At 74.5% G+C, this 57015-nt stretch carries 48 protein-coding genes and 1 pseudogene (1 of these 49 only partly in view); 24 read left to right on the forward strand and 25 right to left on the reverse strand.

The window, feature by feature from the left end; all coding sequences use genetic code 11:
• Positions 1-340: 340 nt before the first annotated feature.
• Positions 341-2080, reverse strand: coding sequence for a hypothetical protein (locus D450_RS0114100; protein WP_017539312.1), 1740 nt, complete (start codon positions 2078-2080; stop codon positions 341-343).
• A 207-nt stretch (positions 2081-2287) separates the two neighbouring features.
• Positions 2288-2545: a hypothetical protein gene (locus tag D450_RS0114105; RefSeq protein WP_017539313.1), complete on the reverse strand. Its 258-nt coding sequence runs from the start codon at positions 2543-2545 to the stop codon at positions 2288-2290.
• A gap of 556 nt (positions 2546-3101) precedes the next feature.
• On the opposite strand from D450_RS0114105, the gene D450_RS0114110 reads away from it, so the two are divergent.
• Together D450_RS0114110 and D450_RS0114115 are read left to right on the forward strand one after the other, a co-directional pair.
• The gene (locus D450_RS0114110; protein ID WP_193789667.1) at positions 3102-5129 is read left to right on the forward strand and encodes a SpoIIE family protein phosphatase; all 2028 of its coding nucleotides are present in this window, start codon (positions 3102-3104) and stop codon (positions 5127-5129) included.
• A 351-nt stretch (positions 5130-5480) separates the two neighbouring features.
• Complete coding sequence (locus D450_RS0114115) at positions 5481-7238, forward strand: RNA polymerase sigma factor (protein ID WP_241483153.1); 1758 nt, start codon at positions 5481-5483, stop codon at positions 7236-7238.
• Positions 7239-7659: 421 nt separating this feature from the next.
• Here the strand turns inward: D450_RS0114115 and yaaA are convergent, their stop codons facing one another.
• Genes yaaA through D450_RS0114130 form a run of 3 tightly spaced genes read right to left on the reverse strand, consistent with a single transcriptional unit; the run spans position 7660 to position 9108 of the window.
• Complete coding sequence (gene yaaA / locus D450_RS0114120; protein WP_017539316.1) at positions 7660-8457, reverse strand: peroxide stress protein YaaA; 798 nt, start codon at positions 8455-8457, stop codon at positions 7660-7662.
• A 10-nt stretch (positions 8458-8467) separates the two neighbouring features.
• Positions 8468-8896 carry a PIN domain nuclease gene (locus D450_RS0114125; protein ID WP_017539317.1) on the reverse strand — a complete coding sequence of 143 codons (429 nt, stop codon included), beginning with the start codon at positions 8894-8896 and terminating at the stop codon, positions 8468-8470.
• Positions 8893-9108 (reverse strand): type II toxin-antitoxin system VapB family antitoxin, encoded by a 216-nt coding sequence (locus D450_RS0114130; protein ID WP_017539318.1) that lies wholly within the window; start codon positions 9106-9108, stop codon positions 8893-8895. Before D450_RS0114130 ends, D450_RS0114125 begins: the two co-directional genes overlap by 4 nt.
• 106 nt (positions 9109-9214) lie before the next feature.
• Between D450_RS0114130 and D450_RS0114135 the strand changes: the two genes are divergently transcribed.
• Positions 9215-9940, forward strand: coding sequence for a GNAT family N-acetyltransferase (locus tag D450_RS0114135; RefSeq protein ID WP_017539319.1), 726 nt, complete (start codon positions 9215-9217; stop codon positions 9938-9940).
• 125 nt (positions 9941-10065) lie between these two features.
• On the opposite strand, the gene D450_RS0114140 is transcribed toward D450_RS0114135, so the two are convergent.
• Positions 10066-10296 carry a DUF7455 domain-containing protein gene (locus D450_RS0114140; protein ID WP_017539320.1) on the reverse strand — a complete coding sequence of 77 codons (231 nt, stop codon included), beginning with the start codon at positions 10294-10296 and terminating at the stop codon, positions 10066-10068.
• Between the two features lie 416 nt (positions 10297-10712).
• Here D450_RS0114140 and D450_RS0114145 point away from each other — a divergent pair, with 416 nt between their 5' ends.
• Positions 10713-12818, forward strand: a complete 2106-nt coding sequence (locus tag D450_RS0114145; protein WP_017539321.1) for a DNA gyrase/topoisomerase IV subunit B — start codon at positions 10713-10715, stop codon at positions 12816-12818.
• 169 nt (positions 12819-12987) lie between these two features.
• Positions 12988-13812 (forward strand): RDD family protein, encoded by an 825-nt coding sequence (locus tag D450_RS0114150; RefSeq protein ID WP_241483152.1) that lies wholly within the window; start codon positions 12988-12990, stop codon positions 13810-13812.
• Positions 13813-14270: 458 nt separating this feature from the next.
• Here the strand turns inward: D450_RS0114150 and D450_RS30210 are convergent.
• The 4 genes and pseudogenes from D450_RS30210 to D450_RS0114170 form a co-directional block, all read right to left on the reverse strand.
• Positions 14271-15384, reverse strand: a pseudogene (locus D450_RS30210) (PLP-dependent cysteine synthase family protein).
• A gap of 117 nt (positions 15385-15501) precedes the next feature.
• On the reverse strand, positions 15502-15828 hold the full coding sequence (locus D450_RS0114160) for a tetratricopeptide repeat protein (RefSeq protein ID WP_017539325.1): 327 nt from the start codon (positions 15826-15828) through the stop codon (positions 15502-15504).
• Positions 15829-16014: 186 nt separating this feature from the next.
• Positions 16015-16518, reverse strand: a complete 504-nt coding sequence (locus tag D450_RS0114165; RefSeq protein ID WP_017539326.1) for a beta-class carbonic anhydrase — start codon at positions 16516-16518, stop codon at positions 16015-16017.
• Between the two features lie 68 nt (positions 16519-16586).
• A complete protein-coding gene (locus tag D450_RS0114170; protein WP_017539327.1) occupies positions 16587-19079 on the reverse strand; it encodes a DNA gyrase/topoisomerase IV subunit A in 2493 nt (830 codons plus the stop codon).
• 469 nt (positions 19080-19548) lie between these two features.
• Here D450_RS0114170 and mbhE point away from each other — a divergent pair, with 469 nt between their 5' ends.
• The 9 genes from mbhE to D450_RS0114215 all read left to right on the forward strand — a co-directional run bounded on the left by mbhE (position 19549) and on the right by D450_RS0114215 (position 28912).
• Entirely contained in the window at positions 19549-21951 is a 2403-nt protein-coding gene (gene mbhE, locus D450_RS0114175; RefSeq protein ID WP_017539328.1) for a hydrogen gas-evolving membrane-bound hydrogenase subunit E, read from the forward strand.
• Positions 21948-22529 (forward strand): MnhB domain-containing protein, encoded by a 582-nt coding sequence (locus D450_RS0114180; RefSeq protein ID WP_017539329.1) that lies wholly within the window; start codon positions 21948-21950, stop codon positions 22527-22529. The genes mbhE and D450_RS0114180 overlap by 4 nt, the downstream gene beginning before the upstream one ends.
• Positions 22526-22903: a sodium:proton antiporter gene (locus D450_RS0114185; RefSeq protein ID WP_017539330.1), complete on the forward strand. Its 378-nt coding sequence runs from the start codon at positions 22526-22528 to the stop codon at positions 22901-22903. The genes D450_RS0114180 and D450_RS0114185 overlap by 4 nt, the downstream gene beginning before the upstream one ends.
• A complete protein-coding gene (locus D450_RS0114190) occupies positions 22900-24420 on the forward strand; it encodes a Na+/H+ antiporter subunit D (protein WP_017539331.1) in 1521 nt (506 codons plus the stop codon). The genes D450_RS0114185 and D450_RS0114190 overlap by 4 nt, the downstream gene beginning before the upstream one ends.
• Positions 24417-25007, forward strand: a complete 591-nt coding sequence (locus D450_RS0114195) for a Na+/H+ antiporter subunit E (RefSeq protein ID WP_017539332.1) — start codon at positions 24417-24419, stop codon at positions 25005-25007. The genes D450_RS0114190 and D450_RS0114195 overlap by 4 nt, the downstream gene beginning before the upstream one ends.
• Positions 25004-25282 carry a monovalent cation/H+ antiporter complex subunit F gene (locus D450_RS0114200; protein WP_017539333.1) on the forward strand — a complete coding sequence of 93 codons (279 nt, stop codon included), beginning with the start codon at positions 25004-25006 and terminating at the stop codon, positions 25280-25282. Before D450_RS0114195 ends, D450_RS0114200 begins: the two co-directional genes overlap by 4 nt.
• Positions 25269-25652 (forward strand): monovalent cation/H(+) antiporter subunit G, encoded by a 384-nt coding sequence (gene mnhG, locus D450_RS0114205; protein ID WP_017539334.1) that lies wholly within the window; start codon positions 25269-25271, stop codon positions 25650-25652. Before D450_RS0114200 ends, mnhG begins: the two co-directional genes overlap by 14 nt.
• An 80-nt stretch (positions 25653-25732) precedes the next feature.
• A complete protein-coding gene (locus tag D450_RS0114210; RefSeq protein WP_017539335.1) occupies positions 25733-27886 on the forward strand; it encodes a RecQ family ATP-dependent DNA helicase in 2154 nt (717 codons plus the stop codon).
• Positions 27887-28477: 591 nt separating this feature from the next.
• Positions 28478-28912, forward strand: a complete 435-nt coding sequence (locus D450_RS0114215) for an SgcJ/EcaC family oxidoreductase (protein ID WP_017539336.1) — start codon at positions 28478-28480, stop codon at positions 28910-28912.
• 30 nt (positions 28913-28942) lie between these two features.
• On the opposite strand, the gene D450_RS0114220 is transcribed toward D450_RS0114215, so the two are convergent.
• A complete protein-coding gene (locus D450_RS0114220) occupies positions 28943-29845 on the reverse strand; it encodes a carbohydrate kinase family protein (RefSeq protein ID WP_039820507.1) in 903 nt (300 codons plus the stop codon).
• A gap of 198 nt (positions 29846-30043) precedes the next feature.
• Here D450_RS0114220 and D450_RS0114225 point away from each other — a divergent pair, with 198 nt between their 5' ends.
• From D450_RS0114225 to D450_RS0114250, 6 genes are all read left to right on the forward strand, one after another.
• Complete coding sequence (locus D450_RS0114225; RefSeq protein WP_026128547.1) at positions 30044-32776, forward strand: bifunctional acetate--CoA ligase family protein/GNAT family N-acetyltransferase; 2733 nt, start codon at positions 30044-30046, stop codon at positions 32774-32776.
• A 779-nt stretch (positions 32777-33555) separates the two neighbouring features.
• Entirely contained in the window at positions 33556-34149 is a 594-nt protein-coding gene (locus tag D450_RS0114230) for a DUF5998 family protein (RefSeq protein ID WP_083932634.1), read from the forward strand.
• A 33-nt stretch (positions 34150-34182) separates the two neighbouring features.
• Entirely contained in the window at positions 34183-35313 is a 1131-nt protein-coding gene (locus D450_RS0114235; RefSeq protein WP_017539340.1) for an alkaline phosphatase family protein, read from the forward strand.
• Positions 35314-35623: 310 nt separating this feature from the next.
• Complete coding sequence (locus D450_RS0114240) at positions 35624-36109, forward strand: peroxiredoxin (protein WP_026128548.1); 486 nt, start codon at positions 35624-35626, stop codon at positions 36107-36109.
• Between the two features lie 20 nt (positions 36110-36129).
• Positions 36130-36921 carry an enoyl-CoA hydratase-related protein gene (locus D450_RS0114245; protein WP_017539342.1) on the forward strand — a complete coding sequence of 264 codons (792 nt, stop codon included), beginning with the start codon at positions 36130-36132 and terminating at the stop codon, positions 36919-36921.
• Between the two features lie 8 nt (positions 36922-36929).
• Positions 36930-37583 carry an MBL fold metallo-hydrolase gene (locus tag D450_RS0114250; protein ID WP_026128549.1) on the forward strand — a complete coding sequence of 218 codons (654 nt, stop codon included), beginning with the start codon at positions 36930-36932 and terminating at the stop codon, positions 37581-37583.
• A 789-nt stretch (positions 37584-38372) separates the two neighbouring features.
• Here the strand turns inward: D450_RS0114250 and D450_RS0114255 are convergent.
• The 5 genes from D450_RS0114255 to D450_RS0114275 all read right to left on the reverse strand — a co-directional run bounded on the left by D450_RS0114255 (position 38373) and on the right by D450_RS0114275 (position 46003).
• Positions 38373-38774, reverse strand: coding sequence for a DUF2203 domain-containing protein (locus tag D450_RS0114255; protein ID WP_017539344.1), 402 nt, complete (start codon positions 38772-38774; stop codon positions 38373-38375).
• Between the two features lie 751 nt (positions 38775-39525).
• The gene (locus D450_RS0114260; RefSeq protein ID WP_017539345.1) at positions 39526-41940 is read right to left on the reverse strand and encodes a CHAT domain-containing protein; all 2415 of its coding nucleotides are present in this window, start codon (positions 41938-41940) and stop codon (positions 39526-39528) included.
• A 2255-nt stretch (positions 41941-44195) separates the two neighbouring features.
• The gene (locus D450_RS0114265) at positions 44196-44702 is read right to left on the reverse strand and encodes a YbaK/EbsC family protein (RefSeq protein ID WP_017539346.1); all 507 of its coding nucleotides are present in this window, start codon (positions 44700-44702) and stop codon (positions 44196-44198) included.
• Positions 44703-44917: 215 nt separating this feature from the next.
• Entirely contained in the window at positions 44918-45391 is a 474-nt protein-coding gene (locus D450_RS0114270) for a hypothetical protein (RefSeq protein ID WP_017539347.1), read from the reverse strand.
• A 21-nt stretch (positions 45392-45412) separates the two neighbouring features.
• Positions 45413-46003, reverse strand: coding sequence for an RNA polymerase sigma factor (locus D450_RS0114275; protein WP_017539348.1), 591 nt, complete (start codon positions 46001-46003; stop codon positions 45413-45415).
• Positions 46004-46221: 218 nt separating this feature from the next.
• Here D450_RS0114275 and D450_RS0114280 point away from each other — a divergent pair, with 218 nt between their 5' ends.
• The gene (locus D450_RS0114280) at positions 46222-46716 is read left to right on the forward strand and encodes a DUF3145 domain-containing protein (protein WP_039820508.1); all 495 of its coding nucleotides are present in this window, start codon (positions 46222-46224) and stop codon (positions 46714-46716) included.
• 72 nt (positions 46717-46788) lie between these two features.
• Here the strand turns inward: D450_RS0114280 and D450_RS0114285 are convergent, their stop codons facing one another.
• From D450_RS0114285 to D450_RS0114320, 8 genes are all read right to left on the reverse strand, one after another.
• Positions 46789-47295, reverse strand: coding sequence for a DUF1707 SHOCT-like domain-containing protein (locus D450_RS0114285; RefSeq protein ID WP_017539350.1), 507 nt, complete (start codon positions 47293-47295; stop codon positions 46789-46791).
• Between the two features lie 55 nt (positions 47296-47350).
• On the reverse strand, positions 47351-47779 hold the full coding sequence (locus tag D450_RS0114290) for a DUF1707 SHOCT-like domain-containing protein (RefSeq protein ID WP_017539351.1): 429 nt from the start codon (positions 47777-47779) through the stop codon (positions 47351-47353).
• A gap of 176 nt (positions 47780-47955) precedes the next feature.
• Positions 47956-48441, reverse strand: a complete 486-nt coding sequence (locus D450_RS0114295; RefSeq protein ID WP_017539352.1) for a DUF1707 SHOCT-like domain-containing protein — start codon at positions 48439-48441, stop codon at positions 47956-47958.
• A gap of 563 nt (positions 48442-49004) precedes the next feature.
• A complete protein-coding gene (locus tag D450_RS0114300) occupies positions 49005-49820 on the reverse strand; it encodes an inositol monophosphatase family protein (protein WP_017539353.1) in 816 nt (271 codons plus the stop codon).
• A complete protein-coding gene (locus D450_RS0114305) occupies positions 49817-50830 on the reverse strand; it encodes an ATP-grasp domain-containing protein (protein WP_017539354.1) in 1014 nt (337 codons plus the stop codon). Before D450_RS0114305 ends, D450_RS0114300 begins: the two co-directional genes overlap by 4 nt.
• Positions 50831-51278: 448 nt before the next feature.
• Positions 51279-51902 carry an HAD-IA family hydrolase gene (locus tag D450_RS0114310; RefSeq protein ID WP_026128550.1) on the reverse strand — a complete coding sequence of 208 codons (624 nt, stop codon included), beginning with the start codon at positions 51900-51902 and terminating at the stop codon, positions 51279-51281.
• 144 nt (positions 51903-52046) lie between these two features.
• Positions 52047-52583 carry a YbhB/YbcL family Raf kinase inhibitor-like protein gene (locus tag D450_RS0114315; protein ID WP_017539356.1) on the reverse strand — a complete coding sequence of 179 codons (537 nt, stop codon included), beginning with the start codon at positions 52581-52583 and terminating at the stop codon, positions 52047-52049.
• Between the two features lie 334 nt (positions 52584-52917).
• Positions 52918-53646, reverse strand: a complete 729-nt coding sequence (locus D450_RS0114320; RefSeq protein ID WP_017539357.1) for a PIG-L deacetylase family protein — start codon at positions 53644-53646, stop codon at positions 52918-52920.
• Positions 53647-53843: 197 nt separating this feature from the next.
• On the opposite strand from D450_RS0114320, the gene D450_RS0114325 reads away from it, so the two are divergent.
• Positions 53844-54602, forward strand: coding sequence for an SDR family oxidoreductase (locus D450_RS0114325; RefSeq protein ID WP_017539358.1), 759 nt, complete (start codon positions 53844-53846; stop codon positions 54600-54602).
• A gap of 47 nt (positions 54603-54649) precedes the next feature.
• Here D450_RS0114325 and D450_RS0114330 read toward each other — a convergent pair whose 3' ends face one another.
• Entirely contained in the window at positions 54650-55465 is an 816-nt protein-coding gene (locus tag D450_RS0114330; RefSeq protein WP_017539359.1) for an oxygenase MpaB family protein, read from the reverse strand.
• A gap of 211 nt (positions 55466-55676) precedes the next feature.
• Between D450_RS0114330 and D450_RS0114335 the strand changes: the two genes are divergently transcribed.
• Together D450_RS0114335 and D450_RS0114340 are read left to right on the forward strand one after the other, a co-directional pair.
• A complete protein-coding gene (locus D450_RS0114335; RefSeq protein ID WP_017539360.1) occupies positions 55677-55943 on the forward strand; it encodes a hypothetical protein in 267 nt (88 codons plus the stop codon).
• Positions 55944-56102: 159 nt separating this feature from the next.
• Positions 56103-57015: the 5' portion of a P1 family peptidase gene (locus D450_RS0114340; RefSeq protein ID WP_017539361.1), read on the forward strand. It continues 143 nt past the right edge of the window; only the first 913 of its 1056 coding nucleotides appear in the window; its start codon is at positions 56103-56105; its stop codon lies beyond the right edge, outside the window.

Raw genomic sequence — 57015 nt, forward strand, 5'->3', positions numbered from 1 at the left:
CCCGGGGGCGGCGAACCTTTGGGCGCCCCGGCAGAAGGCGTCCGCTGGGGTGGGTGACTCTCGGCGACCATGGCGACCCTCGGTGGGCGGCTTTCGGCCGCCTGGCGGCCGCGGCGATGGCCCGCCGGAAGTGACACCACTCCGACGGATACGACCTCTGCCGACGGGCGGGGCTTCGGTCGGGACTCCGAAGGAGGGACGGGCCCCGGTTCGGAGCCGGGGCGATGGTGCTGACCCACTCGGACGTGAACGGCACCACTCCAGCGGACGTGACCCGCCACCGGTGCCGCCGCTGTCGTCCGTCGCCGCCGTCGTCGCCGGAGAGCGCCGGCGGGGCCGCCTACAGCTCGTTCAGGCGTGTGACCAGGGCGTCCGGGGCGGTCGAACGGTCGGCCCCCTCCAAGGCACCCATCAGGGCGCGCAGCACCTCCGGGCGGCTGACGCCGCGGTCCAGCAGGCGCTGCGCGGCGGCCCACAGCTCGGGCGGGTCCCCGTCCCACAGGCGCTCGGCCAGGCGTTCGTGCGCCGCCAGCTCGGCCTCGCCCACCGCCCGGTCCGCCTCCCGGTCCGCGGACCGGGAGGGCTCGGCGCGCCTGGTCCCGGAGCGGGCGGAGCCGGTCGGGTCCGGGGCGGGTCCGTCCCCGCACGAGGAGCGGCGGCGCGTCCCGGCACGTCCCCCGTCGACCGAGTGGCGGCCCCGCGGCCGCCCGGCCGGGTCGTCGATCTCGCCGAAGTGGTCCAGCTTCAGCAGCGCCCGGCGCCCCTCGGGCGTCGAGGGGTCGAACGCGCCGTCCGCATCGTCCAGCAGGTCCCCCGCCAGCAGCGGGAACGCGAACATGCGCCGCGGCAGCGCCTCCAGGTCCCCGTCCGGGAGCAGTCGGCGCACCTCGCTGCGGCCCAGCCCCAGCGCCTCGGCCGGGTCCCGGTAGGTCTCGGTGAACGGCTCGATCGCCTCCCACAGCGCGTCCAGGGACGCGCCCACCGCCGGCTCGGGCAGCCCCCAGCGCGGCCCGGCCCACCGGATCCAGGCGCCCAGCACGTGCGGCATCGCCTCGCGCTCCTCGCGCAGCAGGACCACCCGCCGCGGCAGCCACGTCAGCAGGAACGCCTCCACCTTGCGCGGGCTCACCCGCAGCGGCCGCCCGCCGTCCACGTCGCACCCGTAGGCGATGATGTGGTCCACACAGCGGCTGGCGGCGTAGGAGTCCGACAGCTCGGCGGCGGTCTCGGAGGCCAGGAAGCGCGCCGCCAGCACTGCCCGGTCGTCGCGCCGCCACACCGGCTCCTGGGTGGGGCGCCCCTCCCGGGGCAGCGCCCGCATCCGCGACCGCAGCAGCGCGTGCACCGAGCTGAGCGACCCGCCGAGCAGGTCGTCGCGGCGCGCGGCGGTGAGCCGCGCGGGCCGCGTGCCGCCGCCCGCGACCACCCGGTCCGTGCGCCGCATCGCCGCCTCGAGCAGGGTGCGCGCCCGGCCCGGGGCGATGCGGGCGAACACCGCCATCGGGTCGCTCCCGGCCGCGGCGCGGGCGTGCTCCAGCAGCCGGCCCACCTTGCTCGTCACCCAGGCGTCCCGCAGCACCCCGCCGGCGTTGTGGTCCACGACGGCGATCAGCGCGTGGGTGGCCTCCGCCTCGTCGGGCTCCTCCGCGGGCGCCCCCGGCGCCCCGTCCTCCGGGGCCTCCCCGCCGTCCGCGCGCCGGAAGGTGCACACCAGCTCGTCGACGTCGCCGAACCGGTCCCCGGAGCGGTAGGCCGCCACCGGCCGGGCCGCGCCCAGCTCCCGCACCCACGCCGGCAGCGCCATCCCCTGTTCGGCCAGGGCCAGCGCCCCCTGCCGGGCCAGCTCCCTGCGGTGCTCGGTGGGGCCCAGCGCGGCGATCCCCGAGAGCAGGACCAGCCCGGCCGGGCTCTGCGAGGCGGCGGCGCGGGCGATCAGCCCCTCGCCCAGGTGGCGCTCGACGTCCTCCCCGCTCATCCCCGGCATGCTCCGGCCCCACCAGGCGCCCAGCATCCGGCTCAGCGCGAGCTCGGCGTCGAGCGGGTCGCGCATCGCCAACAGGGCGCGGGCCACCCGCAGCATCTCGTCGAAGACGGGCTCCGGTGCGGCGCCGGAACCCGGGGGAAGGGGAGGTACGGACACCTGACCGAGCCTAGGGCACGTGTCACCGCGGCACGCCGACGATGGACAGGACCGGGCGAGGCGCCTCGTGCGGCGGGCGGCGGTGCGCCGGAGCGCTCCGCCGTGCCGGACCGGGGGCGGCGCCCGTCCTCGGGCGCCGCGGCCGGTTCAGCCGAAGGTGTCGTGGTCGGGCAGGCGCGGCGGCGCGAGCCGGCCCGACGGGGGCTGGGACATCACCATGGCCTGAAGCCGCTCACGCGCGACCCGCTCCACCAGGACCGGGGTCGCCTGGAAGCCGAGGTGCTCGGCGCAGTTCCAGGCGTCGCAGACACAGCGCTCCACGAATCTCGGGGACAGGGAGCCGAACTCGTCGTTCAGGCGCCGGGCGACCTGTTGCAGCCCGGTCGCGGGAAAAGTCTGGAGCATCCTCGCTCACGCCTCTCGCCGGCGGTGGTCGGACGGTGACCACCATCCATTTCATCCGCGCGTGAGGGAGTGTCAAGACCCGTCAGGGCAGACCTTGCCCAGGCTTTAAGCCCCTTGGGCCAACCCCTGGGGCCCCCGGGGCTCGGGCGCCGGAACGAGGTTTCGGGCATGGCGGTCGGGACCACGGTAGGGACCGGGGGCCGTGCGGTGCACGGCACCGCCCGCGGCGTGGCGGAAAAAGGGAGTCCGAAAAGGCGGCGGGGGGAAGGCGCGGGGACGAGGGACGACGTATCATCTGTCCTCTGCCGTCACCCCCGAGTTTCCACCGCGACCCGGCCCCGCCGCCGTGATGTGGCCTATGCTGTGGCGGTGGTGGCGACCGCGCCGCACCGCCCACGGGCGGGGCCGCCCGCTCCGTCCGCCACCGAGAACGGCACGGCCGGAGAAGATGAGCACGTATTTTCCGGCGCTCGCGCGCGCGAGCCCCCGTCCAACGGGGGAAGGACCCCCGGAGGTGTCACTGGTGAGCACCGAGACGTCCGTTCCGCTCCCTCGCATGTCCGGACTCGGCCCCTCGGACTCGGCGCTGCTGGACACGATCCTCAAGGAAGCCCCGATCGGCTTCGCCCTGTTCGACGCCGCCTGCCGCTTCCAGCGCGTCAACCCGACCCTGGCCGCCGTCTACGGCGTGGCCGAGGAGGAGTGCCTGGGGCTGCGCCCCGCCGACGCGCTCGGCCCGGCCGACGCCGCCGCGCACGAGACCGCCCTGGCGGCGGTGCTGACCGGCGACCGCGACCTGTGCAGCGAGCACCGGTTCCCGGCGGCCGGCGACGGCGACGGGCACTGGGCGCTGTCCTGGTTCCCGGTGCACGACGGCGCCGGGGACACCGACGGCGTCGCGCTGATCGCCGTCGACCTGGGTGAGAAGAACGTGCGCCGGCGCACCGAGGAGCGGTACCGGGCGCTGCTGGCCGCCACCAACCAGGTGGTATGGACCGCGCGCACCGATGGCGAGGTCACCGAGGACTGCCCCGAGTGGCGCGCGGTCACCGGCCAGTCCCTGGAGGAGTACGTGGGCCGGGGCTGGTTGGAGGCGGTCCACCCCGACGACCGCCCGCGGGTGGAGCGCGCCTGGGACGACGCGGTGGCCGACCGCACCCTGTTCGACGAGACCTTCCGGGTGCGCACCCGGTCCGGGGACCACCGCCACTTCCGCTCCCGCGCGCTGCTGATCAACGGCGAGACCGTCTCGGAGTGGGTCGGCCACAACACCGACGTCACCACCCAGCACGAGGGCGACGAGATGCGCCAGCGCCTCACCCAGCAGCTGGGCGAGGCGGCGCTGCGCACGGTGCGCCTGCAGAAGGCCACCGCCGACCTGGCCGAGGCGCTCACCGTCGCCGAGGTGGTGCAGGCCATGGCCGAGATCGGGCGCTCCGCGGTGGGCGCCGACCGCACCGGCGTCGCCGAGCTCGACGACGGGGGCACCCGGCTGCGGGTGATCGGCGCGTCCGGGGTCCCCGAGCGCGGCCGCCCGGCCGGCGCGGGCAAGGACGCCCTGATGGGGCTGACCGTGCGCGACCTGCGCCCGCGCTTCGCCGGCGGCCCCGCGGAGCTGCGCGCGCTGCTGGAAGAGGAGGAGCACGAGGCCGCCGGCGCCGAGCCCGCCCCGGGCGAGCGCGCCTGGGCGGCGCTCCCGCTGCTCAGCGGTGGCAAGCCGATCGGTGCCCTGGGATTCTCCTACGCCGCCGCGCGCGAGGTCCCCGACGAGGAGAAGGTGTTCCTGGAGGCCCTGGCCGGCCAGTGCGCCCTGGCGCTGGAGCGGGCCAAGCTCTTCGAGCGCGAGCACCGCACCGCCGAGGCGCTGCAGGCCAGCCTGCTGCCCGAGGCCCTGCCCGAGGTGCAGGGCGTGCGGATGCGCGCCTTCTACCGGTCGGGCACCCAGCACGTGCAGGTCGGCGGGGACTGGTACGACGCCTTCCCGCTGCCCGACGGCCGGGTGGCCGGGGTGCTGGGCGACGTCATGGGCAAGGGCATCAAGGCCGCCACCGGGATGAGCCGGGTACGCAACGCGCTGCGGGCGCTGGCCTTCAGCATGCCCGAGCCGGCCGACGTGCTCACCGGCCTGGACCGGATGTTCGACGCCACCGAGGGCGCCGACCAGGTGACCACGCTGGTGTACTTCGTCCTGGACCCCGAGACCGGGCAGATCGACCTGAGCAACGCCGGGCACCTGCCGCCGCTGGTGGTCACCGAGAGCACCGAGCCGTGGCTGCTGGAGACCGAGCCGGACACGCCCCTGGGCGTACGGGCCGAGCGGGGCCATCACAAGTTTTTCGTCCAACCCGGTAACACCGTGGTGCTCTACTCCGATGGACTTGTTGAGAACCGGAGGCGGTCGGTCGCGTCCGGGCTGGAAGAATTGGTCACCGTAGCGTCTCAGGCGCCGCCGGAGGTGGTGGGCGATCCACAGCACATGCTCCAGTACCTTGTGGAGGGCATGCTCGCAGGGTATGAGCAGGACGACGACGTCACGCTGCTCGCCGTCCACCTCCCGGTGATCGAGGCCGCGCCGGAGGAGTAGACAAGTCCAACACTTCGCCCGACTAGGGTGAAGGAGCCATCATCCCCGCGCACGCGGGGGGTGGGGTCAGGACCCGACAGTGGGACCGCATCCGTGCGGCCGCGGAGAAAAATCCTACTGGGCGGATGGGCCCAAACGCTAGAGAGGGCGCATACGCTGAAAGGGAATCGGCAACCCCGCCTCGCGGGCGGGGACGATCCCGGGCAACAGCCGGGAGGCGGTGGCTCCGCCTCCCACAGGTCTTCGGACCGCCGGGTCCAGCAATCTCGCCACACGTCCGTTCGAGAGGTGTTTGTGTCACCTGCCAGTTCGACCCGCTCTAAACAGCCGGAGTCGCTGCAAGAGCCCGTCATCCAGCAGCTGATCGAGCGTGGGCGGTCCCAGGGGTACCTTGAGCCCGAGGACGTGCGCCGTGCCTTCGAAGAGGCCGACATTCCGATGTCCCAGGCCCAGGCCGTGCTGCGCAGCCTGACCAAGGAGGGCGTGACCCTCGTCGTCGGTGCCGAGGAGTCCGCGCCCTCGCGCCGCCGCTCCGCGCGCCGTAAGAACGCGGCCCCGAAGAAGTCGACCACCCGGTCCTCCTCGTCGTCGGCCTCGGAGTCCTCCGAGTCCTCCGGTTCCGCCTCGGCCTCCTCCTCCGGCTCCACCGGCTCGGCCTCCCGCGCCCCGCGGCGGGCCGCCGCGGCCCAGGAGCAGCCCGAGACGGTGACCGCGGTCGTGGACTCCGGTGCGGACAAGGACGAGCCCGCGGCGGCTCCGCGCAAGCGCGCGGCGGCGGCCGAGGAGGCCCCGGCGGCGCCGGCCGCCCCGGCGAAGAAGGCGGCGGCCAAGAAGACCGCGGCCAAGTCGGAGGCCAAGTCCGAGGCCAAGGCCTCGGCCGGCACCAAGAAGGCGGCGGCCAAGGGCGGCGCCAAGAAGAAGGACGAGCCCGCGCTGGAGGTGGCCGAGGAGGGCGACGACCTCGACCTGGAGGTCGCCGACTCCGAGGAGGTCGAGGACACCGGCGCCGAGCTGGAGCTGGTCGAGGACACCGAGGACAAGCCCGAGCCGGTCGGCGGGCCGGTGGCCGGCACCGCCGGCAAGCCCGAGATCGTCGGCATCCCGGAGAAGGCCGCGGCCAACACCTCCGAGGACGAGGCCTTCGTCCTGTACGACGATGACGACGACGCCCCCGCCGCGCAGGTGGTGGCGGCCGGCGCCACCGCCGACCCGGTCAAGGACTACCTCAAGCAGATCGGCAACGTGGCGCTGCTCAACGCCGAGCAGGAGGTCGAGCTCGCCAAGCGGATCGAGGCCGGCCTGTTCGCCGAGGAGAAGCTCGCCGAGGAGCGCCACATCCTGGGCGACGAGTTCCTCGACGAGCTGGAGTGGATCGCCGACGACGGCGCCCGCGCCAAGAAGCACCTGCTGGAGGCCAACCTCCGGCTCGTCGTCTCGCTGGCCAAGCGCTACACCGGCCGCGGCATGCTCTTCCTGGACCTGATCCAGGAGGGCAACCTCGGTCTGATCCGCGCGGTCGAGAAGTTCGACTACACCAAGGGCTTCAAGTTCTCCACCTACGCCACCTGGTGGATCCGCCAGGCCATCACGCGTGCGATGGCCGACCAGGCGCGGACCATCCGCATCCCGGTGCACATGGTGGAGGTCATCAACAAGCTCGCCCGGGTGCAGCGCCAGATGCTGCAGGACCTGGGCCGCGAACCCACTCCGGAGGAGCTCGCCAAGGAGCTCGACATGACCCCGGAGAAGGTCGTGGAGGTGCAGAAGTACGGCCGCGAGCCGATCTCCCTGCACACCCCGCTGGGCGAGGACGGCGACAGCGAGTTCGGCGACCTCATCGAGGACTCCGAGGCGATCCAGCCGGGCGAGGCGGTCAGCTTCACCCTGCTCCAGGAGCAGCTGCACTCGGTGCTCGACACCCTGTCCGAGCGCGAGGCGGGCGTGGTCTCCATGCGGTTCGGCCTGACCGACGGCCAGCCCAAGACCCTCGACGAGATCGGCAAGGTCTACGGCGTGACCCGCGAGCGGATCCGCCAGATAGAGAGCAAGACGATGTCCAAGCTGCGGCACCCGTCGCGGTCCCAGGTGCTCCGCGACTACCTGGACTGACCTCGTCCGGACCGTGTGCCTTCGGGCCCGGCCCTTGAAGAACGCGGCTTCGGGAATGCGGCGCCGCGGGCGTCGGCCGGTCGTCCCGGCCGACGCCCGCGATGCCGTCGGCCCCGCAGAGCGGCCGCGGACCGCGCGGCCCTGGCCCGGGTGTGGCGAGGCCCGGGGACAGGGCGCCGCGGTGCGCCCCGCGGGGGCGGATGTTCGTCACGTCCGTATGTGGTCCAACATCTCTGCCGTTCATGATCCTCGCGTAGAGGAAGTATGGACGGGATAAAGCGTTGATACGCCTTCGTTACGGATGCGGCGGGATGGGCCGGCGCGGACCGGAACGGCCCTGGGAACCTCCGGTTCCCAGGGCCGTTCGTCGTTCTTCGGGGCGGTCGGCGTCCGTCGGCCGGTGACCGCCGAGCGTCGGCCGTCAGTCGCGGACGACCACGTCCAGGGTCGAAGGGCGCCCCGGCTTGGCCGGGGCGGTCAGCTCGGCCGTGTGCCCCAGGTCGTTCAGGGCCTCCGCCAGCTCGGCGGGCGACTCGGGCGCGCGCCCCTCGCGCAGCAGCGTGTGCGCGATCGCGCCGCGCGTGGCCTTGGCCATGTGGCTCACCACGCTGCGCTTCACCTCGCCGCCGGCGACCGTCTCCTTCAGGATCCGGACCGCGGCCGTGCGGTCGGCCGCCTCGCCCGAGGGCCTGTAGGCGGCGGCGTAGGAGGAGGAGCGGCAGTCGACGATGAGCCGGCCGTCGGCGCGCTTGGCGACCGGGTCGGCCAGGTGCGGGCGCCAGTAGGTGCCCAGTGCGCCCAGCGGCGGGAGCTTCACGCCCATCGACAGCCGGTAGGGCGGCAGGGCGTCGTCCACGCCCACGGCGCCCCACAGTCCGGAGAAGACGAGCAGCGAATCGCGGGTGCGCGCGGCGGCGGGGCCGGCCAGCAGCTCGCCCAGGCGCAGGTTGTCGTAGAGCACGCCGGTGTACAGCCGTGCGGCGGGCAGGGTGGGGGCCGTGCGCAGGGCCAGGTTCCGGTCGACGGCGGCGGCCTGGCCGGGGGAGAGGCCGAGGACCTCCACGGCCTGCTCCCGCGGTCCGGAGCACAGGGCCTCCAGGGACTCCAGCACGGCCTCCCGGACCCCGTTCACCTCGGGCAGCGACAGCCCGGCGAGGTCCAGGGCGGGACCGTCCCCTTCGGTCGCCTTGCCTTCGGACGGGGGCAGCAGGATCAGCATGGACTCCCTCTCACAGCGAACCGGGCGGCGCCAGCCAGGATGTGGGCTGCCCGGTGTGTTTCGCGATGGTCTCGAAGTCCCGATCGTAGTGCAGCAACGTCAGTCCGCTGATCTCGGCGCATGCGGCCACCAGCAGGTCGACGGTGCCGGCGCTTCTGTGCTCTCCGTGCTCGGTCAGGAGCCGCTGCACCTCGAAGGCGCGCCGGGCGTGCTCCTCGTCGAGTGTGGCCGGTAGGAGCGCGGAGTTGAGGAAGGCTACGGCCCGCATCCTGTCCTTGCCTGACCGAGCACTGTGGAGGAACTCCAGTTCTGTGATCGGGGAGATCGCGATGAGGGCCTTGTTCGTAGCGTCCCGCCAGGGGAGGAGCTCCGGGCTCGCCACTTCCTGGACCAGGCGGTTGAGGGCGCTCGTGTCGATGAGGAAGACGGCCGGGGTCATCGGCGGTAGTTGCGCTTGTCGTTGAGAAGTTCCAGATCGAGGCCCCCTTCATCGGCGAGAGCCTTGAGGCCCACCAGCGCCTCCGCCCGTTCGTAGTCTTCGTTGGCGCGGCGCAGCGCGGTGTTCACGGTGTCCTTCTTGGTCGTGGTGCCGAAACGCTTGGCGGCGGCCTCCAGTGCCTCGTCGTCGACGTCGACCAGGATCTTCGTCATGTCCGTTCCTTCCGTTCCGGGAGGGATCGTCCTCCATGTGTATATGCAGTTCACTCCTGAGTATATCCTCCGGAGGATCGGAGCGGCAGAGCTTTTGGGAGCGTGCATGACCATCGGCACATGGGCGGCGCGGCTGGCCGAGGACTGGCCGGCCGACGAGGTCGAGGTGCGGGACGGGTGGCGCCTGGGCGCCGACGGCGGTGTCACCCGCCGCGCCAACTCCGCGCTGCCCGTCGGTCCCGAGCCCCGTATCGAGGCCATGGAGGAGTTCTACCGCGAGCGCGGCATCACCCCCTGCATCCAGGCGTGGAGCGGCGACCCCGGGGCCGACGACGCCCTCATCGCCCGTGTCGACGCCGAACTCGACGCGCGCGGCTACCGGGCCGAGCAGAGCACGCTCCTGATGACCCGGCGGCTCGATGCCCGGCCTGCGCCGCCCGAGGGCGTCGACGTGCTCCCCGACCCCGACGAGCGGTGGCACGCCGTGGCGGACTCGGTCGGCGAGAGCTCGACCCGCGCCCAGGGCGTCCTGCGCATCCTGGGCCGTGCGCCGGTCGTCGGCTACGCGGCCGACGCGGACGGCGTCGCGCGGGGGAGCGTGACCGTCGGCGGCGGCCGCTGCGGGATCTTCACCATGGCCACCGCGCCCGCCGAGCGCGGACGCGGCCGTGCGGGCCGCATCATGGGCGCCCTGCTCGCCTGGGCGCACGCCAAGGGCGCCCGGGAGGCATACCTGGTGGTCGAGGCCGACAACGCCGCCGCCGTGCGCGCCTACGAGCGGGCCGGGTTCACCGGTGCGGGCGGCTACCGCTACCGGGTCGCTCCGGACTGAACCTCGCCGCGTCCACGCGGCGGACACGGTACGCAGTGCCTCGGGAGACGCAGTGCCCCCGGAACGACACTGAGGCGGCGGCCCGGTCGGGCCGCCGCCTCAGGTCTGCCAGAGGTCGGGAGTTCCTAACGCTCCTCATCGGGGGACGTGGCCGGGGTCTCCTGCAGCCGGTCGGTCTCGTCCTGGATCTCAGCGGCGATCTTGCGGATCTCGTCGTCGTGCTTGCGCATGTGGTGAGCGCAGAACAGCAACTCGCCGCCGGAGTTGAGAAGCACCCGGACGTAGGCCTGCGCACCGCAACGGTCGCAGCGGTCGGCGGCCGTCAGCGGCTGAGTGGGGGCAAGGGTTCCAGTCACTTCGCCATCCTCAATGCTCGGCGTTAGTCACTCAGCACAACATCTAACCGGCCCTCGACGTTCCCAACCAGGTCTTCTGTACGCCGACAGCGGAATCGGACCGGCCGGCGGCCGGGAGGCGGTCCGGCGACACGCCGTGCGGGGCGGGCGATGGCGGGGCCGGAGGCCGTGGTAGAGAGGTGGTAATGTCGCTTGGGCCCGGCCGCGCGCCGCCGCCCGCACGCGCCCCGCCGCACCGCCGCGGTCGGGGAGGCCGGTCCGAGAACGGTCGGCCCGGCGCTGTCCCCGCGCGCGGATAGGCTGGCCCGAGCTCCGGCGCCCGCGGGGAACAGGATCTCCCCGCCCGCCCGCGCCCCGCGCACGCGACGCCCTTCCCGGGCGCCCGTGCCCTGTCCGACGAAGCAGGAGACGTCCAGGTGACCGCCCTTACCGCCGCCGTCCATGAGCCCGAGGATTACTCCGCGCGGCATCTTTCGGTACTGGAAGGCCTGGAGGCGGTCCGCAAGCGCCCCGGCATGTACATCGGCTCCACCGACAGCCGCGGCCTGACCCACTGCATGTGGGAGATCATCGACAACTCCGTCGACGAGGCCCTCGGCGGCTTCTGCACGCGCATCGACGTGGTGCTGCACGCCGACGGCTCGGTGGAGGTGCGCGACGACGGCCGGGGCATCCCGGTCGACGCCGAGCCCAAGTCCGGGCTGTCCGGTGTGGAGCTGGTCATGACCAAGCTGCACGCCGGCGGCAAGTTCGGATCGGGCTCCTACACCGCCTCCGGCGGCCTGCACGGCGTGGGCGCCTCGGTGGTCAACGCGCTCTCGGCCCGCATGGACGTGGAGGTGGACCGGGACGGGCGCACCCACTCCATGAGCTTCCGCCGGGGCATCCCCGGCGCCTTCGAGGAGGCCGGCCCCGACGCCCGCTTCTCGGCCGCCTCCGGCCTGCACAAGGGCAAGAAGATCGCCAAGAGCGTCACCGGGACGCGCATCCGCTTCTGGGCCGACCGGCAGATCTTCCTCAAGGAGGCCGACATCGCCCGCGAGGCGATGCTGGAGCGGGCGCGCCAGACGGCCTTCCTCATCCCGGGGCTGACCATCGCCGTGCGCGACGAGCGCACCGAGGGCGAGCCCCCCTATGAGGAGGAGTTCCGCTTCGACGGCGGGATCGGCGAGTTCTGCTCCTTCCTCGCCCCCGACGAGCAGATCTGCCCGGTCCTGCGCTTCCAGGGAGAGGGCCACTTCACCGAGACCGTGCCCGTCCTGGACGAGATGGGCCACATGACCCCCACCGACGTGGAGCGCACCCTCGAGGTGGACGTCGCGCTCCGCTGGGGGACCGGCTACGACTCCACGGTGCGCTCCTTCGTCAACGTGATCGCCACGCCCAAGGGCGGAACCCACCTGGCCGGCTTCGAGCGGGCCCTGGTGCGGGTGGTCAACGACCAGCTGCGCGCCACCAAGCTGCTCAAGGCCAACGACGACGCCGTCACCAAGGAGGACGTCCTCGAAGGCCTGACCGCCGTGGTGACGGTGCGCCTGCCCGAGCCGCAGTTCGAGGGGCAGACCAAGGAGATCCTGGGGACCTCGGCGGCCTCGCGGATCGTCTCCCAGGTGGTCGCCAAGGAGCTGAAGGCGTTCCTGTCCTCCACGAAGCGCGCCGAGAAGCAGCAGGCCCGCCTGGTGCTGGAGAAGGCCGCCAATGCGGCCAAGGCCCGCCTGGCCGCCCGCCAGCAGCGGGAGACCCAGCGCCGCAAGAACGCGCTGGAGAGCTCGGCCCTGCCGGCCAAGCTGGTGGACTGCCGCAGCGAAGGGCTGGACCGCAGCGAGCTGTTCATCGTCGAGGGGGACTCGGCGCTGGGCACCGCCAAGCTCGCCCGCGACTCGGAGTTCCAGGCCCTGCTGCCGATCCGCGGCAAGATCCTCAACGTGCAGAAGTCCTCGGTGGGCGACATGCTCAAGAACGCCGAGTGCGCGGCGATCCTCCAGGTGATCGGCGCGGGCTCGGGGCGCACCTTCGACCTGGACGCCGCCCGCTACGGCCGGGTCATCCTGATGGCCGACGCCGACGTGGACGGCGCGCACATCCGCTGCCTGCTGCTGACCCTGTTCTACCGGTACATGCGGCCGATGCTGGAGGCCGGCCGGGTGTACGCGGCGGTGCCGCCGCTGCACCGGGTCGAGCTGACCAACGTGCGCAAGAAGCGCGGGGCCCGGCCCGAGGACCGGTACGTCTACACCTACTCCGACGCCGAGCTGCAGCGCACCCTGCTGGAGCTGGAGAAGAAGGGCAAGAGCTGGAAGGAGCCGGTCCAGCGGTACAAGGGTCTGGGCGAGATGGACGCCGACCAGCTCGCCGAGACCACGATGGACCCGCGCCACCGCACCCTGCGCCGGATCCGGGTGGAGCACGCCGAGGAGGCGGCGAAGGTGTTCGACCTGCTCATGGGCAACGAGGTCGCGCCGCGCCGCAAGTTCATCGCCGACGGCGCCCAGGAGCTCAACCCCGAGCGCATCGACGCCTGAGCCCCTCCGGGCCGCCCTGCCGCGTCCTCGCCGGCCGGAGCCGGGGTCCGACGGACCGGCTCCCGTCGGCGCGGATCCCGCACCCGTACGCACCGTTGTGTTTGAATCGCCCTGAGTGATACGACTCGCCCGGACCCGGGCGGGGCGACGGCGAAGCGACGGTGAGGCAATGAGCTACGGACAGCAGTATCCGGGAGGGGAGCAGCCGCCGCAGGGAGGCGACCCGGGACAGGGCGCTCCGCCCCCGGGAGGAACGCCCCCGGGCGGCATGGACGGCCGGGAGGACCGGGACCGCCAGGGCGGCGGACAGTACCAGGGCGGTCAGAGCCCGCCCGGCGGTGCTCCCGGCGCCCCCGGCGCCCCCGACGTCCCGGACGCCCAGGAGCGGCCGCAGCAGTGGGCCCAGGAGCCTCCGCAGGGCGGCTACGTCGGGCAGCACGCCGCGGGAGGCGGGCAGGCGCCGCCGGCCTACGGGCAGCAGCCCTACGGGGCGCCGCAGGGGCACGGAGGGTACGGCCCGCCCCCGGTCCCCGGGGCGGGCACCGTCCCGGGCGACACCGACGTGGTCGGGCGCCGGGTGGTGCAGTACATCATCGACGGCATCCTGTCGACGATCATCCCGCTCGTGGCCCTGCTCGTGCTCCTGCCGCTGGCGTTCACCCCGACCGAACCGGACGGCTCGCCGAGCAACCCGGGCCTGGCCGCGTTCCTCGTCCTCCTGGTGGCCGTGCTGTGGGTGCTCATCTACCTCGGCTACTGGGTGCTGTGGCCCGCCAAGGCCGGCGGCCAGACGCTGGGGATGAAGATGCTGGGGCTGCGGGTCGTCTCCGCCGACGGTACGGAGGCCTCCATGATGCAGCACTTCCTGCGCTGGATCCTGCTGATCGTGGACGGCATCTTCTACGGGCTGGTGGGGCTGATCGTCATCCTGGCCAGCGAGGGCAACCAGCGGCTGGGCGACATGGTGGCCAAGGCCTACGTGGTGCGCGCCTGAACGGCGGGTGCGCGTGGCCGCGCCGGCGGGCGCCCGGCCGTCGGGGCCCATCGGCGCTCAGGGACGGTCGTGGGCCGTGTCCGCTGGGGTGGCGGAACTCTCCGGGCTCCGGCCCCCCCGGGGGGCACTGCTCGCCGCCCGCATCGACACCCTTGTTGATCTCGGGGAAGTCGGGGTAATACCGGCGAGTATTGCCCCGGCTTCCCCGAGATCAACGGCGAGGAGGGGGCGCGCACCCGGGGCGGGGTCGCCGATCGCGCCGCAGCGGTCGCACCGCTCAGAAGGACGCGGCCGAAGGTTCCACCACGCCGGCGGACACGACCCGGTCGAGTCGCCGGATGTGCACGCCTGTGCACGCTGCGCCCGGCCGGCAGGCGCGTTCCCCCGCGACCACCGCGGGGCCGGGGCGGCGGTGCGGCGGTCGGCCGGTGCCGCCGCACCGCCGCCCCAACGGCCGTTCACGCCTCGGGCGGCTCCCAGTCGCCCGTCTCCAGGAAGCGCTCGATGGCGGCGGTGTAGGGCTCGAGGTCCATGCCCCGGGCCTCCACCCACGCGTCGTCGTAGTAGCTGTGCCGGTAGCGCTCGCCGCCGTCGCAGATCAGGGTGACGACGCTGCCACGGGTGCCCTCGCGCAGCATCCGTGCGATCAGGTGCCACACGCCCCACATGTTGGTGCCGGTGGATCCGCCCGCGCACAGCCCGGTCACCCGGTCCAGGTGCCGCATGGCCGCGATGCTCGCCGCGTCGGGCACCGGCACCATCACGTCGATCACGTCCGGCACGAAGCTGGGCTCCATGCGGGGCCGCCCGATCCCCTCGATGCGCGAGGGCATGCCGGTGGCGTAGTCGGCGGCGCCGGTGGTCCAGCCGGGGAAGAACGCCGAGTTCTCCGGGTCCACCACGGCCAGCCGGGTGTGGTGGCGCCGGTAGCGCAGGTACCGGCCGATGGTGGCCGAGGTGCCGCCGGTCCCGGCGCCCACCACGATCCACTGCGGGACGGGGTGGCGCTCCATGGACAGCTGCTCGAAGATCGACTCGGCGATGTTGTTGTTGCCGCGCCAGTCGGTGGCCCGCTCGGCGTAGGTGAACTGGTCCATGTAGTGCCCGCCGGACTCGGCGGCCAGCCGCTCGGCCTCGGTGTACATGTCCGGCGGCCGGTCCACGTAGTGGCAGGGCCCCCCCNATCTTCTCCGGGCTGGTGGAGCGCGGCACCACCGTCACGAAGTCCACCCCGATGAGCCGGGCGAAGTAGGCCTCGGAGACGGCGGTCGACCCCGAGCTGGCCTCGACCACCGTGGTGCCCTCGCGGATCCAGCCGTTGGCCAGCCCGTACAGGAACAGGGACCGCGCGAGCCGGTGCTTGAGGCTGCCGGTGGGGTGCACCGACTCGTCCTTGAGGTAGAGGTCGATGCCCCAGGACTCGGGGAGCGGAAAGGCGTGCAGGTGGGTGTCGGCCGAGCGGTTGGCGTCGGCGACGACCCTGCGCACCGCCTCGTCGACCCAGCCCCGCGTGCGCGCGCACGACCGGTCCACGGGCCCGTTGCCGGGCGCGGATGCAGAGGAACCGTCCATGCGGGCAGCCTAGCGCCGAGCGGCCCCGGGCGCCCCTGCCGCCCCGAGCGCGGAAAAAGGGACGGCCCCCTGCGGCGGGGGCCGTCCCTTCGCTCCGGGCCGCGGGCGCGGCCCCGGTCAGTCCAGCGAGCCGCCGGACATCGCGGCGTTGATCCTGCGGTGGGTGGCCGCCTCGTCGGTGCGGCTCTGGCGCTCCAGGGACCGGGCCAGGGCGAGGTGGGCCCAGCTGTCGCACGGGTCGAGCTCGACGATGCGGCGGAAGGTCCGTTCGGCCTTGGTGAGCTGGGCGGAGTGGAAATACGCGCGGCCGAGGAGCTCCAGAACCGAGCGGCTCTCCGGTTCCTCCTCGGCGAGCGGGGCCAGGACCCGGGCAGCGGCGATCGGGTCGCCCATCTCGAAGTAGAAACGGCCGACGGTGAAGGTCTCGTAGGTGGAACCCTGCATCAGCGCACCTCTCGTAGGGAGTCCGCCGTCGGGCGTCACAACCGTGGCGGGAGGCGCCGTATTCCCAGGTGCCGCCGGGGAGCGGGGCGCCGGAGCAGACGGGCCGCGCCCGGCGGGCGAGAGCGTGTGCTGGAGCGACCGCTCCGCCCACCGGAACGCGCAGCCGATCGGCCGACCGGCGCCCGCTCAGGCGTCGACCAGCTCGATCCTGCCGGTGTCCACGTCGTACAGTGCCCCGGCGACCGGGAGGTCCTTGGGCAGCAGCGGGTGGTGGCGGACGCGCTCAAGGTCCCGCCGGAGGGCCCCCGCCTGGTCGTTGTCGGTGCCGAAGTCCAGGCTCCGGGTGTCGACACCGTGGGTGTCCTGGATCAGCTCGTGCACCTCGCGGTCGCCCGACACCGAGGCCATCTTGCACTTGGTGTGCGGCATCACCAGCACCCGGTCGACCTCCAGCAGGTAGGCCGAGATGACCAGCGCGGTGAGGACGTCGTCGGTGACGCGGCCGCCCGGGTTGCGCAGGACCTTGGCGTCGCCGACCTTCAGGCCGAGCACGGCCAGCGGGTCGATGCGCGAGTCCATGCAGGTCACCAGCCCCAGGCCGCGCTCGGCCGCCGGGCGCAGCCCCTGCAGGCCGAAATCGCGCGCGTACTCGGCGTTCCCCCCGAGCAGGTCGTCGAAGGCATTGCTCATCGCGGACTCCTCCCGTGTCCCGTGGATGCGCGCCCGGCCGTCCCTCGCGGCCGGGCGCCCGGAGCGCCTCACTCGGCGGGGCGCTCCAGAAAACCGGTGTCGTGCTGTCCGCTGCCCACCGTCGCGATCGCGCGCATGATCGGCTCGCCCGAGCCGTCCCGGCGCTGGTCCATGTCGGGCAGGCGGACCGGGCCCCCGTCGGCCCGCGAGGCCCGGGCCGGCGCGCGGCCGATCCAGGCGAACACCAGGGCGTCTTCGCCCTTGAGGAAGCGGTGGCAGCGTACTCCGCCGGTGGCCCGCCCCTTGACGGGGTAGGCCTCGAACGGTGTCACCTTGGCCGATCCGCCCTCGGCGGGCACCAGCGCGCCGTCGCCGGCGGCCGCGGCCACGGTCACCACCACGGTGTCCTCGGGCAGGGCGACCGCGCCGAACCACAGCACGCGCGCCCCCTCGGCGAGCTTGACGCCCGCCACCCCGCCGGCCGCCCGCCCCTGCTCGCGCACGGAGGAGGCGGGGAAGCGCAGCAGCTGCCCGGTGGAGGTGACGAAGGCCAGGTCCTCCTCGCCGGTGGCCAGCTGCACCGCGCCGGCCACCCGGTCGCCGTCCTTGAGGGCGACCACCTCGAAATCGTCCTTGTTGGCGGGGAAGTCCCGTGCCACACGCTTGACCACGCCCTGCTCGGTGCCCAGGGCCAGGCCGGGGCCGTCCCCGTCCATACAGGCCAGGGCGACCACCCGCTCGTCCGGCTCCAGGGAGACGAACTCCTGCACCGGCAGGCCCGAGGCCAGCGGCGGCGCCTCGTCCCCGGCGTCGGGGAGTTCGGGCACCTCCACCACCGGCAGCCGGATCGCCCGGCCCAAGTCGGTGACGAGCCCGATGTCGCCGCGCAGCCGGGCGGGCACCGCGCAGGCCACCGCGTCGTGCCGGGCGCGCAGGCCGTCGTAGACCCGCGGCACCGCCGCGCCCTTGCTGCGGCCGAGCATCCCGTCGGCGCCCAGCAGCACGGCGCAGGGGGCGTCGTCCACCTCCAGCGGGACCGAGGAGGTGCGGGCGGCGCCGTCGCTCTCCAGCAGCACCGTGCGGCGGGGCGCGCCGTACTGCTTGGCGACCTCGGCCAGCTCCTTGGAGACCGCCTTGCGCAGCTTGGCGTCGGACTCCAGGATCGCGGTCAGCTCGTCGATCTCCTTCTTGAGCTGCTCGCTCTCCTTCTCCAGCTCCAGCCGGTCGAACTTGGTCAGGCGGCGCAGCGGGGTGTCGAGGATGTAGCGGGCCTGGGTCTCGGACAGGCCGTAGGCGTCCATCAGGCGGGTGCGCGCGTCCGCGGTGTCGTCCGAGGCGCGGATGAGCGCGATGACCTCGTCGATGTTGAGCAGCGCGATGAGCAGGCCGTCGATCAGGTGCAGCCGCTCGCGGCGCTTGGCGCGCCGGTGCTCGCTGCGCCGCCGCACCACCTCGAGGCGGTGGTCGACGAAGACCTGGAGCAGGTCGCGCAGGCCCAGGGTGCGCGGTTCGCCGTCGACCAGCGCCACGTTGTTGATGCCGAACGACTCCTCCATGGGGGTGAGCCGGTACAGCTCGGCCAGCACGCCCTCGGGGTTGAAGCCGTTCTTGAGCTCGATGACCAGTCGCAGGCCCTGGTTGCGGTCGGTCAGGTCCTTCAGGTCGGCGATGCCCTGGAGCTTCTTGGTCTGCACCAGCTCCTTGATGCGGGCCACGACCTTCTCCGGCCCGACGCTGTAGGGCAGCTCGGTGACGACCAGGCCCATGCGCCGGGGGGAGACCTTCTCGATGGAGACGGTGGCCCGGGTGCGGAAGGTGCCGCGGCCCTTGGCGTAGGCGTCGCGGATGCCGTCCAGGCCCACGATGGTGCCGCCGGTGGGCAGGTCCGGCCCGGGGACGAGCTCCATGAGCTCCTCCAGCGGGGCGTCCGGCTTGGCGAGCAGGTGCCGCGCGGCGGCGACGACCTCGCCCAGGTTGTGCGGGGCCATGTTGGTGGCCATGCCCACGGCGATCCCCGAGGCGCCGTTCACCAGGAGGTTGGGGAAGGCGGCGGGCAGGACCTCCGGCTCGTTCTCTTGGCCGTCGTAGTTGGGGCGGAAGTCGACGACGTCCTCGTCGATGGAGGTGACCATCATCTCCGCGGCCCGGTCCATGCGCGCCTCGGTGTAGCGCATGGCGGCCGGGGCGTCGTCGCCGCCGAGCGAGCCGAAGTTGCCGTGCCCGTCGACCAGCGGAACGCGCATGGCGAAGGCCTGGCTCATCCGCACCATCGCGTCGTAGATCGCCGCGTCGCCGTGCGGGTGCAGGCGCCCCATGACCTCGCCCACCACGCGGGCGCACTTGACGTGGCCGCGGTCGGGGCGCAGCCCCATCTCGCTCATCTGGTAGAGGATCCGCCGCTGCACCGGCTTGAGCCCGTCGCGGGCGTCGGGCAGGGCGCGCTGGTAGATCACCGAGTAGGCGTATTCGAGGAAGCTGCCGCGCATCTCCTCGGAGACGTCGATGTCGATGATCTTCTCGGCGAGCTCCTCGGGCGGAGACGGAGTGCTTGAACGGGCCATGCCGCCAATTCTGGCCCGACCCGGGGACCTTCGCGAACCGGGGCGCACGGACGGGCCCCTCCGGTGGGGCGCAGATCACCGTTAGGGTTCCGTTAACGCCGTGCTGCGATGGGCGGAGGCGCCCGGAGGAGCGGTCGAGAGGGGCTACGTTGCGTGACGTGGTCCGGGCGCGGCCGGGCGCCGCCCCCAGGTCGGGTGATGTCCGTTCCGTTTGGTGAGATCTCCCACGTGCGATACGGGAATGCGAGCGGGGGCGCGCGGTGGTCGACGGGGGAATGCGCTGGTGGCGACCCGAAAGCACGGAGCGTGATCATTTCGCATTACGGAAAAGCGCGGGCGAATGTTACACGCCCTCGTGTGGGAGTCAAGCCGTGCGGGGACGCCGCCGCTAACCTTGTATCCCCCGCACCGCCCCGCCGGGCCCGCCCGTGCCCGGTGCCGCCCGACCCCGCCGCCGACAACGAGGTCCATGCTGCTGCCGCTGATCATCGCCCTGCACGCCGCCGTCGCGGTCGTGCTGCCCCCGCTCGCCCGGGCCGCCGGGGCGCGCGCCTTCCTCGCCGCCAGCGTCCCGCTCGCGCTCGCCGCCGCCTGGGCCCTGGCCCAGGCCCCCGCCGTGCTCGCGGGGGACGCGGCCCAGGCGCGCCTGGCCTGGGTGCCCGCCCTCGGGATCGACCTGGACTTCCGCCTCGACGCCCTGTCCCTGGCCATGGTGCTGCTGGTCAGCGGGGTAGGGGCGGCCATCTTCTGGTACAGCGCCGGCTACTTCCGCGCGGGCGAGCGCGGCCTGGGGCGGCTCGCCGCCGTCATGACGCTGTTCGCCGGCGCCATGCTCGGCGTGGTCACCGCCGACAACCTGTTCGCGCTCTACGTCTTCTGGGAGCTGACCTCGGTCACCTCCTTCCTGCTCGTCGGGCACGACGACCGCAAGGAGGGCGCGCGCCGCGCCGCCCTGCAGGCCCTGATCACCACCGCCGGCCTCGGCCTGCCGATGCTCATCGGGTTCGTCCTGCTGGGGCAGGCCGGCGGCACCTACCGGATCTCGGCCCTGGTGGAGTCGCCCCCGGACGGTCCCCTGGTGCCGCTGGCGCTGGTGCTCGTCCTGGCCGGGGCCTTCGCCAAGTCCGCGCAGGCGCCCCTGCACTACTGGCTGCCCGGGGCGATGGTTGCGCCCACCCCCGTGAGCGCCTACCTGCACGCCGCCGCCATGGTGAAGGGGGGCGTCTACCTGGTGGCCCGCCTGGCCCCCGGGTTCGCCGACACCGACCCCTGGCGCGCGCTCGTGCTGGTGTTCGGCCTGGCCACCATGGTCCTGGGCGGCTGGCGGGCGCTGCGCCAGGACGACCTGAAACTGCTCCTGGCCTACGGGACCGTCAGCCAGCTCGGCTTCCTGATGCTGCTCGGCGGCATGGGCGCGCACACCGCCGCCATCGCCGCCGCCGGTGCGCTGCTGGCCCACGGACTCTTCAAGTCCTGCCTGTTCCTGACGGTCGGCGTGATCGACCACCAGACGGGCACCCGCAGCATCGGCGCCCTGACCGGGCTCCGCCGCCGCATGCCCGTGCTGGCCGTCGCGGCCGGGGCGGCCGCCGCCTCCATGGCGGGCCTGCCCCCGCTGCTGGGCTTCGCGGCCAAGGAGGCCGCGCTGGAGGCGTTCCTGCCCGGCCACGCCGCCGAGCTGCCGCCGGCCGCGGCCGCGGCCATGCTCGCCGGGATCGTCCTGGCCTCGGTGCTGACCTTCGGCTACAGCGCGCGCTTCTGGTGGGGGGCGTTCGCGGTCAAGCCCGGCGTGGCCGAGCCGCACTTCCACCGCCCCACGGCGGCCTTCCTCGCCGCCCCGGTCGGCCTCGGGGCGCTCAGCCTCGTCTTCGGACTGCTCCCCGGGGCCCTCGACCCGATCGCGCAGGCCTACGCCGCGGCCTACCCCGACCACGGCGCCCCGTACCACCTGGCGCTCTGGCACGGAATCGGCCCGTCCCTGCTGCTGACCGGGCTGGTGATCGCCGCCGGATACGCGCTGTTCCACTGGCGCGCGGCGGTGGAGGGCGCCCAGGCGCGGCTGCCGCGCGGCCCCGACGCCGAGATCGGCTACCACCTCTTCGTGCACGGGGTGTACGCCGTCGCGCTCAGCATCACCCGGCGCCTTCAGACCGGTTCGCTGCCCGCCTACCTCGGCATCATCCTGGCGACCCTGCTGGCCCTGCCCGGTGCGCGCCTGGCCTGGGCGCTGGGGACCGGTGAGGCCGCGCTCCCGGCCGGCGAGAACCTGCGGTTGTGGGACAGCCCCCTGGAGCCGCTCCTGGCCCTGGTCATGACGGTCACCGCGATCGCCGCGCTGCGCGAGCACCGCCGGTTCGCCGCGCTGATCCTGCTCAGCGCCACCGGGTTCGCCATCGCCGGGCTGTTCGTCCTGCACGGCGCCCCGGACCTGGCCCTGACGCTGGTGCTGGTGGAGACGCTGACCACGGTCATCCTGGTCTTCGTGCTGCGGCGGCTGCCCGCGACGTTCTCGGTGCGCCCGCCCGGCTGGCCCAAGCGCCTGATGGTGCTGCTCTCCGGCGCCGCCGGGACGTTCGTGGCGCTGACCCTGTGGCTGGCCACCTCGGCCCGCACCGCGTCCCCGGTCGGGGCCGACTACGCCGGGCGGGCCGACGAGGCCGGCGGCCACAACCTGGTCAACACGATCCTGGCCGACTTCCGGGCGCTGGACACCTTCGGCGAGGTGGTGGTGCTGGCCACCGCCGCCGTCGCGGTGGCCTCCCTGGTGCTGCTCAACCGGCGCGACCGGGTCGTCGACGAGCCCGCGGCCGAGGCCCCCGAGGCGGTGCCCGGGGTGCCCGGCCCGGAGGCCGGGGAGGGGAGCGCCCGATGAGCGAGGTGTCCACCGGGGCGGGGACGCCCCCCGAGGGCTGGGAGGCGCCCCGCGAGCGCTGGCTCAGCACCGTCGTCAGCCCGGCCTTCGGCCCCCGGTCGGTGCTGCTGGAGGTGGCCGTCCGGCTGCTGGTCCCCTCGGTGCTGGTCTTCTCGGTGTTCCTGCTGGTCTCCGGGCACGACCGGCCCGGCGGCGGGTTCGCCGGCGGGCTGGTGGCCAGCATGGCGTTCGTGCTGCGCTACATCGCCGGGGGCCGCCACGAGCTGGCCGCCGGCATGCCGCTCAAGCCCAACACCCTGCTGGCGCTGGGCCTGCTGCTGTCCGGGGTGACCGCGGGGCTTCCGCTGTTCGGCGGCGGAGAGCTGCTGGAGGTCTTCAAGGCCAAGGCCGACCTGCCGGTGTTCGGCGAGGTCACGTTCGCCAGCTACCTCGTGTTCGAATCCGGGGTGTTCCTCATCGTGGTCGGACTCGTGCTGTCGGTCGTGGCCGCGCTGGGCGCGCGCATGGAGGCCGAGGAGGAGGAAGCGCGCGCGGGGCGGCGGCGCCGGCGCGCACGCAACAAGGGAGGTGCGCAGTGACGCCGGCGCCGAGTCTCGTCCTGATCCTGGCCGTGGGCGTCCTCTACTCCTGCGGCTTCTACCTGCTGCTCCAGCGCTCCCTGATGCGCGTCGTCTTCGGGATCCTGCTGCTGGGCCACGCGGCCAACCTGTCGCTCATGCTCACCGACCGGGCCATCACCCTGCCCCCGCTGCTCCCGGGCGAGGCCTCGCAGATGAGCGACCCGCTGCCCCAGGCGATGGCGCTGACCGCCATCGTCATCACCTTCGGCGTGACCACGTTCCTGCTCGCGCTGGCCTACCGGGTGTGGCTGGGCGACGGCGACGACGAGGTCCCCGACGACCTTGAGGACCGCCGCATCAGCCGTCTTGAGGAACCGGAGGAGTCGGCATGACCACACTCCTCGCCGTCCCCTTCCTCGTCCCCGTCCTGGGTGCCGCGGCGGCGCTGCTGCTGCGCTCCTACCGCCGCGGCCAGCAGGCCGTTTCGGTCGTGACGCTGCTCCTGGTGGTGCTGGCCGCCGCAGAGCTGGTGCGGAGCACCGCCGACGGGACGGTGCTCACCTCCCAGGCGGGCGGGTGGGAGGCCCCCATCGGCATCACCGTCGTCGCCGACCCGCTGACCGCGCTGCTGCTGCTGGTCTCCTCGGTCGTCCTGCTCGTCGTGCTGCTGTACGCGATCGGCCAGGACACCGCGGGCCTGAGCCGGGCCACACCGGCGGTCTTCCACCCCATCTACCTGGTGCTGACCGCCGGGGTGTGCCTGAGCTTCCTGGCCGGGGACCTGTTCAACCTCTTCGTCGGCTTCGAGATCATGCTGACCGCCAGCTACGCGCTGATCACCCAGGCGCCCACGCGCGCGCGGGTGCGGGCCAGCATGATCTACACCGTGGTCAGCCTGACCTCCTCGATCCTGTTCCTGACCGGGATCGCGCTGGTCTACGGCGCCACCGGCACGGTGAACATGGCCGACATCGCGCTGCGCCTCGACACCGCGCCGGAGCCGCTGCGCATGGTGCTGGCGCTGATGTTCCTGGTGGTGTTCGGGATCAAGGCGGCCATCGTGCCGATGCACTTCTGGCTGCCCGACAGCTACCCGGTCGCCCTGACCCGCATCTCGGCGATCTTCGCCGCGCTGCTGACCAAGGTGGCCGTCTACGCCGTCATCCGCACCCAGACGCTGCTCTTCGCCCGGGACGACACCTCGGCGGTGATCATGTGGCTGGCGATCGCCACCATGGTCGTGGGCATCCTCGGCGCCCTGGTGCAGGACGACGTCAACCGGATCATGTCCTTCGCGCTGGTCAGCCACATCGGCTTCATGCTCTTCGGGCTGGCGCTGGGCAGCGCGGCCGGGCTGGCCGGGGTCATCGTCTACCTGGTCCACCACATCGTCGTGCAGGCCAGCCTGTTCCTGGTCAACGGGCTCATCCGGCAGTACGTGGGGCACACCTCGCTGCGCGCGCTGCGCGGGCTGACCGCGATCTCGCCCATGCTGGCGCTGCTGTTCTTCCTTCCGGCGATGAGCCTGGCGGGGCTGCCGCCGATGTCGGGCTTCGTGGCCAAGGTGGCGCTCTTCCAGGCCGGGGCCGAGGCCGGGGGATGGCTCGCCTGGACGGGGGTCGCCGCCGGCGTGGCCACCAGCCTGCTCACCCTCATGGCGATCTTCCGGGTGTGGGTGCGCGCCTTCTGGGGCGTCCCGCTGCCCGACGTGGTCGAGGCCGGGGAGCGGCTCCGGGGCCGCCGCTCCGGGGGCGCCCTGCTGATGGCGGGGGCCACCGGCGCGATGGTGGCCCTCGGGCTGGTCCTGGCCGCGCTGTCCGGGCCGCTCACCGACCTGGCCTTCACCGCCGCGCGCGACCTGCTCGGCGGCGGGGCCTACCTGCAGGCCGTCCTGGGAGGTGCGTCGTGAACGCCGTGAACGGTGCCGGGATGCGCCTGCTGGGCCGCCTGCCGATGGTGCTGTGGCTGACCGTCATGTGGGCGGTGCTGTGGGGCGACGCGAGCCCCGGCACCCTCATCGCCGGCTTCGCCGTGGGGGCGGGCTGCTACGTCGCCGCCCGGCTCCCGCACCTGCCGGTGCGGCTGCGGTTCCGCCCCCTGTGGGCGGTCCGGCTGGCCGTGCGCATCCTCTGGGACCTGCTGGCCTCCAGCGTCCAGATGGCCTACTTCACCTTCGACCGCCCGCACCGGGTGCGCGGCGCGATCGTCGCGGTGCCCCTGCGCACCGACTCCGACCTGCTCATGGCCATGGTCAGCGGTGGCCTGTCGCTGGTCACCGGCAGCCAGACCATCGAACTCGACCGGGAGGGCGGCGTGATCTACGTGCACGGCATCCCCATCCGCGGAGAGGGCGACGTGCCGCGGCTGCGCCGCGACGTGCGGCGCATCGAGGAGCTCTTCGTGCGCGCCTTCGGCTCGACGGCGGACATCGCCGACTTCGAGGCCACCGAGCACGCGATGCACGCGGCCCGCGCCGCGGGGAGGGAGGAGCGGTGAACGCCTTGGACTACTCCTTCGCGGCGACCGCGGTGATGCTCGGGGCCTCGGTCCTGCTGGCCGTCTACCGGCTGGTGCGCGGCCCGTCGGTACTGGACCGGGTCGTGGGGCTGAGCACCGTGTCGGTGCTGCTGGTGAGCTTCATCGCGCTGCAGGTCGCGGTGCGCGGGGACTCCTCCTACGTGGGCGTGATGGTGACCATCGCCCTGCTGGGGTTCGTGGCCACCCTGACCGCCGCGCGCTTCGCCGAGAGGAGGGCCCATGACCGCGACTGACTGGGCCACCGCGGTCCTGCTGCCCCTCGGGGCGCTGTTCGCGCTGACCGGCACGATCGGCATGGTGCGCTTCCCGACCCTGCTCGGGCGCATGCACGCCTCCACCAAGCCCGACACCGTGGCGCTGCTGCTGATCCTGGCCGGGGCCGCCTTCCGGCTGCCCGACCTGCGCACCGCGCTCCCGCTGGCGCTGGTGGCGGTGTTCCAGTTCATGACGATGCCGGTGCTGGCCCAGACCCTGGGGCGGGTGTCCTACACCCGCGGCATGGTGGTCGCCGAGCACCTGGTCACCGACGAGCTGGAGGACGCGCTGGAGAAGCGCCGGGCCGAGTCGGGGCGGACCGGGACCGGGCCCGGCGAGCGGGACTGACAGGCGGGACCGGCGGGCCCGCCTNACAGCCCCCGCGAAGACGCCCCGGGCCCCTCCCGGGCTCTGGTACCAAGGAGGACATGGTGCCCTCCGACGCCTCACCGGCCCCCGACGCCCCGCACGACGGCCCCGCCCTGCGCGAGGCCGCCGAATCCCACCTGCGCGCGCTGGCCGGGGAGCACGCGCAGCTGCGCGAGGACCAGTGGACGGCGATCGCCGCCCTGGTCGCCGGGGGCCGCCGCGCCCTGGTGGTGCAGCGCACCGGCTGGGGCAAGTCCGCGGTCTACTTCGTGGCCACCGCGCTGCGCCGCGCCCAGGGGGCCGGGCCCACGGTGATCATCTCCCCGCTGCTGGCCCTGATGCGCAACCAGATCGCGGCCGCCGAGCGGGCGGGGATCCGCGCCCGCACCGTCAACAGCTCCAACACCGCCGAGTGGGACGAGGCCTACGCCGCCATCGAGGCCGGCGAGGTCGACGTGATCCTGGTCAGCCCCGAGCGGCTGAACAGCCCCGACTTCCGCGACCGGGCGCTGCCCCGGCTGGCCGCCGGCGCCGGGCTCGTGGTGGTCGACGAGGCGCACTGCGTCTCGGACTGGGGGCACGACTTCCGCCCCGACTACCGGCGCATCCGCACCCTGCTGCGCGAGCTGCCCGCCGGGATCCCGGTGCTGGCCACCACCGCCACCGCCAACGAGCGCGTCACCCGGGACGTGGCCGAGCAGCTCGGCGCGGGCGACGGCGAGGAGCCGCTGGTGCTGCGCGGCGCGCTGGACCGGGAGAGCCTGCGCCTGGCCGTGGTGGAGCTGCCCGACGGCGCCTCCCGCTGGAGCTGGCTGGCGCAGTACCTGCCGGAGCTGCCCGGGTCGGGCATCATCTACACGCTCACCGTCGCCGCCGCCGAGGAGACCGCCGCCTTCCTGGCCGAGAGCGGCTACGAGGTGCGCTCCTACACCGGGCGCACCGAGCCCGAGGAGCGCCGCCGCGCCGAGGAGGAGCTGCTCGGCAACAAGGTCAAGGCACTGGTGGCCACCAGCGCGCTGGGCATGGGCTTCGACAAGCCCGACCTGGGGTTCGTGGTGCACCTGGGCGCCCCGCAGTCGCCCATCGCCTACTACCAGCAGGTGGGGCGCGCCGGGCGCGGCGTGGAGTCGGCCGAGGCGATCCTGATGCCCGGCCGGGAGGACCGGGAGATCTGGGCCTACTTCGCCGGGCTGTCCTTCCCGCCGGAGGAGACCGTGCGCCGGGCGCTGTCGGCCCTGCGCGAGGCCGGCGGGCCGGTCTCGCTGCCCCGCCTGGAGACCGAGGTGGACCTGGGCCGGTCCCGGCTGGAGCAGATGCTCAAGGTGCTGGACGTGGACGGGGCGGTGCGCCGGGTGCGCGGCGGCTGGGAGGCCACCGGCCAGGAGTGGACCTACGACGCCGAGCGGTACCGGGCGGTCGCGGCCGCGCGCGAGCGCGAGCAGCAGGCCATGCTCGACTACATCGCCCACCCCGGCTGCCGGATGGAGTTCCTGCGCCGCCAGCTCGACGACCCGGAGGCGGCGCCCTGCGGGCGCTGCGACGGGTGCACCGGGCGCCCCTGGCCCGCCGAGGTGGACGCCGGGCGCCGCCGGGCGGCCGCCGCCCACCTGGAGCGGCCGGGGGTCCCGGTGGCGCCGCGCCGCCAGTGGCCGGCCGGGATGGCGGCGCTGGGCGTGCAGGCCTCGGGCAAGATCCCCGAAGGGCTGCGGGCCGAGGAGGGGCGGGCGCTGGCGCGCCTGACCGACATCGGGTGGGGGACGGCGCTGCGCCGCCTGCTCGCCGACGACGCCCCGGACGCGCCCGTGGACGAGAAGGCGTTCACGGCCGTGGTGGAGGTGCTGGCGGCCTGGCCGTGGGAGCGGCGCCCGGTCGGGGTGGCGGCGATGCCCTCGCGCACCCGCCCGGCGATGGTCGCCGACCTGGCGTCCCGGCTGTCCCGGGTCGGGCGGCTGGCCCCGGTGGGGACGCTGTCCTACACGGACCCGGAGGGGCCCGGGCCGCGTCGGCACAACAGCGCCCAGCGGCTGGCGTCGGTGTGGAAGGCCCTGGAGGTCCCGGACGAGGTGCGGGGCGCGCTGTCGTCGCTGGACGGCCCGGTGCTCCTGGTGGACGACTACACCGACACGGGCTGGACCTTCGCCGTCGCCGCCCGCCTGCTGAGGGAGGCGGGGGCCCAGGAGGTCCTTCCGCTGGCCCTGGCGTCGACGTCGTAGGAGCGGTGGCCGGCGGGGGCGGGAGCGCGTTCCGCCGGTGCGCGGCCGCCGATCCCTGCGTGGGCGCTGGTCGCACCAGGGGCGGCCCCCTCCGGGGGCGCCCCGTGACCGTCCGGGCGGGGCATGGTCCGACCTCGGTGTGCGCACGGGCTCGGCCGTCCGCATGCACGCGAACGCCGGAATCCTGCGCGGCCGGCTCAGCGGCCGCCGGCCTCCACCGTCCAGGAACCGCGTCGGCGCACGTCGGGGATCGAGGGGCGTTCCTCGGAGCCGGTCCTACCGCGCGGTGCCCCGGCACGGCCCTTGCCGCGTTCCCATCGGTCCACGGTGCACCCGGGCCGGCTGCTCCCGCCTCCGGGGACCTGCTGATGAACGCGCCCGGACGCCGTTCGCCACGGACCCGATCCAAGCACCCCGAGGGGCGCGGACGGCCCCCGCGGCCACGGCCGCGCCCTGAGCTTGACCTCAACCCGACTTGAGGCTGTTGGGTCGTTCCCGGGGGCCGGAGGGCCCCTGGGGTCGGCGGCCGTCAGGACGGAGCGGCGCGACGCCGGCCCCGACCACCGGTGCAGTCATGGAAGGGAGGCCGTCATGGCCGAGGGGATGCTGGTGGCGGGAGAGGTCGCGGCGGAGGAACGGCAGGCGGCGACGGCCGTGGTGAAGGATCTTGAGGAGGCCTTCAACGCCCATGACGCCGCGGCCCTGAGCGCGTGCTTCGCCGCGGAGGCGTCCTGGACCAACGCTGCGGGGATGCGCCTGGACGGGCGCGATGCCATCGCCGGGTTCGGGGCGCGCGCCTTCCAGGGGCCGCTGCGGGACGCCTACGCGCGCTACGAGGTCGTCAAGCTCCTCGCGATCGTGCCGGGCGCGGTCGGGGTGAACGTCCGGCAGGTCCCCACGGACGAGGCCGGCCGGACGGTCGACGGCCACCACGGTGTGGCGACCTACGTGGTCGCGCGCGAACAGGGTGCCTGGAGGATCGTCGTCGGACAGAACAACGCAGTCGCGGCGCTGCCCGACGGCTGACCCGCGGGCCGCCGGCCGCCCGCCGCTCTGCTACACGTCGCCCAGGTCGGGGCGGGCGCCGGGCATGTGGAGTGCGCGGGCGGCCAGGTGCTGGCCCCGGGCCAGGGCGTCCTTGGGGTGCTTCCCGGACAGCCACAGCGGCAGGAACCCGGCCATGAACGCGTCGCCCGCCCCGATCGAGCCGGGCGAGGGGGCCACCGGCTCGGCCGGCACCTGGACGATGTCGTCGCGCCCCTTGGCGGCCCACAGGGCGCCCTCGTCGCCGAGCTTGATCACCACCGCCGGGAACCACGCGGTCAGCACCTTGGCCGCCGCCTCCGGGTCGTCCCGGCCGGTCAGCACCCCGGCCTGGTCGGTGTTGGCGAACAGCAGGCGGGCACCGTTGGTCCAGTCCAGGAAGTTCTCCGCCCCCGCGCGCTTGAGCGGGGCGTGCGATCCGCCGTCGACCGAGATCGACATGCCGGCCTCGCGGGCCGCGCGCAGCGCCATCCGCGCCGCGCGCCGCGAGTCCTCGTTGATCAGGGTGTACCCGGACACGTGCAGGTGCCCGTCGGGGGCGAACACGTCGCGCGGCAGGTCCTCGGGCTGCAGGCGGGCGTTGGCGCCGGGGTCGCTGAGCATGGTCCGGTTGCCGCGGTGGGTGATCATCACGACACAGGTGCCGGTGGCCCGCTCGGGGTCCATGACCAGGCGCGAGTCCACCCCGTAGCCCATCAGCTCCATCTCGCGGGTGCGGCCGGTGATGTCGGAGCCGCGGCGCCCCACGAACGTGGCCTCGGCGCCCTCCAGCGCCAGCCAGGCCGCGACGTTGGCGCCCGAGCCGCCGCCGTAGGTCGTCACGGAGGCGGGGGTGTCGCTGCCGCGCGCGAGCGGATAGAACGCCCGCGCAACGGAATCGGTCATGAGGTCACCGATCACGACGACTCGTGCCATTGGGTCCACCACCACCTTGCGTCCCCGCCGGGCGAGCGGGGGAGAACTCAACCGTGCGCGCGGGCTCTGAGCGTTATGCACAGAGACGTTAACAGGTTCTCCGGTGTGGCGAGGTAACGAAGCGGCAGCGCCGTGCGGCGCTCCGAAACGTGTGCGGCGTTCCCCACACCGGGGCCGATCTCCTTTAGGCTCAAAACCGTGCAGCCATACCCGAACCACTGGGAAGCCGACGTAGTTCTCACCGACGGCGGGACGGCCCACATCCGCCCGATCACGCCGGAGGACGCCGACCTGTTGCGCGCGTTCCACGCGCGCCTGTCGCCCGAGACGATCTACTACCGCTTCTTCGCGCCCTACCCCCGACTGTCCGACCGCGACGTCAAGCGCTTCACCCACGTGGACTACGACGAACGGGTGGGCCTGATCGCGACCATCTCCGGGGTGATGGTCGCCGTCGTGCGCTACGACAAGATCGGCGAGGACGAGGCCGAGGTGGCCTTCCTCGTCGAGGACGCCCACCAGGGGCGCGGCCTGGCCTCGGTGCTGCTGGAGCACATCGGCGCGGCCGCGCGCGAGCGCGGGGTGCGCCGCTTCATCGCCGACGTGCTGCCGGAGAACCGGCGCATGATCAACGTCTTCCGGGAGGCGGGCTACACCGCCCAGCAGACCTTCGACGAGGGCGTCATCCGCCTCACCCTGGACCTGGAGCCCACCGACCACTCCGAGGAGGTCATGAGGGCCCGCGAGCAGCGCGCCGAGTCGCGCTCCATCGCCCGGCTCCTCTTCCCCGAGTCGGTCGCGGTCATCGGCGCCAGCAGGACCGCGCACACCGTCGGCCAGACGGCGCTGCGCAACCTCCTGGCCGGGGACTTCCAGGGGCCGGTCTACCCGGTGCACCCCGAAGCGCGCGCCGTCGCCGGCGTGCGCGCCTACCCGAGCGTCCTCGACATCCCCGACCCGGTCGACCTGGCCGTGGTGGCGGTGCGCGCGGACATGGTGGCCGACGTGGTCCGCGAGTGCGCCCGCAAGGGCGTGCACGGGCTGGTGGTGGTCACCTCGGGGTTCGGCGAGGTCGGCCCCGAGGGCAAGGAGCGCCAGGACGACCTGGTCACCACCGCGCGCGCGGAGGGCATGCGGGTGGTGGGCCCCAACGGCCTGGGCGTGGCCAACACCGACCCGGCCGTGTCGCTCAACGCGACACTGTCGCCGTACGTGCCGCCGCGCGGGCCCATCGGCTTCTTCTCCCAGTCCGGCGCGCTGGGCCGGGCCATCCTCCAGCGGGTGTCCGAGCGCGGCATCGGGCTGTCGACGTTCGTCTCGGCGGGCAACCGGGCCGACGTGTCCGGCAACGACCTCATCCAGTACTGGCAGGAGGACCCGGCGACCGAGGTCGTGCTGCAGTACCTGGAGTCGCTGGGCAACCCGCGCAAGTTCACCCGCCTGGCGCGCCGGCTCGCCCAGCACAAGCCGGTCGTGGCGGTGCGCAGCGGCGGCTCCTCAGGGGTGCCCACCGGGCACGCCGCGGGGGCGCTCTCCCTGCCCGACTACGCGGTGACCTCCCTGTTCGAGCAGGCCGGGGTGATCCGCGTGGACGACATCACCCAGATGTTCGACGTCGCCCAGTTGCTGGCCTACCAGCCGCTGCCGGTCGGTCCGCGGGTGGCCATCCTCGGCAACTCCGACTCGCTGGGGCTGCTGGTCAAGGACGCCTGCGTGCGCGAGGGGCTCAAGCCGCACGAACCGGTCGACCTGGGACCCAAGGCGACCGCCGAGGACTTCGACCAAGCCCTGTCCAAGGCCCTGGCCGATGAGGCGGTGCACGCGGTCGTCGTGGTGTTCATCCCGGCGCTGACCCCCATCTCCGACGACGTGGCGGCGGTGATGCGGTCCAAGGCGGCCACCTCCGACAAGCCCATCCTCACCACCTACCTGGGCCACCAGGGACTGCCCGAGGAGCTGCGGCACGTCAACGACCAGGGCGAGACCGCCCGCGGGTCGGTGCCCTCCTACCTCGCCCCGGAGGACGCGGTGCGGGCGCTGGCGCACGCCACCCGGTACGCGCTCTGGCGCGAGCGGGACCCCGGGCGCCATCCCGAGCTGGCCGACGTGGACGGCGCACGGGCGCGCGCGGTCATCGACCGGGCGCTGGAGGAGCGCGCGGAGCGCACGGACGGGGGCGGGGCGCACCGGCCGGTGTGGTTCACCAGCGAGCCGGTGCACGGCGAGGAGTCGGCGATGCCGGCTCAGACCGCCCGGGAGCTGCTGGGGTGCTACGGCATCGACGTCTGGACCGACGTCCCGGTCTTCGACGCCGAGGGCGCGGTGGCGGCGGCCGAGCGGCTGGGGTACCCGGTCGTGGTCAAGGCCAACGCCCCGGATCTGCGGTTGCGCGCGGGCGGCACCGGCATCCGCGCCGACCTGCGCGGCCCGGACGACGTGCGGGGCGCCTTCACCGCGCTGCACGGGCGCCTCGGCGACGAGGCGATGCTGGTCGTGCAGCGGATGGTGGTGCCCGGCGTGCCCACGGTGGTCCGGGCGGGGGACAACCCCTCGTTCGGCGCGGTGGTGGGGTTCGGCCTGGCCGACGTCACCGCCGAGCTGCTGGACGACCGCGCGTTCCGGCTCGCGCCGCTGACCCACGCCGACGCCAGCGACCTGGTGCACGCGGTGCGCGCGGCCCCGCTGCTGTTCGGGCTGCCGGCGGGGGCGACCTCGCTCGCCGAGCAGCCGAACGTGGAGGCGCTGGAGGAGCTGCTGGTGCGGGTGTCGCGCCTGGCCGACGCCTTTCCGGAGATCGGTCACATGGACCTGGACCCGGTCACGGTCAACGCGGAGGGGGCGCACGTCCTCGGGGCCCGCGTGTGGCTGCGGGAGGCCCCCGACATCCGCCCCGACTCGGGCCCCAGGCGCCTGCGCGGCGTGGCGTTCTAGACGTCCTCGGCCGGGCGGGGCGCCTGCCCCGGTGCGCTTCTGCCGCGCACGTTCCGCGCAACCGCCGTGCCACCGCCCTGCCGCCGCCGTCCGTTGCGGGCGGGCTGTTCGGTGCCCCGCAGGCGCGGCAGCGCGGGCGCCCGGCGGCAGGTCCGCCGTCGGCAGGTCCTCCGGCGGCCGTGCGCTCATGCCGTGCGCCTCGTCGTCGGCGGGCGCCGGTGCGCGGACGGCGGCGCCCGCGAGGGCGGCGCGAACCGCGCCCACCCCGAGCCCCGGACCGGCGCACGCCCCGACCGGTCGGAAGCCCCGGCCAGAGGGCGGGCGTCCCCGACCGCTCCGCCGCCTTCCGGGCCGGAGCGGGGCGGGCGGGTCCGGTCTCCGCCTATCCGGGCCTATCCGGGGTCGGCGGCTCTTCGGGAGCCTGCCCCTCAGGCCGGTTCGGGCTGCGGTTCGGGGTCGGGCGGCATGGGCCCTGGGCCCGGGCGAGGCCCCGGCCCGGGGCCGGGTTCGGGGTCGGGCACCGGCGGTTCCGGCGGCACCGGGTCGGGGCCCGGCGGGGTCGGCCCCGGGCCGGGCGGCGGCGGTTTCGGCATCGGCGGGACCGTTCCGCGGGGCGCCCTGGCGCGGGGCGGCGGGATTCGGGTGCGCGCAATCGCCTTCATGCCCCGCCCCGTACCCGCCCCGCCCGAGCGTTACCCATGGCGGGCCCGGCGGGTCCGACGGGCGCGACCGCGCAGACCAGGGTGCGATCTGTCGCCGGGAGAGGGCAGGATGGAGGTATGAGGAAAACGCGTGCCGTGTCCACCGACTGGCGCTCGGAGATCGAGCGCAGCGGGTACTACCCCGGCCTGGTGACCGACGCCGTCGCCGCCGCTCTCGGAAGCGAGAGCGCCGACGCCTTCGTCGTCCACCACGAGGCCACCTTCGACCCCGCGATGGAGATGCGGCGGCACATCACCGTTCTGCTGCTCACCCCGACGCGGCTGGTCGTCTGCCACACCGACGAGCATCCGGCGACGGAGGGCGCCGACCGGCCCCAGGCCTCCACCACCACCGACGCGATCCGCATCGGCAACATCCAGTCCGTCGCCCTGACCCGGGTGGTGGCCGACCCCGCCAACCACGTCTCCGGGACGCTCCCCGCCGAGCTGGTCCTCAACATCAGCCTGAGCGTGAACTGGGGCGCCGTCGCCCACGTGGACCTGGAGCCGGCCGCCTGCGCCGACGAGACCTGTGAGGCCGACCACGGCTACACCGGCGCCATCACCGCCGAACCCCTGACCCTGAGGGTCAGCCAGGCCGCCGACGGCCCGGAGGCGGTGGCGAACATGCTCAACTTCGCCTCGGTCCTCGCCGAGGCGGCCTCCCGCTGAACCGGCCCGGCGCGTAGAGCCAGGAGGAAGCCCGTGACCACCCCCTTCGACGTCCCCGGGTACGGAAGCACGTCCCTGGCCGACCTCGCCCCCTCCGTCCTGGCGTCGCTGGGGGTGCAGGGCGAGCCGTCGGTGCTCGGGCTCCCTCCGGCGCGCCGCGCCTGCGTGCTGCTCGTGGACGGCCTGGGATGGGAGGCGCTGCTCGCCCACCGCGAGCGCGCCCCCTTCCTGTCGTCGCTGATCGGGGAGGCGGGGCCGATCACGGCGGGCTTTCCCACCACCACCGCGACCAGCCTGACCACCTTCGGCACGGGGCTGGCGCCGGGCCACCACGGGGTGGTCGGCCTCAAGGTCGCCATGCCGGGCGGGGACACCGTCTTCAACCAGCTGCGCTGGGACGCCGACGTCGACCCGGAGGCGTGGCAGCCCCGCGCCACCGTGTACCAGCGCGCCGAGCGCGCGGGGGTGGCCACCGGGTACGTCGCGGCCGGCGCCTACGAGGGCAGCGGCCTCAGCCGCGCCTCGGCCCGCGGCAGCCGGTACCTGCCGGCCAACGACATCACCGAGCTGGCGGTGCGCGCGGCCGCGGCGATGTCCACCGGGGAGCGGTCGCTGGTCTTCGTCTACCACGCGGACCTGGACGCCTACGGGCACATGTTCGGCATGGACTCCGACTACTGGCGGCTGCACCTGGGGCACGTGGACCGGCTGGCCGAGCAGATCGCCGACGCGCTGCCGCCGGACGCGGCGCTGTACGTGACGGCCGACCACGGCATGGTCGACACCGGTGCGGCGGGCCGCATCGACGTGGAGGCCGACCCGGACCTGACGCGGGGGGTGCGCGTGCTCGCGGGCGAGGCGCGGGTGCGGCAGGTGTACACCCGGCCCGGGGCCACCGCGGACGTGCGGGAGGCCTGGGCGGAGCGCCTGGAGGGGCGCGCCCGGGTGGTGACCCGCGAGGAGGCGGTCGAGGCGGGCCTGTTCGGGCAGGTGGACGACGGGGTCCGGGAGCGCATCGGGGACGTGCTGGCCGTCGCCACCGGTGCGTGCGCGCTGGTGGCACCGCGCGCGGAACCGGTCGAGAGCGCGCTCGTGGGCCAGCACGGGGCCCTGACGCCGGAAGAGCTGCGGGTGCCGCTGCTGAGCTACACCACCATCGATTAGCCGGGGCCGCCGGGACCGGCGGACCACCGGGAGCGGCGGACCACCGGGAGCAGCGCACCGCTGAGCAGCGGACCACCAGGACCGTCGGACCCCTCGGGACCACCGGGAAGGAGCGGCCGGGCGGAGGGCGTCGGCTGCGGCTTTCGGGCGACGGATGCGCCTGTCGGCCCTCGGGAACCGGCCGAGGGCGCGGCCTGATGGGCGGGGCTGCGTGCGCTCGGGCGGGCGGAGTGGCACGTGGTGGGGCTGCGCTTTTGGCGTCGGTTGAGGGTGGTGGTGGGCCGACGGGTGGGCTAGATTGCGCCCCGTGGTGGATATCGGCGATGCGGCGCCCGGGTTCTCGTTGCCGGACCAGGACGGGCGCGTGCGCGATCTGAAGGGGCTGCTGGCGGAGGGGCCCCTCGTACTGTTCTTCTATCCGGCGGCGATGACGCCCGGGTGCACGGCGGAGAGCTGCCACTTCCGGGACCTGGCGGCGGAGTTCGCGCAGCTGGGGGCCGGGTGTGCGGGCGTCAGTGCGGACGCGGTCGAGCGCCAGCACGCGTTCGCGGACATGCACGGCCTCGGCTTCCCCCTGCTCTCCGACGAGGACGGGCGGGTGGCGCGCGCCTACGGGGTGCGGCGCACCGCTCCCGGGCTGTCGGCGCTGGCGCCGACCCGCCGGTGCACCTTCGTGATCGGGACCGACGGCCGGGTGCTGCACGTGGTCAGGAGCGAGATCCGGATGAACGCCCATGCCGACGGGGCGCTGGCCGCGCTGCGGTCGGCGGACGGCGCGGGTCCGGCGGGCCGATGAGCCGAACGGAAGGAGACCCGATGGCGGAGGCCGAGGGCGGGCGGCCGCCTGTACGGCGCACCACCGACCGGGGGATCGCGACGATCACCCTGGACTCCGAGCGCAACCGCAACGCCCTCTCCGCGCCGCTGCGCACCGGCCTGCTGGCCGAGTTGCGAGCGGCCATGGACGACGACGCCGTGCGCGCGGTCGTGCTGACCGGGGCGGGGACGGTGTTCTGCGCGGGCGCGGACCTGAAGGAGGTCGCCGAGCGGCTGGCCGGCCGGGAGCCCGCACCGGAGGCGCCGGGGATGGGCGAGATCTTCGCGGCGGTCATGGACGCCCCCAAACCGGTGGTCGCCCGCCTGAACGGCACGGCCCGGGCCGGAGGGCTGGGGCTGGTGGCCGCGGCGGACGTGGCGATCGCGCCGGAGGACACCGAGTTCGCCTTCACCGAGGTGCGCATCGGCGTGGTGCCGGCGGTGATCTCGGTCCCGGTCCGTGCGCGGCTGCAGGACCGGGCGCTGAGCCGGTACCTGCTCACCGGCGAGGTGTTCGGCGCACGGGACGCGGTGGCGGCGGGGCTGCTCACCGAGGCCGTCCCGCGCGCCGAGCTGGACGCGGCGGTCCAGCGGGTCGCCGACGGGCTGCGCGCCGCCGCCCCCGGGGCGCTGGCGGGGGCCAAGGCGCTGCTGTCGGAGCACGGCGCGAAGGAGCGGGCGGCGGAGTTCGCCCGCATGACCGAACTGTCGGAGCACTATTTCGCAGGGGAGGAAGCGGCCGAGGGACGCAGCGCCTTCTTCGAGAAGCGGCGCCCCCGGTGGGTGTTGTAATGGGAGACGTGAGCTACTCGGGAGATACCAGGGTCGGCGGACCGGCCGACGTACGCGACCTGCCAGAACTGACCATCAGCAAGCTCGCTGTGGGGCGGATGGACAACAACGCCTACCTGCTGCGCTGCAAGCGGACCGGGGAGGCGGTGCTCATCGACGCCGCCGATGAGGCGGACCGGATCGTGGACCTGATCGGAGACGGCGGCCTGGCACGGGTGATCACCACCCACCGGCACCCCGACCACTGGCAGGCTCTGGCCGAGGTGGTGGGGGTCACGGGGGCGCGCACCGTGGCCCACCCCGACGACGCCGAGGAGCTCCCGGTGTCGGTCGACGACCCGGTGGAGCACGGCGACCGCGTGCCGGTGGGGGAGTGCTCGCTGGAGGTGGTGCACCTCCGGGGGCACACACCGGGGTCGATCGCGCTGCGCTACGACGACCCGGAGGGCGTGACGCACCTGTTCACCGGCGACAGCCTGTTCCCGGGCGGGGTGGGCAAGACCTGGTCGGACGCCGACTTCCGGTCGCTGCTGACCGACGTCGGGGAGCGCGTCTTCGCGGACATGGGCGACGAGACCTGGGTCTATCCGGGGCACGGCAAGGACACCACCCTGGGCACCGAGCGGCCCCACTTGGACGAGTGGAGAGAACGGGGCTGGTGAGGCCCTGACCTCCGGCCCGGCGGCAAGGGGCCTCCCGGGGCACCCTCGGAAGGCCCCGATGCGCCGAAGGCGGTCCTGCACTCACCCGTGGAGGACGGCACACGGTCCCGGCTCCGCCACGCCTCCCCGGCGGCGGCCCGTGGGCCCTTCCACCGTTCCGCCGTCCCCGGTTCGGGCCCGGACGTCCCCCACGTCCCCGAGTGCTCGGCGAGGGAGCGCCCTCGGCCCGGCGGCCGGGGCCAGGAGAAGGTGTCCGCTGGAGTGGTGTGACTTCCGGGCGGCCTTGCCGTCCCTCTGCGGGGGCCGAGGCCGCTTGCATAGGGGTGAGGCCTACGAAGGCGGACCACGTCCGGTCCAGGACCGTAATCGGCCGTGCCGACCTGGACGGGTGGAAACTCCACCGCTTCAGCGTGTGTGACCCGTACGGGGTCTTGGTCCCTGCATAGCGGGGTGATACGCGGGCCTGGCCACGGTCGGCCTGCTCGGTCTCGGTCGGACTCGGTGCCCGGCTCTCCCGGGACGGAACGCGGGTCTTCGCCGCTTGGCTGTCCACGGTCCGAAGCCCGTCCGGGAACCGGACGTCCCTCACGTAACCGGGTGCTCGGCGGCGGGAGGGCGTATGTCGCTTTCTCCCCTGACGACGTGCCCACTGTGCGCCCGACCAGGTGGCCGCGGTCCGGTCCGGGCCGCGGCCGAGTCGTCGATCCGGGGTGTGCCACCGACTTCGGCGCAGGAGGATGCACACGGCGTCCGGGTAGGGCGGCGCGATGCCTCTGGAAAAAGGCAGCGTCAGTGCTCGGGGAGGGGGCGGCGGCCGAAGAAGCCGAGCTCGCTCCTGTGGTACCAGCCGAGCCCGGGCTCGCCTTCGAGCCAGCACAGACGGACCGACGCCCCGTCCAGGAAGGCGGGCAGGTCGAGCAGGATCGGCGCCAACCCTTTCACTTCGATGCCGTTGTCGGGGAACCAGGCCTGGAGCTCGCTGAAGCGCGCCTCCATGCCCTTCAGCTCGGCCCGGCCACCGAACGCAGAGTCCCCGGCGATCCGCAGGTCGGCCGCGAGTTCGGCCATGTCCGCACGGAGAGAGACGAGGTCCTCGGCGCGCTGCCGGATCTCCGGCATCAGTGCGTGTGCCTCGTCGAGGGTGAACAGCCGGAGCCCCGAGGGGTCTTCGTCATCGCTGTCGTGGCTCATCGCGTACCTCCAAGAAGGCCCTGGACGACCGGCCCGGAGGGGTTGGCCCCCGGCGGGCCAGGGCGGAACTCGGCGACTCGCCTCCATGGTGGACCGCCGTCCGCCGGAATGCGCGAACCGCCGGACGCGCGTCGGGTGAATGGTAGCGCTTGTACATCGTCCCCGGGCGCGACAGTGCCCCATCCGCCACCGTTCCGGCGCTTCCGGCCCACCCTCGCACAGTGTTCCCCGGTTCTGCCGTGGCGCCCCCGTCGCGCCCTCCGGACCGGCGCACGAATCCGTGCCGGGCGCGGACGGCACTGGTCCCCACCGGGGGCACTGGTCCCCACCGGGTCGTGGGACCGGCGGTCGGCGGTGTGCTCTTTTGCCGCCCCGTCCCTGCTCGCCGGGCCGTTGGTGAGCACACCGCCGGGCGGTGGCACCTTGCGTTCCGCTGTCGGCGCCCGCGCCGATGCACCGGTCCACGGTCACGTGCACATCCGGCATCTCGGCCTGGACCGCGGGCGGACGGTCGACCCGGGCCGATAGGCCCCGGTGACACGGGCGCGACCAGGCCGGTGCTTCTCGGGCCCCGGCCGGCCCCGGATTCCTGGTCACACGGATGACCGACGACGGACCCTCTGCCGACGGAGGCGGACACATGCTTTCCCCTCCACGGGCCCTGCCCCGTCCGGCCGGTTTCGGTGGTCGGCCGGTGGGAGCGGAGGTGGGGGCGGCCTCCCCGCCCCCACCTCTCACGGCTTCAGCGGGATCAGCCTGCTCCCATGCACAGGAAGCCGTGTTCCGCCAGGTGGTCCGCCACCGCCCGGGCCGGGGCGGTGCCCGAGGCCACCGCGGAGTGGAACGCCGTCATCGGCCCCGCGATCTCCAGGTCGCGCACCGGTACCGCCGAGGCCACCACGGTCCGGGCGCCCCGGGACAACAGGGCGGAGCCCATCCCCAGCGGAGCGCCCGACGGGGCCGGGGTCGACACCCCCAACCAGCACGCGGAGAGCACCACCGTGGGCGGGACCGCAGAGAGCATCTCGGCGTCGTAGGCGAACAAGGGGCCGTCGGCGAACAGCAGGGCGGCCAGCATCGGCGCCTCGGGCGCCATGCCGCCGTGGCCGATCAGGTGGGCCACGGGCGCCTCCGGCAGGCGGCGCCGGAGTTCGGGAACGGTGGCCTCCGCCCCGGACAGCAGCCGCGTCCGGTACCCGGCCCCGCTCAGTACGTCCCGTACCCGCGCGGCCTCGGCGGAGGCCCCGGGGACCCGCGGCCCGCAGGCCACCACGGCGGGACCGGCCCCGGCCGCCGTTCCCGTCGTCCCCGCCGCCCGCACCGCGTCGGCGTCCAGCCAGGCCCGCGCCGACGGCGCCACGCACACCTCGCGGCCGCGCAGCGACGGCAGCCGCCCCCACGGCAGCTCCTGTGTCACCGGCGCCGGGCACACCACCACCGGGCGGTCGCCCAGCAGCCCCGACACCGGGCCCAGCAGCATCCGGTCCAGAAGGGCGGCGGAGACCGCCGCACCGTGTCCGCCTCCCTCCCCTCGGAGCGCGGCCAGACGCAGGTCGAACGCGAATTTGGCGGACTCGGCCTCGATCCGGCCCACGGGCCCCAGGCGGTGCACCGCCACCCGGTCATCGGCCACGGCCACGGCGACGCATTCGCCGCCGAGCACGGCGTAGGAGACCAGGACCCGGTCGCCGAGCCGGTCGCGCAGCCCCTCCAGGACGCCCCCGCCCGGCGGGGGAGCGGTCCGGCAGCGGTGCCACTGGGCGGCGGCCAGGCGCGCCGACCAGTGCCCGATCTCGGTGAACGCCGCCTCCTCCCCGTCGTCGGCCCGCCGGTAGGCGTCGCGCAGCCGCTCCAGCAGCTCCGCCCACGAGCCGTCCCTGCAGACCGCGGCACCCCGGCCGGAGCGGCCGTACTCCAGCCAGGCCAGCAGGTCCTCCCCGCGGCCCTCCGCCAGAGCCCGGCGCGCCCCTTCGGCGGCGATGCCCCGCTCCCGGGGACGTGCGTGCCCGGCCGCCTCGGCATGCCCGGGACGCTCGACCCCCGCCAGCCGGCGCAGCGCGGCCGCGTGCCGGCCGGAGTCAAGGAGCGCGGCCGCGGCCGCCTGGTCGCGGGAGGGGCGGACCGCGCCGGCGGCACCGGTGGGGGAGTAGACGGCGCACCGGGCCGCGGTGCGCCGGCGGACCCCCGTCGCCTGTTCGGGCGCCGACAGGCACCGCGCCGACCACTCCACCGACGCGGCCAGCGCGGCCCACAGCGAGTCGGGGGCGAACCGGGCCCGTACCCGGCGGACCTGGGCGATGGCGGCGCCCCGGTCCCCGCGGGCGAGCCGGTGCTTGGCGTCCACCAGCCGGGCCGCCGCCTCGCCCAGCAGCGGACCGGCAGCGGCGGGGCCGCCGAACGACTCCAGGCGGATCCGCGCCTGGTCGGGCAGCCCGGCGGCGAGGAGGGCGTCCGCGCCGTCGATCCGCAGGGCGATGCGGCGGGAGCGGGTGGAGCGGGCGGCGGCCTCGTCGAACAGCCGCATGGCCTCGGCGGTCTCGCCGTGGCGGACGGCCAGGCAGCCGAGGTTCTGCAGGACCGCGGCGCGCAGGTAGTCCAGTCGGCGCTCGTCGGCCAGCGCCAGGGCCTGGGCGAGGTCGTCGGCGGCCTCGGCGGTCCGGTCGGCATAGACCAGGGCCAGCCCGCGGTTGGCCAGCAGGGCGGGGAGCAGCCGCGCGGGCGCATGGGGGCCGACCCGTTCGAGAGCGGCGTCGAGCGCGGCCAGGGCACGGGGGAAGCGGCCCCGCTGGGCCTCGGCGACGCCGCACCGGAGCAGGGCCGTAGCGGCGTCGGTGCGGCGGCCGAGCGCGGGACCCGACAGCCCCGGGCCGCCGTGCAGGGCGCGGATGGCCAGGCGCGCCTGGCGGGCCCGGGCGGCCGCACCGTCGAGGCCGGCCGAGGAGGCGACGGCCGCGGCGCGTCCCAGCAGGCGGTGGGCGGCGGCGGGGTCGCCCTCCTCGTGCAGGCATATGCCGAGCGTGCACAGGGCGTGCGCCCGAACGCGGGGGTCGGGGCCCGAGGCCAGCGCACCTTCGGCCCAGGCGCGGGCGGATTCGGGGTCGCGGGCGACGAGTGTGGCGGGGTCATCGGTCGTGTCGAACGGTCGTCGGGGGCGCGGGCTCTGCAAGGGCGGCACCTCTCACCGGGGGATGGACCGGTCGGTCCGGAAGACACGGGTGACGGCGCGCGCGGCACCGGAGGGCGGTGCAATGCGCTCCAGTGCCTTGTTAGCAACCCGAAAGGCGCATCGGGGGCCAGATTCCGGCGCTTGTGGAAAACAGCGGTGGCGAACGGTGGCGAACGTCCGCATATCCATTTCCGGGTGCCGAGGCCACAAGCCCCGGTACGACACGCCCGAAAAGCGGACGCGGAACAACGGCCCTGAGGAATCGACCGAAGACCTCCGCGAATCCGCGTACGCACCCCCGAACCTGGTGGCCAGGTTCCGCATTCACTGGCGAGAGGAGGCGGCTTCCGAAAGTTGAAGAGGGCATCCGTGGGCCACCTCGCGAGCCCTTGGCGGTGTGTCGAATCGGTGGAGGCGTTTCCTTCCCGTCGGGCGTCGGGCGCTGAGGCGCTAACGGTGACAACGGTGCTGGAACGAGCGGCGACGACGAAGGCCGGTGCCTCTTACGGTAGTGCTGTGGGGTGCGCGGCGTGCGGGCGGTCACCGGGGGCGGCGACGACGGACCGGCCGGTGCCCCACTCGCGCCTGTCGGCCGGCTACCGGGCCGCCGCCGGTCCGGGTGGACGGGCGGCGACGGAGCAGCCGGTACACCGCTCATGCCTGCTTGCCGGGTGCAAGGCCACCGGGGCGCCAGGTGATAGGCGACGACGAAGGCCGGTGCCCCGCTCACTACCATCGGCCGGGTACCGGGCCGCAGGGATGCCAGGTGAGGGGCAGCGACGGAGCAGCCGGTACCCCGCTCACTGCCATCGGCCGGGCGCCAGCCCGCCACAGGTCCGGGTGGACGGGCGGCGACGACGAAGGCCGGCGCCCCTTCCGGTAACGCAGTCGAACGCGCGGCATGCGGCCGGTCACCAGAAAAGGCACCGACGGACCGGCCTGTACCCCGCTTACTGCCATCGGCCGGGTACCGGGGCGCCAGGTAGAGGGCGGCGACGAGGGAGCGGGGCGCTTCCCCCGGGCCCTGCTGTCGGCCGCCAGATCCCTCGCGGTCAGGGAAGACCGGCAACGGCGGAACAGTAGGCACTCCCCTCATGCCCCTCATGGCCGTGTGCCGGGCAGCGGGCCTTCTGTGATCCCGGGCAGGGGCGGGCGCCGCTCGCGCGCCCCTGGGAGCGGCCGACCGGGCCGCGCTGGCTGCCCCTCGATCAGGGGGCCCTTCTGACCTGGGAGAATACGCGCCGTCATGGGGTGGAATGGGCGGAAGCGCGCCCATTGACCCCTCATGGAGGGTCCCGGGTGCGATGTCGGCCAGACCAGAACGGAGTTCGGTGAAAGAATGTCCGGCATCGCCCTGATTATCGGGCTTCTGTCGGGGAGGGGTGACGGAGCCGGGCGGGGGTGCTGGTTCACGCAGGGCGCCGCGCCGCTGCCGACCTGCCCTCGGCTACCCGGAGTGACGTCAGGGGTCTGCTAGTGGGAGCAGCATGCCATTAGAGAGGGATTGGGTACCGAATCCGGTTCTGGTCTGGCCGCCACCGCGCCCCCGATCGGCCGGAGAGGGAGATTCGGGGCGCCCGAGGGGCCTGGCCCCCTGTGTTCCTGACGATCCGGGCGCTCGGTGGGCCGAGCGCATCGCCGACTGGGCCGGGAGGGGGGCCGTGGCATCGAGAGTGGTGGTATCGCCACCCAATGTGCGATTCGGTGGCGATACCACCACTCTCGATGGGCCCGGGCCCTGCGTAGTCGGCGGAACAGGGCGGGGCGGATCACTGTCCGGTCCGCCTTCTCAACGCCGCCGCCGGTCGGCCTGGCGGCCGACAGCAGGGCCTGGGGGAAGTGCCCCGCTCCCTCGTCGCCGCTCGTCCACCCTGACCGTGGTGGGCTGGCGCCCGGCCGATGGCAGTAAGCGGGGTACCGGCTGGTCCGCCGTCGGCCCCGGTGACCGGCCGCATGCCGCGCGTTCGACTGCGTTACCGGAAGGGGCGCCGGCCTTCGTCGTCGCCGCCCGTCCACCCGGAGCCGTGGCGGCCCGGTACCCGGCCGATAGCAGTGAGCGGGGTACCGGCTGCTCCGTCGTCGCCCCTCACCTGGCATCCCCGCGGCCCGGCGCCCGGGCGGGAAGCGCGAGCGGGGTATCTGCCGTTCCGTCGCCGGCTTCGGGGCGCTCGACGGGGGCGAGCGGGTGGCGATGGGCACGCCCGGCGGTCGGGGGAGCGGATCCGGTCTCCACCACCTGCCGCCACCTGCCGGCCTCAGCGTGCGACCGGGAGTGAGGTGCCCTTGGTGACGCGGACGAGTTCTTCGTGGGTGGTCGGGAAGATCGTGTCCGGGGTCCCCGCGGCCGCCCAGATGCGGTCGTAGTCGGCCAGGGCCTCGTCCACCACCGTCGTCAGGGGCGTCGGGTGGCCGAGCGGGGCCACGCCTCCGATGGCCTGGCCCGTGGCGGCGCGCACCTGGTCGGGGTCGGCCCGGTCCAGGCGGGGCAGGCCGAGGCGGGACGCCAGGGCCTTGGTCGCCACCCGGTGCCGTCCGCTCGTCAGGACCAGCACCGGGGTCTCCCCGGCCATGAACACCAGGCTGTTGGCGATCGCGCCGACCTCGCACCCCAGGGCCTCCGCCGCCAGGGCGGCGGTGCGGGCCGAGTCGTCCAGCCGCCGGACCAGCGGCCGCACCCCCGCGGCCTGCAGGGCCTCGGCCACCTGCCTGCTGCGCTCGGGCAGCTCCTCCAGCGGGGTCTCAAGGGCGCTGTTCTCGGGCACGGACGGTTCCTCCTCGGGGCGGACCAGTGCGCGTGTCGGTGGTGCGCGTCGGAACGGGAGACGGGGGGATTACGCCGATGATCCTACGAGCCGGAGGGGTCTGCCACCACCCGGATTCGCGGAGCCGGGCGGTGGCGGGCCCCTGTCGCCCGCCCGTCGACCCGCCTGCGCGGCCGCCTCCTTGCCGACGCGCGCCCGCAGTCCCCCACCGGCCGTCACAGCGGGAGCCAGGACGACACCACCCTCGGCCCCTCGTCATCGCTGACCAGCAGACGCACCGGCCCCCGCGGTACCGATGCCGCGGTGAACCCGCCCCCCTCGTCCACCGGGAACTCCCGGGCGCCGACCGGACTGCGCACCTCGACCGTTCCGGCGCCCGGGGGCACCACGCGGCCCGCGATCCTCCGGTGCCCGGCATGCCCGGTGATCTCCAGGTGCACCTCCACCTGCACCCCCACACCCCGCAGCAGCACATAGCGCGGGCCCCGCAGCGCGCTGGGGCGCACCCCGCCGTCCGGTTCCAGGGAGTCGCCCACCACCTCGGCCACCGGAGCCTCCACGCCCCGCGCTGCGAAAGCGCCGTCCGCCGCCCGCCGCACCCGCTCCGACATCGGTTCCGCCTCCGAGGCGCCCTCGCGCAGCCGGGCGATCAGACGGTCGGCCCGCTCGTCCTCATCCTCCGGCCACACGGCGCTTCCCGCCCTTCCCGCTCACACGCCCGCCTCGTACGTCCCCTGTGCCCGCCTGAGCAGACGGAGGAGCCGCCGCCGCGCACGCCTGCGCACTGTCGGCACCTCCTCAACAGGCAGCCCGGTGCAGTCCGCCACCTCGGCGGCCGACGCCCCCGGCCGGTGCAGGTCCAAGGCGAGCACCGTCCGATCGGGCTCCCCGACCGACGCGATGGCCTCCCGCACCCCGCGGACCTCCTCGGCGCGCAGGTACTCCGACTCGGGGGTCCGGTGGTCCACCGGCTCCAGCGCTCTCAGGCCCCCGCCGGTCTCCAGCGCCCGCGCGCGCCGCGCCAGCCGAATCTGGCGGGACGCCTCCCGGTGGGCCGTGCGCGCGATCCACGAGCCGATCCGCTCCGGCGAGCGGATGCCGTCCAGGTGCTCGGCGAGCCTGCACCACACGGTCTGGCGGGCGTCCTCGGCATCCTGCCCGGACAGTCCGTGGCAGCGCACGACGGCGTCGACCATGAGCTCGTACCGGCCGATCAGGGCGCACCAGGCCGCGTGCTCCCCGGCGGCCGCCCGGCCGACCAGGTCGACGGAGGAGGGGACGTCACGGGTCTGGTCACTCAACGGCGCCCCAAGTAGACTCGCCGAACCTGCCACACCTGGGGTCACGCTAACCGCCGCGCAACCCTCCGCGGGCGGGAATGCCGCATCCGGCCATCACCGCCCTGGTGCCTTTGGTGCCCATGGGGCACAATGGCCCGAGGAGAACTCCCGAACGGACGGCTCCTCTGCGGGAGAACGAGGGCGACGGGGAAGCGCACTCGTTCGTATCAGGAGGTTCGGTGTCCGCACGTGGCGTCTTGTATGTCCACTCCGCGCCCGCGGCGCTGTGCCCACACGTCGAGTGGGCGGTCGCGGGCGTCGTCGGTGTGCCCGTGAAACTCGACTGGGACGACCAGCCGGCGGCGCCCGGATCGCACCGCGCGGAGTTGAACTGGCAGGGCGCGCCCGGCATGTCCGGCGCGCTCGCCTCCGCGCTGAACAACTGGCAGCGCCTGCGCTTCGAGGTGACCGAGGAGCCCACCCCGGGCTGCGACGGCGTCCGCTACAGCTACACCCCGACCCTGGGCGTCTTCACCGCGGTCACCAGCGCCGCCGGCGAGGTGCTGGTCTCCGAGGCGCGGCTGCGCACCGCCATGGAGCGCGCCGCCGCGGGCGAGGTCGAGCTGGCCGAGGAGCTGGACCGGCTCACCGGCAGGGTGTGGGACGAGGAGCTGGAGCCCTTCCGCTACGCCGGGGACGGCGCCCCCGTCCGCTGGCTGCACGCCGCCGGCTGAGCGGCCCCGCCGCAGGGCCGAGCGGCCCGGTCGGCCTACCGGTCCGGGCCCCGGGGGCGGTGCAGACCGCCCTCAGCGCCCGTCGGGAGGAGGCCAGGGGCGGTCGGCGCGTCCGTGACCGCGCTCGTGCGGCCGGTGGTGGTGCGCCCCGCTGAGCGCCCCGGCGAAGGTGAAGACGAACATGAACCCGATGGGGATCAGCGGCCAGAACGGCAGCAGCCCGCCGGCGATCACGCTGGTGACGCCCCAGATCCCGATCAGTACCACCGACACCGCTGCCAGGCCCCGCCAGGGCTCCAGGCGCCGGACCCACTCCTGGGACCGCTCGGCGCCGGCGCGCGCCACCTCGGAGCGCCGCTCGGGCGGGCGCAGCACCTCCGGCGGAGCGGCGGGGAGGTCGCGGGTGACGGGGGACAGGTCGCCCAGTGTGACCGCCCCCATGGCCAGTTCCAGCCGCTCGTGGTACTCGGCCAGCGTGAGCCGGCCCTCTTGGAGGGCGTGGCCCAGATGCCGCGCGACGGCGTCCCGGTCGGCGTCCGAGGCGCGCATCCGCTCCGGCGGCAGCCGTTCGTCGTCCATCCTCCTCACTCCCTCCGGTGCGCCGGTAGACCGCCCCTACCCGGGCCTGGCCCGCTCATCGGCGGTGTCCCGAGCTCTCGTCCGGCCAGATCGCGGCCGCGACCAGGATCGCGGCCCAGATTCCCAGCGGGACCAGCGGCCAGAACGGCAGCAGCGTGCCGCCCATGATGCTGGTCACGCCCCAGATGCCCGTCATGATCACGGCACCGCCCATCCACCAGCGCCACTCGTCCACCCACTCCTTCCACGGAGAGGCCGCCTCGCCGGCGCCGACGGCCACGGCCACCGGCCGCTCTTCGGCGGGCACCGGAGCGGGGGGCGGTTCGGGCAGGTCGGCGGTGAGGCGGCGCAGATCACCGATGTGCACCGCCGCCATCGCCGCGTCCAGCCTGCGCTCGTACTCGGGCAGGTCCAGACGGCCCTCCGCCAGGGCGGTGGCGAGGCGTTCGGCGGTGGCGTCCCGGTCGGCGTCCGAGGCGCGCATACGGGCCTCGGGAACGCGTTCGTCGTCCACCAACGCCCACCCCCTGCCGCATGATGATGGGAGATTTCACGATACGCGCCGCCATCGCGGGAGGAAAGGCTCCGTACGGGCAGGGAAGCGGTGCCGCCGCCGCAGCCGCCCGCACGGGGCGGCGCCTGCGGCCGGGACGGGGGCGGTCAGCGGCCGTGGCCGCGGCCGCGGCCACGGCCACGGCCGTGCGATCCGCCGCCGATGGCCGCGGCGACGATCACCAGTGCCCAGATGCCGAGCGGGATGGCCGGCCAGAACGTGGTCAGACCGCCGGACAGGGCGCTGGTCAGGCCCCAGATGCCGATCATGACGACGGCGCCCCCGGCCCACGGCCGCCAGGCCTCGGCCTGCTCCTGCCAGAACCCGGGCGCGGCGGCGGCCCCGGTGCTCGCCAGATCCACGGGACCGTCGGCTTGAGGAACCGGGGCGGGCCCGCCGGAGGCCGGCAGGTCGGCGGTGAGCGGTTCGAGGTCGCCGAGGGTGACGGCGGCGAGCGCGGCGTCGAGGCGCTCGCGGTACTCGTCCTCCTTGAGCCTGCCCTCCGCCAGCGCGGCGGCCAGGCGCTCGGCCACGGCATCGCGGTCGGCGTCGGCGGCCCGGTACTCCCCCGGGCGTGCTGCGGACCCCTCCATAGCCGGCCTCCCTCTTCCCGTGCGCGCGCGTCCGGGCCGCCGAGGCGGCCCTCCTTTTCGAGCGTAGTGCCCCGGACCGGGCATCAGCATCGGCAGATCGGCGGGTCCGGCGTCCTCCGAAGGGAGGACGCCCCGCGTCGGGCGCGTCCCAGGTGTCCCGAGTGCCCCTGCGGGGGAGGTTCGGAGCGTACTGTCCCGGTCCCCACGGGCCGCGTGGCCGCCGCCCCGGGCCCGGAGAGGACGTTGTGTTCGAGCCGATGGAGCGGGAGGACGGGAGCGGGCCGGTCGGCCTTCAAGGATGCGTCCGTCCGGATGGGGCCGAATCGTCGCACCGCCTGGCGGCGAGGACGGGACCGTGCCGTCCTGGTCCCTGAGGGCGGCGCGGCGAGTAGGCCGACGGGGAAGCGTCCGCCGACCGCGCCGCCTGATCGCCCCCTCCGCCGTCCATCGCCCCAAGGGCGCCAGGAGGCAGGTCGGGGCCGGCCCCGCGGCCGACCCGGGGCGCCGGGCGGGACCGGGCGGGGAGCACCTCCACCGACCGGGCGAACCCCGCCCGGCACCGGCTACCCGAGTGCTTCCTCGTCACGCCACCAGCGGGCCACCTCCGCGCACGCCTCCGGGGACGACGCGCCGATCAGGCCCGTGCTCTCGTAGGAGCCCTGGAAGTCGAACCCGGTCCCGTCGAGCCGCACCAGGCCCGCCCCGGCCTCCTCCAGCACCAGAAGCGGGGCGGCGACGTCCCAGTCGCGCACCGGCACGTCCTTGACGAACAGCCGGGCCGACCCCTCCGCCACCCTGCACAGCTTCAGCGCGATGCTCCCGCACTCCATGTACTCGCGGAACCCGAATCGGGCGTAGGCCCGAGCGGCGATCCCCCGCGGCTCCGGGGTGTTGTCCACCAGGGCCCCGGTGCCCACCGGGGCCGGGTCGAGGCGCGGCATCAGCACCCCGTTGCGGGTGGCGCCCAGGCCGCGCACGGCCGCGTACATCACGTCGTTCTCCGGCGCGTAGACCGCCGAGAGCACCGGCCGCGCCCCCTCCATGAGCGCCGCCTGCGTGACGTAGCCGGGGAACCCGTGGGCGTAGCTCGCGGTCCCGTCGATCGGGTCGATCAGCCAGTGGCGCCCCGGCCGGGCGGAGACCTGCGAGGCGGCGTCCTCCTCGCTGAGCACCGGCGCCCCGGGGGCCAGCGCGGCCAGCCGGCCGCTCAGCTCCCGGTGCGCCCGCGCGTCGGCCTCCGCCTTGAACTGGGAGCCCTCCCAGACCCCCCGCACCGCGGCGGCGTCGGCGCGCCACTCCCGGAGCAGCACGCCGACCTCCAGCACCGCCGCGGTCAGGGGGGCCAGCAGCTCCCCGGGCGCGGCCCCGGTTCCTCTCACCGGGCCGCCTGCACGGCCGAAGCCGGTTCGTACTCGCGCATCGGCTCCGAGGCCGCGGGCCGGATGCCCGCGGAGGCGAACGCCTCCTCGCCGATGAACTCGTCGGTCCAGCGGCGCACCATGACCACGCCCTCCTGCCATTCGTCGGCCAGGCGGGGGCCGCGGCCCAGTGCCTGGGCCAGCAGCCCGCCGACCTCGTCCACCCCGGCCGCCGTGGTCAGCGGCGCGGTGGAGGAGAAGCGCGGGTTGATCTCGAAGATGCGCGGCTCGCCCGAGGCGTCCAAGGCCAACTGCACGTTGAACGGGCCGTCGGCGCGCAGTTCGCGCTGGACGGCCCGGCACACCTCGGCGACCCGTTCGGCGCGGCGGGTGACCGCGAACTTGGTGACGCCGCGCTTGAGCACCACCTCCTTGGGCACGACCGCCTGGACCCGCCCGTCCCGCCAGACCACGACCGAGACGGTGAACTCCGGGCCCGCCACCCGCTCCTGCACCAGCAGGTCCTCCAAGGGGGACCCGCCGGAGGCCAGCACGGCGGACAGCTCGTCGGGGGTGTGGCAGACCACGACGCCGCGGCTGCCCCGCCCGGAGCGGGGCTTGACCACCGCGGGGGTGCGCGGTGCGCCCGCCCACTCCGAGGCCAGGGCGGTCGCCGGGACGGGCAGCCCGGCGGCGGCCAGGCGGCGCATCAGCGCGTACTTGTCCAGGCAGGTGGCGATGAACTCGCGCCGGGGCAGCAGCACCTGCAGCCCTTCGTCGGCCAGCTCGCCGGCGGGCAGCAGCTCCTCGTCGACCAGCGGGATGAGCGCGGCCGCGTTCTCCTCGGCGCACACCCCGCGCAGCTCCGGGAGGAAGTCGGAGCTGGAGCCGGGGGGAACCAGGTGGCAGTCGTCGGCGAGGTAGAGCCCGGGTGCACTGGAGTCGATGTCGGTGGCGACGACCCGGTACCCCAGGCGCCGCAGGTGAAGGATGGTTCCGGACGTCGATGCCGAGCCCGCCGTCGTGACCACGACGGTCGGTCGCTCGGATTGCTGTGTAGCGGACACCGATGAACCTCTCCGCTCGATATGAGTGATGTGCAGGGTCGGCACGGGACGGCTGAGCGTCCGGGCGCTGATGCGGCGGTCCCTTGACGGCGGGGCGGCGCCGTGCCCGGCGGGGGGTGTCGATCCGTACACAACGAGCGTAGGCCGGTGTTCATCGGGGCGCCGGGTGTTGGCCGGTTCCGGTTCACAGGACAACCGAAAGGCCTGGTTGAGCGTGCTACCACGGGTTTCATCGTGCGCCGGGGGCGGTCCGCGGGGAGCGGCCCGTGCCCAGGGCGGTGACCGGTGCCCGTGCGGCGGCTTCCGGGCACGACGCGCGGAAGCGGGGCCGGTGCACCTGTGACCGGGCCCGACAGGTGTCCGGTTGCGGTCAGCCGCCCGGCGCCGGAGCGGGCCGGGCGGCGCCGCTTCCCTAGAGCGGGCCGAAGCGTTCTTCCAGGAAGGTGCGCAGGCCCGCGGAGCCTTCGTACTGGTGGGCGTCGATGCCCTCGCGCTTGGCGGCCAGCACGTTCTCCTCGCGGTCGTCGATGAAGGCGGTCCGCCCGGCCTCGGTGCCCAGCTCCCGCAGGACGTGCCGGTAGATCGCCGGGTCGGGCTTGCAGATCTCCAGGTCGCAGCTGAAGAAGGCGGACTCGAAGGGGGCGAGGACGGGGGAGTGGCGGAGCGCCCCGGCGATGTCGGAGGGGGCGTTGGACAGCAGGGCCAGGCGCACGCCGCGTGCGGCGAGCGCGCCGGCGAGCGCGGTCACCTCGGGGTCGGTGGACAGCCAGGAGGCGATGTCGCTCGCCCACAGCGACTGGATCCGGGCGGTGTCCCACGAGGCGCCGGTGCGCCGGGCGATGCGCCCCCAGTACTCGGAGGCGGGCAGCCCGGCGTCGTAGGCGCGGCGCTCGTTCCAGTAGGCGCTCCAGAACAGGTCCGCGGGGACCCCGGCCAAACGCTCCATGGCGGCCCGCTGGGCCTCTTCTTGCGGTCGGGAGATGACCTCGCCGTAGTCGAAGACCACGGCGGCGTACCCGGATCGAACAGAAGTCATGTTCGCGCACACTCCATTCGGGTTCATATGAACGCCTGAGAATCAGAGTGTATGTGCGTTCGAGGCCGAGGGGGGAGCCGGTGCGGCGGTGCTGCGGACGGGAGGGCGGGGGCGGACGGCGCGCCGCCCCCGCCGCTCCGGGTGCTACTTCTGCTCGTAGACCGGGGTGATGACGGCCCGGGCGATGGCGTTGAAGAACAGGTTGAAGCCCAGGAAGGCCGGGGTGGCCGAGGCGTCCACGTCCAGGCGCGGCACCTCCACCGCGTGCACCGCGAACATGTACCGGTGCGGGCCGTGCCCGGCAGGCGGGGCCGCGCCGATGTAGCGGTTGGCCCCGGCGTCGTTGCGCAGCGTGACCGCCCCCTCCGGCAGCCCGGCGCCGCCCTCGCCGCCGGCGCCGGCCGGGAGCGAGGTGACCGAGGCGGGGATGTTGCACACCGCCCAGTGCCAGAACCCGCTGGCGGTGGGGGCGTCGGGGTCGAAGCAGGTCACGGCGAAGCTCTGGGTCCCCTCGGGGAAGCCCTCCCAGGACAGGTGCGGGGAGACGTCCTCGCCGCCGGCCCCCATGATCCCGCTGACCTGGGCCGTCGGCAGCGTCACCCCGTCGGCGACGTCCTGGCTGGTCACGGTGAAGGAGGGAACCTGCGGCAGGAACTCGTAGGGGGAAGGCGGCTGGGCCACGGCGGGCCTCCTCGGTCTCGTCGGATACATGCTCTCCCCACACGTCTACCGTGTCGCCGCCGTCCGCGCATCCGGTCCCGCCCGGTACGCCGCCGTGCGGCGGCCCGCAGGGGCCGCATTCCCCGCCTGGGAGCGCCGACGGAGCGCCGGGCGGCGCCGTCTGGAGGCCTTCGCCGCCAACTCTGACGGGAGAGGGAGGGGCACCCGCTCACAGGCCGGGAAGTCCAGGCGGCCGACGGGGCGCCGCCGTATGCCGTGCGCCCGTGTGCCACCGACCGCGACGGCGACCGCGATCGCCGTCCCGGCAGGCGCGGTGCGTTCCCGGTCCCGGGGGTCAGGACGTGTCGACGATCTGGAAGGTCTCGGCCAGGTGCCCCTCGGGAAGGCCGCCCCGGGCGGCCTCGGCCGCCAGCCACTCGCGGAGCCGGGGCTCCAGCACGGAGATGTCGGGGATCTGGCTCTCATGGCAGGCCAGGGCCGCGAGCTTGCGGTCGAACACCTCGGTGATGTCGGACAGGTGCTCGGCCTCCTTGCCGTGCGGGATCCACACCTGCGGCACCGTCCACGGCTCCAGCCCCTCTTCGGCGAGCAGCTCGGGGTGGGCGTGCGGGTTGCGCGCGTCGGGGTAGACGGCGTTGATCGCCGCCTCCCCGGTGGCCAGGTGGTCGGGGTGGCTCACCGCGATCCGCCGCCAGTCCCGGTCGGGGCTGGGCATCACCAGCCGCTGCGGCCGCACCTGGCGGATGACGCGGGCGATGTCGCGCCGCAGCTCCAGGGTGGGCAGCACCCGCCCGTCCGCGTAGCCCAGGAACCGCACGTCCTGGACGCCGACCGCGGCCGCGGCCTTGCCCTGTTCGGCGCGGCGCAGCTCGGCCATGCCCCGACCGTCCACGGTGCGCTCGTCGCCCCCGGCGTCGCCGTCGGTGACCATCAGGTAGACGACCTCGGTCCCGGCCCGGGTCCACAGGGCCACGGTGCCCGCGCACCCGAAGTCGGCGTCGTCGGGGTGGGCCATCACCACCAGGGCGCGCTCGACGGGCTCCTGCACGTCTGCGACCGGCATCGGCACCGGCCTCCTTCCGTTACGGGGCGAACGCCCCCATCGTAGGTCCGGGCGGGGACACCGCCGTGGGGAGCACCGCACCGGGGGGCGGCGCCCCGGAGGGGCGCCGGGCGGCCGTCCGCTGGCAGGATGGCCCCGCGCGCGGGGGTCGCGCGGCGCGCGGACGATCGCGGACGACACGGACGAGGAGGCGCCCTGTGGACCTGGGCATCGAGGGGCGGACCCACATCGTGACCGGGGGGACGAGCGGGCTCGGGCTGGCCACGGCCCGCGCGCTGCTTGGGGACGGCGGGCGCGTGCTGCTCTCCTCGCGCGACCCCGGCCGGGTGGAGGCCGTCGCCTCCGAGCTGGAGGCCGACCACCCGGGACGGGTGCGCGGGCAGGCCGCCGACAACGGCGACCCCCGGGCGGCCGACCGGCTGGTGGAGGCGGCCGTGGAGGAGTGGGGCGCGGTGCACGGGCTCCTGGTGAGCGTGGGCGGCCCGCCCCCGGGCGGTGTGCTGGACGCCACCGACGAGCAGTGGGCCGGCGCCTTCGACACCGTCTTCCTCGGCGCGCTACGGCTGGCCCGCGCCGCCGCCGGGCGGATGGACGAGGGCGGCGCGATCGGGTTCGTGCTGTCCAGCTCGGTGCGCCAGCCCATCGCGAACCTGGCCGTCTCCAACGGACTCCGGCCCGGGCTGGCGATGGCGGCCAAGACCCTCGCCGACGAGCTGGGCCCGCGCGGGATCCGGGTGAACAGCCTGCTGCCGGGGCGCATCTCCACCCCGCGCATCCAGGAGCTGGAGGCCGCCTCGCCGGAGGAGTCGCGCAGGCGCGACGCGGCGGTCCCGCTCGGCCGGGCCGGGCGCCCCGAGGAGTTCGGGAAGGTGGCGGCGTTCCTGCTCTCGCCTGCCGCGTCGTACGTGACCGGGGGCTGCGTGGCCGTGGACGGGGGAGCGATCCGCTCGCTCTGAGGCGCCGACGGTTCCGCCGCCCACCGCGGCTCGGCCGCGGCCGGCCCTCAGCCCCGGGGCGACCGGCCGCGCGCCGCGGTCCTCCTCTTGGCGGCCTTCTTCCTCATGTCGCGCAGGTACAGGTCCCTGGGCAGGGTGCGGACGCGCAGGGGGAGGTGTGGATACACGGTCCTCACCACGGCGAAGAACCGGTCGAACCGTCGGCGTCGGCGCTCGTCCCACGTCAGCCCGAAGCCTTCCCGGATGTTCGGCGGAAGCATGCCCGAGGCGACGAAGCGCTGGACGGCGGTGAGGGGGCGGAGCGCCCGGTTGCGCGGGGCGAACAGGTCCTCGGCGATCCGCCGGGCCGGACCGCTCACCTCCATGCCCTCGACCATCTCCTTCCAGTAGCGCTCGAAGGAGGGAAGGTCGGCGGGCCAGTGCTCCTCGGGGCAGCCGAGGGAGGTGGCGAACACGGAGCACTGGCCGAGCAGCTCCTCCTTCTCGTCCGGAGAGAGCTCGCCGAAGACCAGGCCGTGGATGCGGACGGCGCCCTCGTAGAGGGTGGCCGCCACCCACACCTGGAGTTCCGGGTCGCGCGCGTCGTAGCCGGGGCCGACGACGTGCCGGTGGACGGCCCTGACGATGCGTGCGACGCGCTCCGCTTCGTCGCGTGTCCCGAAGGCCGTCCCGTAGACGAAGGTGAGCGTGCCCCGCAACCGGTCCAGTGGCCGGGAGGCGAAGTCGCTGTGATCGCTGACCCCTTGGCCGACGGCCGGGTGGGCGACTTGGAGAAGGATCGCGTACGCCGCCGCGAGGAGCGTGGCCCCCTCCCGGTTCACGCGCCTGATCACCGCATCGTCCGCGAACAACCCCTGGCCCATGCGGCTCACGCTAACCGCAAGCGCCAGGAGAGTGAAGCGGACGCGGCGAGCGCCCGGTGGCGCCCGTGCGCAGGGCGGTCCGCATACCGATACGCACAAGGGAGTACGCCGAGCGCAGGCGATCTCCCCGGAAGGGAGGAGGCCGGGGGCGGCAGGGCCGCGTTACCGTCCGCGAAGCAGTGGCGGTGGAAGAGGCTGGAGGAAGAGGACCATGAGTCTCAAAGCGTTGATCGGTCTCGTCCTCGTGGCCGCCGGTGCGGTGTCGGCCCTGTTCTTCTGGGATCTCGAATTCCTCTGGTTCCAGGGCGGACCGCTCGGCGTGCTGCTCATCCTCCTCGGTGTGCTGGACCTGGCCGACGAGTTCCGCAGGTCCCGCGGACACAGGACCGATTCCCTTTCCGGTTCCGGCGGCATGAAGAGGGACCTGCGCGGAGGCGAAGACCCTTCCGGAAGCTCAGGGGACGACGGTGGCAGGTGAGCCCGGAGGGCGCATACTGCCCTTGTGACGGCTTCCTCCGCGGCACCGGCGTCGTGCGCCGGCGGGGAAGCCCCAGCGGTCCACCGGAGAAGCGGCCGGACGGGGCGGCCCTGTGACGCCTCTACCGTCCGGACGCCGGGATGGGAAGAGGGAGAGCCGATGGTCGAGGACCGGCGTACCGGGCCCGCCAATGCGATCACCGACGTGCGCGGCCTGCGGGTCGGCCATGCGCAGCGCACCGCCGACGGGTGGCGGACCGGGACCACGGTCGTCCTTGCCCCGCCCGAGGGCGCGGTCGGCGGGGTGGACGTCCGCGGGGCGGCCCCGGGCACCCGCGAGACCGACCTGCTCGACCCGCGCAACCTCGTGGAGCGGGTGCACGCCGTGGTGCTCAGCGGCGGTTCGGCGTTCGGCCTGGACGCGGCGGGCGGGGTGGTGCACCGGCTCGCCGACGCCGGGGTGGGCCTGCCCGTGGGCGGGCCCGGCGAGTGCGTGCCCATCGTGCCCGCGGCGGTGCTGTTCGACCTCAAGCGGGGCGGCGACTTCCGCGCCGTCCCCGACGCGGAGCTGGGGGCCGCCGCCTACGACGCCGCCGCGGCCGCCCCTTCGGGGACCGCCCCGCCGGCGGGCGCGGTGGGGGCCGGCACGGGCGCGCTGGTCGGCGGGATCGCCGGGGGCGTCGGCTCGGCGAGCGAGGTCCTGGCGGACGGCACCGTGGTGGGCGCCCTGGCGGCGGTCAACGGGGCCGGGAGCGCCGTCGACCCCCGCACCGGGGAGGTCTACGGGGCGTGGGAGGCCGTCGGCGGCGAGTTCGGGGGGCTGCGCGCGCCCGACGCCGGGGAGGTCGCCGCCTGGGGCGGCCCCGCCGAAGGGGGGCTGGCGGCCCAGAACACCACGATCGGCGTGGTCGCCACCGACCTCGGCCTCACCAAGGCCCAGGCCGGAAAGCTGGCCGCGACGGCCCACGACGGCCTGGCCCGGGCGGTGCGCCCGGCGCACACCATGGTCGACGGCGACACCGTGTTCGCGCTGTCCACCGGCGAGGGCCCGGCCGCCCTGGAGCCCTTCCAAC

The organism is Nocardiopsis halophila DSM 44494 (genome assembly GCF_000341245.1).
Lineage (GTDB): Bacteria > Actinomycetota > Actinomycetes > Streptosporangiales > Streptosporangiaceae > Nocardiopsis_A > Nocardiopsis_A halophila.

Excerpts from the sequence above, each read along its gene's own strand:
- D450_RS0114290 (WP_017539351.1), bottom strand. The coding sequence starts at position 47,779 with ATGCGCGCCTCGGACGCCGACCGGGACGCCACCGCCGAACGCCTCGCC.
- mbhE (WP_017539328.1), top strand. The coding sequence starts at position 19,549 with ATGCTGCTGCCGCTGATCATCGCCCTGCACGCCGCCGTCGCGGTCGTG.
- D450_RS0114220 (WP_039820507.1), bottom strand. The coding sequence starts at position 29,845 with ATGGCACGAGTCGTCGTGATCGGTGACCTCATGACCGATTCCGTTGCG.
- D450_RS0114190 (WP_017539331.1), top strand. The coding sequence starts at position 22,900 with ATGACCACACTCCTCGCCGTCCCCTTCCTCGTCCCCGTCCTGGGTGCC.
- D450_RS0114130 (WP_017539318.1), bottom strand. The coding sequence starts at position 9,108 with ATGACGAAGATCCTGGTCGACGTCGACGACGAGGCACTGGAGGCCGCC.
- D450_RS0114230 (WP_083932634.1), top strand. The coding sequence starts at position 33,556 with ATGAGGAAAACGCGTGCCGTGTCCACCGACTGGCGCTCGGAGATCGAG.
- D450_RS0114210 (WP_017539335.1), top strand. The coding sequence starts at position 25,733 with ATGGTGCCCTCCGACGCCTCACCGGCCCCCGACGCCCCGCACGACGGC.
- D450_RS0114170 (WP_017539327.1), bottom strand. The coding sequence starts at position 19,079 with ATGGCCCGTTCAAGCACTCCGTCTCCGCCCGAGGAGCTCGCCGAGAAG.
- D450_RS0114310 (WP_026128550.1), bottom strand. The coding sequence starts at position 51,902 with ATGACTTCTGTTCGATCCGGGTACGCCGCCGTGGTCTTCGACTACGGC.
- D450_RS0114330 (WP_017539359.1), bottom strand. The coding sequence starts at position 55,465 with ATGGGCCAGGGGTTGTTCGCGGACGATGCGGTGATCAGGCGCGTGAAC.
- D450_RS0114135 (WP_017539319.1), top strand. The coding sequence starts at position 9,215 with ATGACCATCGGCACATGGGCGGCGCGGCTGGCCGAGGACTGGCCGGCC.
- D450_RS0114150 (WP_241483152.1), top strand. The coding sequence starts at position 12,988 with ATGAGCTACGGACAGCAGTATCCGGGAGGGGAGCAGCCGCCGCAGGGA.
- mnhG (WP_017539334.1), top strand. The coding sequence starts at position 25,269 with ATGACCGCGACTGACTGGGCCACCGCGGTCCTGCTGCCCCTCGGGGCG.
- D450_RS0114320 (WP_017539357.1), bottom strand. The coding sequence starts at position 53,646 with ATGCCGGTCGCAGACGTGCAGGAGCCCGTCGAGCGCGCCCTGGTGGTG.
- D450_RS0114215 (WP_017539336.1), top strand. The coding sequence starts at position 28,478 with ATGGCCGAGGGGATGCTGGTGGCGGGAGAGGTCGCGGCGGAGGAACGG.
- D450_RS0114255 (WP_017539344.1), bottom strand. The coding sequence starts at position 38,774 with ATGAGCCACGACAGCGATGACGAAGACCCCTCGGGGCTCCGGCTGTTC.
- D450_RS0114110 (WP_193789667.1), top strand. The coding sequence starts at position 3,102 with ATGTCCGGACTCGGCCCCTCGGACTCGGCGCTGCTGGACACGATCCTC.
- D450_RS0114335 (WP_017539360.1), top strand. The coding sequence starts at position 55,677 with ATGAGTCTCAAAGCGTTGATCGGTCTCGTCCTCGTGGCCGCCGGTGCG.
- D450_RS0114105 (WP_017539313.1), bottom strand. The coding sequence starts at position 2,545 with ATGCTCCAGACTTTTCCCGCGACCGGGCTGCAACAGGTCGCCCGGCGC.
- D450_RS0114160 (WP_017539325.1), bottom strand. The coding sequence starts at position 15,828 with ATGCAGGGTTCCACCTACGAGACCTTCACCGTCGGCCGTTTCTACTTC.
- D450_RS0114285 (WP_017539350.1), bottom strand. The coding sequence starts at position 47,295 with ATGGACGACGAACGGCTGCCGCCGGAGCGGATGCGCGCCTCGGACGCC.
- D450_RS0114295 (WP_017539352.1), bottom strand. The coding sequence starts at position 48,441 with ATGGAGGGGTCCGCAGCACGCCCGGGGGAGTACCGGGCCGCCGACGCC.
- D450_RS0114245 (WP_017539342.1), top strand. The coding sequence starts at position 36,130 with ATGGCGGAGGCCGAGGGCGGGCGGCCGCCTGTACGGCGCACCACCGAC.
- D450_RS0114180 (WP_017539329.1), top strand. The coding sequence starts at position 21,948 with ATGAGCGAGGTGTCCACCGGGGCGGGGACGCCCCCCGAGGGCTGGGAG.
- yaaA (WP_017539316.1), bottom strand. The coding sequence starts at position 8,457 with ATGCTGATCCTGCTGCCCCCGTCCGAAGGCAAGGCGACCGAAGGGGAC.
- D450_RS0114125 (WP_017539317.1), bottom strand. The coding sequence starts at position 8,896 with ATGACCCCGGCCGTCTTCCTCATCGACACGAGCGCCCTCAACCGCCTG.
- D450_RS0114165 (WP_017539326.1), bottom strand. The coding sequence starts at position 16,518 with ATGAGCAATGCCTTCGACGACCTGCTCGGGGGGAACGCCGAGTACGCG.
- D450_RS0114100 (WP_017539312.1), bottom strand. The coding sequence starts at position 2,080 with ATGCTGCGGGTGGCCCGCGCCCTGTTGGCGATGCGCGACCCGCTCGAC.